Consider the following 57,671-nt stretch of genomic DNA (forward strand, 5'->3'; position numbering starts at 1 on the left):
CCTCCACGTGGTCGCTCACGACAGGACCTCCGCCCGTGCTTCGCTGAGCAGGATTCCTTCACAGGTGCGGACGAGGACGCGGGCGGCGTCACGGACGTCGCGGGGCGAGGCCGGGTGCTCGGCGCGCCGCTGCCACCTCAGCAGCTGCGTGCCGAGCACCTGCCGGATCGCCGCGCGGCCCGCGCCGGGCGGCAGGCCCAGCCGGCTCGCCACGTCCACCCCGGTCGCACCGAGCAGCCGTTCCGCGTCCCGGGCCTCGTCCGTGGTGAACAGCACGACCCCGAGCCGGATCGAGTCGATCAGCTGGATCTCGGCGAACTCGTGCGCGCCGGCGACGATGCGCTCCCATTCGTGCAGCAGCCCGCCGGTGCGGTCCGGGTAGGCCCGCAGCACCAGCTCGACCGCCTGCAGGGCCGAGCGCGCCTTGAGGACGTCGGCGCGCGCGGCGAACTGGGTGGTCAGCAGCGACCGGAGGCGGTGCAGGCCGCTGCGGGCCAGCAACTCCCCCGACAGCGCTCGTGCGCCCGTCACCAGGCCGCCGCCGGTCAGCTCGACGGCCAGCCGGACGCCGAACAGGCCGTACCGGTTCAGCAGGTCCGCGCGCTGCGCCGCCGGGACGTCCACTTCGGACTCCGCGCGGGCGAACCGGTCCGCCGACGTCAGCAGCCGCGCCAGCTCCGCCTCGGGGGCGGCGGCCAGTTGCCCGAACGCGCGGTACTCGGCCTCCTTCAGCGAGGCGGCGGAACTGGCCAGCAGGCCGGCCACCGGGACCACGGTCTGGCAGAGCCCGCGGACCCGCGGGTCGCGGGCGTAGCGCTCGGCGACCTTCGCCGCGGAGTCGAGCGCGTCCGTGCGGGCGTGCCCGACCTCGTCGGCCCGCGACAGCACGCCGATCGTGTTGACCGGGCGCCGTTCGGCGGGGTCGTCGTGGAAGGCCTCCAGGAACCGGACGTCGTCGCCGTGCACGTGCCGCATCAGGTAGACCACGGCGTCCGCGGTGCCGACCCCGTCGCGGTCCGGCACCAGCGCGACCTCGGTGCGTTCGGAGACCGACGCCCGCGCCGAACCCAGCCCGGGGGTGTCGATCAGCGTCATCACCCGCAGCGCGGGGGACGGCCAGTCGACGACCAGGCGGTCGACGTCGTCCGGCGCCATGCCGAGCTCGAGCCCGAGGGTGCCGCTGAGCCGGCCGAACGGCAGCTGGCGAGGCATCCCGCGGACGGGGTGCAGCATGATCCGGTAGGTCGGGCCGTTGCGGTACCAGGTGACGACCCGGGTGCACTCCCCCGCGTCCGTGGCGGCCAGCTCCTGGCCGACCAGCGCGTTGAGCAAAGTGGACTTCCCGGCCTTGACGCGGCCCGCGATGGCGACCCGCAGGGGTTCGGCCAGGCGGCCGGCGATCTGCCGGAGCATCGGCTCGGCGGGGGTGCCGGCGTACCCGGCGCAGGCGCGGGCGACCAGCCCGCGGACCTGGATGTACAAGGGAGTCATCGGGTCACCGCCGGGACCGGCTTGGGCGTGCTGCGCAAGGTGAGTTCGTCGGCTCGGCGGCCCAGCACCTCGAGGGCTTCGATGTCGGCCTCCAGCCGTTTCAGCTCGCCCGTCTCCGACTCGTCTTCGACCACGGCCTTCTTCGCCGCGGCCAGCGCCTCGGTCAGGGAGCGCTGCAGTTCTTCGACGCGCGCGCTGTAGGCGTCGCGGAGTTCTCTTTGGACGGTGCGCATCGCGTCGCGGGAGTCCTTGCCCACCTGGAGGTTGAACTCGTCGACGAACCGGCGGACCGCGGTCTTGGCCAGGCTGCGGCGTTTCTCCAGCTGCCGCTTGCGCTCGTCGAGGAATCCGGAGCGGCCCATGAGCAGGCCGGCCGCGATGCCGAACGGCGTCGGGATGGCCAGTGCGGCCATCTTCGTGAGCATGGAGAACATCAGGAACCCGCTGTAGGCCTTCTGGAACGCGGCCATCCCGGTGGTGCCGCGGGTCTTGACGCCGGTGAACGACGAGTCGATGTCGATCTCCTCGACGACGGTCACCGGCGCCTGGACCTCGCGTGGCAGCACGGCCTGCGACTCGGCGAGCTCGAAGTGCTCGGCGACCCGGCCGGCCAGGCCGCGGGCCTGCTTGACGAACGTCGCGTAGTTCTCCATCGTCTCGTTCGCCAGCCGCTGCCGCAGCCACTTCTCGAACTCGGGCCAGTTCTTGGCCGGGTCGCCCTCTTCGATGGCTTCTTCGGCCTCGTGCAGGACACCGCGTGAACGAGCGCGCAGGTCGTAGTCCACATCGGACGAGATGTCGGCGAAGCCGTCAAAAAGGATTTGCTGCCACCGGGAAGACTGGCTGCGCAGCGCGTCGACCCGGTCGTTCACCCGGGTCAGCTCCGCGATGAGCGCGGCGGACTGCTCGGGGTGCGCCAGCGACGTGCGGCGCGACCGCAGCGCGGCGTGCAGCTGGCCTACGGCCGACCCGACGTGCAGGCCGACGGCGTTGAGCGCGGAGCGTTCGGCGTCCCCGACAACCCCCTGCAGGTGCTTCACCAGCTGCGGGAAGCCGGACTCGACGTTCATCTCCTGGTCGGCCGAGCGGGCCGCGACGGTGCGCAGTTCGGAGGACACCGCGATGGTGTCGATGGTGATGCCGCCGGCGTCGAGGTGGCCGGTGTTGAGCTCGAGGATCCGGCGCCAGTGCGGGTAGAGGTCGGTTTTGGTGAGGACGAAGAACACCGACGGGCAGAGTTCCTTGACCGTGCGAAGGAACCGCAGCTCGGCGGCGGTCAGCTCCTGCGAGGCGTCCGAGAGGAACAGGACGGCGTGCGCCCGCGGCAGCGAGCTGACGGTGACGGCGTTGTGCAGCGAGCCGAGGCCGCCGACGCCGGGCGTGTCGACCAGCACCAGCCCGCCGGAGAGCAGCTGGCGGCTGATCGACGCGGTGACGGACTTGAGCTTGCGGACGTTGCCCGGGTTCCCGGCTTCACTCACGTGGGTCGGCAGGTCGTCGAGGGAGATCCGCTCGGTCCACGGCGGCGACGACGGATCGGCCGGCTCGTAGGTCGCCAGAGCCCCGGACTCCGGCGCGAACCGGACGACCGTCGGCACCGCGGTCGCGATGTCGTCGTCGACCGGGCAGATCTTGGCGGTGAGCAGGGCGTTGATGAGAGAACTCTTGCCCTGCTTGAACTCCCCGACGACGTAGACGGTGATGTCGGGCTCGGACAGCAGGCGCCGCGCGTCGGTGAGGCGCTGGACGAGGTCTTCCCGTCCGTAGGCCTTGGCACCCTTGACGGCAAGGTCGAGTGTGTCGAGGGCGATGCGCCCCCCGCCGCTCGGCTCCTGCATGACCGCTCCCTTTCCCTCAAGCCGGCTCAGATGTGGTGGTCGACGTCGTGGTGGTGCTCGACGTGGTGCCCGTGGTCGGCGTCGTGGTGGTGCTCGTGTTCGTGGCCGTGGTGCTCGGCCTGCTCGTTGAACTGGTTGCCACCGTGGCTCGCGCCTTGCTCGTTCTGGAAGATGTTGCCGTGGCCGCCCGTGGAGGCCTGCTCGTTGAACTGGTTGCCACCGCCGTGGCCGCCCGAGCCCTGCTCGTTCTGGAAGATGTTGCCGTGACCGCCGGTCGAGGCCTGCTCGTTGAACTGGTTGCCACCGCCGTGGCCGCCCGAGCCCTGCTCGTTCTGGAAGATGCTCCCGTGACCGCCGGTCGAAGCCTGCTCGTTGAACTGGTTGCCACCGCCGTGGCCTTGCTCGTTCTGGAAGATGCTCCCGTGACCGCCCGTGGACGCCTGCTCGTTGAACTGGTTGTCACCGTGGCCTGAACCCTGCTGGTTCTGGAAGATGCTGCCCGAGCCGCCGGTCGAAGCCTGCTCGTTGAACTGATTCCCACCGTGGCCACCCGAGCCCTGCTCGTTCTGGAACACGTCGCCGCCGCGACCACCGTTGGAAGCCTGCTCGTTGAACTGGTTGCCCCCGTGGCCACCCGAGCCCTGCTCGTTCTGGAAGATGTCGCCACGACCGCCGGTCGAGGCCTGCTCGTTGAACTGGTTCCCACCGTGGCCACCGGAACCCTGCTCGTTCTGGAAGATCGCGCCGCCGATGCCGCCGCCGGTGGAGGCCTGCTCGTTGAACTGGTCGCCGCCGTGGCCGCCCGCGCCCTGCTCGTTCTGGAACACGTCACCGTGGTGGCCGGCCGAAGCCTGCTCGTTGAACTGGTTGCCGCCGCGCCCGGAACCTTGCTCGTTCTGGAAGATGTCGCCGCGGCCACCGGTGGAAGCCTGCTCGTTGAACTGGTCGCCCCCGTGCCCACCCGAGCCCTGCTCGTTCTGGAAGATGTCCCCACGACCACCGGTCGAAGCCTGCTCGTTGAACTGGCCGCCCCCGTGCCCACCCGAGCCCTGCTCGTTCTGGAAGATGTCCCCACGACCACCCGCCGAAGCCTGCTCGTTGAACTGGTCCCCACCGTGCCCACCCGAGCCCTGCTCGTTCTGGAAGATGTCCCCACGACCACCAGTCGAAGCCTGCTCGTTGAACTGGTCCCCACCGGAACCACCGGAACCCTGCTCGTTCTGGAAAATGTTTCCCGAGCCACCCGCGGAAGCCTGTTCGTTGAACTGGTTGCCGCCGCCCGCGCCCTGCTCGTTCTGGAAAACGTCGCCCGACGAAGTTGTCATCTTGTGCACTCCTGACATTCGGATCGGTGAAGCCCTCGCCCCTCCGTTGTCATCCAGTCTTGGGGCGAACCGGCCGCGGGTCATGAGTAGCGGCCTACTCGGCTTCACCACCGCGATCCCTGCGGACTACCTACGGGGCGTCGGCGGGGCTACTCCCCACCTCCGGCCGGCCCACCACCGATGCCAGTTCACGGCGCCCGGAGATACCCAATTTCGCGTAGACGCCGTGCAGCACGTTGTCGACCGTCCGCACCGACACCACGAGCCGGTCCGCGACCGCGCGGCTCGTCAGGCCCGTCGCCACCAAGCGCGCGATCTCCAGCTCGCGGACCGTCAGGTCCAGCGGCGTCTCCAGCAACGCCAGTGCCGGCGTCGCTGCGTCCTCACAGGACTCCAGCCACGTCCGGGCCCGCTGGGCCGACGTCGCCGCGCTGCCGAGCTTCCCTTCGGCCCGGTAGGCGCGTCCCGCGGAAGCCGCGGCTTCCGCGGCCAGCAACCGGGCTCCGACGTCGGCGAAAGCCGTCGCGACGTCGTCCAAGGCCGCCGGGTCCGAGGCACGCGCATGCTCCGCGTACAACGACGGCAGCCGCCCCTCCAGATCCACCGAAGGTGCTTCGCCGCCGAAGCGGACGACGTCGTGGGCCATCTCCGCCGCGATCGCCAGCCTGCCTTCCGCGGCGGCCGAGGCGGCCGCCGAAGCCGCTAGTTCGGCCGCTCGCGTCAGCTCGCCCCGGGCAGCGGCGACCCACGCCTGGGTCCACGTGCCGAGCGGGCCGGGGACCGAAGGCGCGTCCGCAGCCTGGCCGGTCATCGCCGTCGCGCGGGCCAGTGCCGCGACGACGGCGGGGCGGAACGCGTGCGGCTGGTCGTGGGCCTCCGCGGCGAGGGCCTCGCGCAGCCAGCGGATCGCGCCGCGGAGGTTGCCGTAGGCGAGCGCGACCGTGCCCAGTGACGCCGCCGCGCCCGCGAGCGCCGGGCCCCAGCGGTCGCGGATCGCGTCGCGGTAGCCGTCCCCGGCCAGGTCCTCGGCCTCTTCGACGCGGCCCGCCCCGCAGAGCGCGACGATCCGTGCGTGGTCCAGCCGGGCCTGCGCCCCGGGCACGTCGGCGTCCGAGATCCGCGACGCGATCGCCAGGCCCTCTTCGACGACGCCGAGGCACGCCTCCACCCTCCCGCTCTCCGCCAACGCCCCGGCCGCGACCACCAGCGCCGCGAGCCGGAGCGGGTCACCGCGGCGGTTGCGGTCCAGCACCGGGCCGAGCAGGTCGAGCGCCGACCGGGTCGCGCCCGCGGCCGCGCGCATCGCCGCCCGGGCGGTCGCCAGCTCGTCCGTGCCGGAGGACACGGCCGTCTCCGCCGTGTCCAGCACGGCTTCCGCCCGCTCGAAGCGGCCCAAGCCGAGGGCCAGGTTCCGGGCCCGGGTGGCGGCGACGCGGGCGTGCTGCACGTCCGAGACCGTCTCGCCCGCCAGCTCCGCGAGCAGCGCGTCGGCGTCGGCGTGCCGCCCGCCGGCGATCCGGACCTGGGCGAGCAGGAACTTCGCGGCGAAGCCGCCACCGAGCCGGACGGCCTCCGCCGCCAGCTGCTCGGCCTGCGGGAAGTCCTTGCGCAGCAACGTCTCCGCCGCCGCGCGCACCAGCTGCGGGTCGGTCGGCAGCCCGGCCGCGAGCCGCCACCGGACCAGCCGCGGCTTGTCCTCGGCGCGGCGCGCGCCGGTCATGTCCAGGGTCTGCGCGAGGATCCGGTAGGTGTCGCGCTGGCGCAGCGGCGACGTCCGCCGCCGGATCACCTCGGCGTAGAGCGGGTGCGCGAGCCGGACGTCGAGACGCCGCCCGGTGCGTTCGGACACGACCAGCCCGGCCTGCTCCATCGACGCGAGCACCCGCCCGGCACCCAGCCGGAGCAGCGGTTCGCTGCCCAGGGACTCGCCGAAGGCCAGCAGCTCCAGCAGCCGCCGCTCGTCGGCGTCGACCCGGTCGGTGCGGATCTCGATCAGCTCGACCAGCCGCGGGGTGGCCCGCAGCGCGCCGCTCCAGCGCCACACGCCGTCCTCGGCCGAGAGCGACCCGCTGTCGAGGCCGCCCTGCACGAGCTCGCGCAGGAACAGCGGGTTGCCGAGGGTCAGGTGCCACAGCCGGTGTTCCGCGCCGTCGTCGAGCCGCCCGCCCAGTGCCGCGGTGATCAGTTCCCGGGTTTCGTCGCGGGTGAGCTCGCCGATGTCGAGCCGTTCGGCGACGCGGTCCTTCCACATCGCGAACACCGGATCGGGCACGCTCACCCCGTGCGGCGCGAGCACGATCACGAACGCGGCCGCCGTCGCCGCCAATTGGTGGACCAGGGTCGCCGACAAATCGTCGAGCAGGTGCGCGTCGTCGACGCAGAGCACCAGCCGCCTGCCCTCCGCGCCACTGGTGAGGTGCGCGGCGACCTGGTTGAGCCGGTGCGCCCGGTCGGCGGTGCCGTGCGCGCTGCCGGGCAGCAGGTGGGCGAACGCCCCGAACGGGATCGTCGAGGCGGACGACATCGCGCGCACCCAGTGCGTGCGGGCGCCCCCGGCTTCGAGCTCGGCCAGCAAAGCCTTGGCCAGGCGGGTCTTCCCGGCCCCGGCCCGCCCGGTCAGCAGCAGCCCGCACACCTCGGCGTCGGCCAGCGCCCGGCGGGCGACGCCCAGCTCCCGTTCTCGGCCGACCAGCGGCCAGTCGTACCCCACGCCTGCTGCCTCCCCAACCCCTCGCGCGGCATTCCGGCGTCCGCGCACACCTCTTCTCCGGATAATGACGACGCCGGAGACCGCCAAGTACCGGATTCGCACGACAATTTCGCAAAAATCGCCGAGCGGCCCGGCAAACCCGACACAACGGACACACGATTCACTATTCCGTGAGCATTTCCCAAGCATTCCGCCGACGCCGTGATCAATGGTTTCCCGGTGATTCTTTTTCCCGGCACACCATGATCCCGACGACCCGTGGCAGGACGACGGCGTTCCACCCCGCCATCCCCGCCACCAGCCCGGGCTCCCGCCCGCCCGTCCACACGCGCACCTGCCCCGCCCGCAGGTCGCTGCCGAGCACCCGCCCCCACGGCACCTTCGCGGCGAACCAGTGCCGGCCGCGCAGTCCCTCGGCGTCGGCGTCGATCCCCGGGTGCCCGCCGCCCCCGAAGCGGGCCGTGTCGCCGGCGGTGATCGCCTCGGCCATCCTCAGCGCGATCCGCGGGCAGGCCGCCGACTCCACCAGCTCGACCAGCCGACGCCAGGTCTCGCGGGCATCCTCCAGTTCACCCAGTTCACCGGACGACGCGTCGAACCCGAACCGGCACCGCACCGGGCCGCGGGCCAGGCCGAGCGAGTAGCTCGCCCGGTGCAGCCGGGCCGCCGCGTGGTAGGCGACCCGGTCCACCTCGCCCAGCCGGAAGACCCGGTCACCGATCGCGATCACGTCGCCCGCGGCGGCGAGCGTGCGCCCCCAGCTGCGGACCCGCAGCTCGCCGGAGCCGGTGAACGAGAACTTCCCGGCCGCCATCGGGCTACTTACCGGTCTTCGCCAGGCACAGCACGACCCCGGTCTCGCCCTCCTTGCCCTCCCAGAACACCTGGTCGGCGTCGGGGTAGGCGTTGCACGCGCTGACCTGCGCCTCGGTCTGCGTCTTGTCCTCGACGCGCGCGACGACCTTCAGCGTCGCGCCGCTGTCACCGCAGTCGACGATCTTCACGTAGTTCTCGCCGCTTTCGGTGACGCAGTCGCCGACCTGCGCGTTCTCGCCGTTGGAGCGGGTGGCCACCCAGACCAGGGCGAGGATCGCGGCGACCACGACCAGGAACACGGTCAGCACGATCTTCTGCCGCCGCTTCGGGTTCTTCGGGTTCTTCGGCTTCTTCGGTGTGGCCGCGGGCGGGACGGGCATCCCGGCCTGCGGCGGCACCGGCCCGGTCGGCTCCGGGTACTGGGGTCCACCTGCCTGCGTCATGACGTATTCCTCCCTCGAGAACCTGCTGTCACCTCCTGGGCGTTCCATTCCGTTCCACGACGTTCCACCCGGAGTTCGAGACAGCGCCCCCGGCGGCCCACCAGGATGGGACGGCGCCCCGTTCCCGACGTGAGGACCCGAGGATGACTCGTCTGCCCGCCCTGGCCGTCTCCGTTCTGACGGCTTCCGCGCTCCTGACCGCCGGGACGGCGGAGGCCGCGAGCCCGCCGTTCACCGGCTCGGTCTTCCGGGCCACGCACAACAGCTACTCGGGCAACGTCGACGGCGCCAAGAACTCGGTGGCCTACCAGCTCGACCACGGCGTCCGGTTCATCGAGCTCGACATCCACGACAACGGCTACGCCACCTCGCACGACTACGGCGTCGGGCACGACTCGCCCGGCAACCTCGTGGACCACAGCGGCGGCAACCCGGCGTCGAACAACTTGCGCGACTGGCTGGCGACGGTGAACACGTGGTCGGCGGCGCACCCGGCCGCCGCGCCGATCGTGGTCATGCTCGACCTGAAGGACGACCTGACCGACAACCCGAACTTCGCCGCGGGCAACCTGACCGCGCTGAACCAGGAGCTGGAGTCCGTCTTCGGCAGCCGGATGCTGCAGGCGAAGGACTACCCGGCGGGCCAGCCGACCGTGGACGCGCTGCGTGGCCGCGTGCTGCCGCTGCTGTCGGGCGACGCCGGGACGCGCGCCGAGTACAAGCGCGACGTCGGCTACCACCCGTCGGTCGCGCTCAACGGCCGCGGCCAGGTCGTCGAGGTGCACGACTCCGGCGCCGGCGCGCTCTGGTACTGGACCGGGACCTACGGCGCCGACGGGCGGATCACCTGGCTGCGCCACGGGAAGTACGACAACGGCCAGACCCCGGCCGTCGCGCTGAACGACAACGGCGACCTCGTCGAGGTCCACCAGTCGCAGAGCGCCACGACTCTCTGGTACCGCGTCGGCAAGCTCGGCGCGGACGGCGAGATCACCTGGCAGGCCAGCCACCAGTACGACAACGGCGTGCTGCCGAGCGTCACGTTCACCGGCGGGACGCAGCTGCGGGAGATCCACCGCAGCCAGGGCAGCAGCCAGAACTGGACCTGGAACGGCGCCCTGTCGGGCACGACGGTCGCGTGGACCGGCAACGCCAAGACGTCCGACGCGCGGTTCCCGACCGCCACGGCCACCAGCGGCGCCCGGACGGTGACGGTCCGGACCGCCGCGGACGGCCCGGCCCCGGCGCAGACGCTGCGGGCGGACACGCCCGGCGTGAGCGGCGACCGAATCCGCTACCGCCAGGTCGCCTTCGACGAGTTCCAGAAGGGTGACAGCGCGGAGCTGCAGGACGGCGCGCTGTTCTACGGCGCGCCCGCGACGGAGTCGGCGTTCATCACCTCGGCGCGGCAGGCGGGCAAGCTGGTGCGCGGCTGGGACTTCGACTCGGCGGGCGAAGCGACGACGCCCCTGGCGAGCTACCCGGCGTCCAATCACCCGTACGACGCCTGGTATCAGAACCTGCTCACCCAGAACGGCGCGGTCCAGTAACGGCGGACCCGCTCAGCCGGGGCGGTAGCAGCAGCGGTTGCCCGTCTGGACGCCGTCGCGCAGGACGTCGCCGATCACGGCGTCCGCGGCGGCGATCCGGGTCAGCGCGCGGCGGATCGCCTTGCCCACCGCGATCCGCGCCTTCTCCTCGGCGCCGGCGAACTCGCGGACACGCCCGGCCAGCCCGGCCGCGGCGGACAGTTCGCCGACCAGCCAGTCGCGCTCGGAGCGCACCCGCTCGGCACGGCCGTCGTCGTGGTTGGCCTCGTGCTCGTCGAGCTCGGCCTCCAGGGTGGCCAGCCACTTGCGGTAGTGGCTGGTCGCCGCCGGGTCGAGCACCGGCTGCCCGGACGTCGTGGCGGGCGTGACGCCGGGACCGGCGGCCAGCTCGGCCGCCGACAGCTCGAACCCCGGGTTGTCCAGCAGCGTGGCGAGGTAACCCATGCCGACGCTGTGCTCGACCAGCACCGAACGTCCGCCCAGCGTGAACAGCCAGTGCCGGCCCTGCCGCCGGCAGGTGACCCGCGCGGCCTGCCGCAGCGGTGCGGCGGGCAGTGACATCCCCAGCTCCGCCGCTTCCCGGGTCGCTGTCGCCTGCTCCTGAGCGGCGTCCGGGGCACCGAGCAGCGCCAGAGCCTGCGCGAGCCGGGCCCGCGAAAGCGCGACGGCCGGCCAGTGCGCCAGCGCCAGGTTGTCCCGCACGGCCGCCCGGAAGTGCGTGACGGCCCGCTCGGGCTCGCCCGCGGTCAGCATCGCCACACCCAGCGCGTGCTGCACCGAACCGAAGCAGGCGACCCCGAGACTGGCCGTCATCGGCAGCCGCGCGAACGGCGTGAGCAGCGCGTACGCGGCCAGCGCGGATTCGACGTCCGAGACCAGGCAGGCGGACTCGACGATGCCGTACATCGACACCAGCCAGCTGCTCGACCGCGGCAGCAGCGCCAGGTCGCGCCCGCGCAGCCGGGCCAGCGCCCCGGCGGCCTCGCGTTCGTCCCCGGCCGAGGCGGCGGCGACGGCCAGCCCGGCGACGAGCGCGTTGTCGACCGCGCTGAGCGTCGGCGAATGCACCGTCTCCCGCAGCACCGGCAGCAGCTCGGCGACCCGGCCCTGGTACCAGCGGATCGCGCCGAGCTGCGCGGTGTACCAGCCGGTCGCGTCAGCGTCCCCGGCCAGCTCACCGCGCTGGGCGCAGGCCGCCGCCCGCGTCTCGGCCTCGTCGAACCGCCCGGCGCGGATGCTGAGCATGACGTCGATGGCGTCGAGCACGAACCCGACGGCGAGGTGGTCCTGCGCGGCCAGCAGGCCGCGCAGGTCGGCGAGCCCGCGCTGGGCGTGCGTGTCGCCGTCGAGGAAGAGGTCGACGGTCCGCCAGAGCAAGCCCATCAGCAGGTCGCTGCGCCGCGACGTCCGGAAGCCTTCGGTGATCAGTTCCTGGGCCAGGGCCCGGCGCTGGCCGCCGTTGTCGGGCCCGAGCAGGCAGTGGTGGGCCAGGCTGGCGGCTTCGGCCCAGGCGACCGGGTCGCCCGCGCGCTTGGCCTCCTCCAGCACGGCGAGGATCTGGTTGCTCTCCCCCGCCACGTAGTCCGCTTCGCCCGCGAGCCGCGCCTTCAGCCGCAGCGCCAGCGAAGAACCGGGGTCGACGGCGGTCCGCGCGCTGCGCAACCGCGCCTGCAGCAACGCCGCCGCGGGCGCGCTGCGGTGCTCGTGCACCCACAACCCGGCCAGGCCCAGCGCGGCGCGGGCCATCCCGGCACCGTCGCACTCCCGTTCCGCCGCACGGTAGGCCCGGTCGAACCACTCGCGTCCCGCGCGCAGGTCACCGTCGGCCTCGAGCGCGTGTTCGCCCTTGCCCAGCAGCTCGCCGACGCCGGTCACGACCGGCTGCGTTTCCGTCCCCAGCACTGTCGGCCCCTCTCCCCCGCGAAGAATGGTCCCCCCGGATCCACCCCTGGTCAACAAGCGAAAACCGCCGGGCAAACCGCCTCCCCCGCCGGGAATTTTCCGCCCGGACCGTCCATTCTCGACGGTGACGCTCCGGGTGCTGACGGTGGCCGTCAGCGCTTCGCCAGCGACCGGTAAGCCCTGGTCGCGAAGCTTGCGCCATGACCGACACCGCGATGAAGAACCTCAAGGTCCTGATCTCCGGCGCGAGCATCGCCGGCCCCGCCCTCGCCTACTGGCTGCACCGCTACGGCTGCAGCGTCACCGTCGTCGAGCGCGCCGCGTCCGTGCGGCCCGGCGGCCAGGCCGTCGACTTCAAGGGCCCCACCCACCGGACCGTGCTGGAGCGGATGGGGATCCTCGAGGAGGTCCGGAAGCGAGCGACCGGCGGGCAGGACCAGACGGTGATCGACGCCGGCGGGCGGCCCCAGGCCGTGATCCCGGGCGAGTTCACCGGCGGCGAGATCGAGATTCGCCGCGGAGACCTGGCCGAGCTGCTGTACGAGCGCACGGCCGCCGACTGCGAGTACGTCTTCGGCGACACCATCACGTCGCTCACCGAGACCGCCGAGGGTGTCGCCGTCACCTTCGCGAACGCCGCCCCGCGCACCTTCGACCTCGTGGTCGGCGCCGACGGCATCCACTCGAACGTCCGGCGGCTGGCCTTCGGCCCGGAGCAGGACTACGTCAAGTTCCTCGGCCACTACTACGCCCTGGCCGAGCTGGGCGAGCAGGTCGACGGCGGCGAGGCCGTGATGTACAACGAGCCCGGCCGGATGGCGGCGGTCGGCGGGCCGAAGGCGTCGGCGTTCTTCGTCTTCGCCTCACCGGAGCTCGACTACGACCGCACGGACATCGAGCGGCAGCGGAAACTGCTGATCGACGCCTACCGCGGGGTCGGCTGGCAGGTGCCCGACCTGCTGACGAAGGTGCCGCAGGCGCGCGAGTTCTACCTGGACTCCCTCGCCCGCGTCACGATCGACCACTACTCCCGCGGCCGCGTCGTGCTGCTCGGCGACGCCGCCTACGGCAACACCCTCGGTGGCTTCGGCACCGGCCTCGCGATCGTCGGCGCGTACGTGCTCGCCGGCGAACTGCTCGCGGCCGGCGGCGACCACCTCGCCGCCTTCGCCCGCTACGAGGAGCAGTTCCGGAGCTACGCCAAGATCTCGCAGCGCGCCAGCGCGGGCCCGTTCCTCGCGCCGCCGTCCCGGCTGCGGATCAAGATGCGGGACTGGACGTTCAAGTCCCGCATCCTGCTCCGCATGATGCTCAAGGCGACCGACAACTTCGCCACCGACATCGAGTTGAAGGATTACACGAGCTGAAGGACTACGCCTCGGGCTCGTAGGCCAGGTTCGGCCGCAGCCACTGCTCGACCTCGCCGATCTCGACGCCCTTGCGGCGCGCGTAGTCCTCGACCTGGTCGCGGTTGAGCCGCCCGACGGTGAAGTACTTCGACTCCGGGTGGGCGAAGATCAGCCCGGACACGCTCGCCGCCGGTGTCATGGCGTACGACTCGGTCAGCGCCATGCCCAGCTCGTCGGCCTCCAGCAGCTCGAACAGCTCCCGCTTCTGGCTGTGGTCGGGGCTGGCCGGGTAACCGAGCGCCGGGCGGATGCCGCGGAAGCGCTCGGCGTGCAGGTCCTCCAGCTTCGGGTCGGCGTCCGGCTCGAACCAGCCGCGGCGCGCCTTCAGGTGGATGTACTCGGCGAAGGCCTCGGCGAGGCGGTCGGCCAGCGCCTTGACCATGATCGCGCGGTAGTCGTCCTGCTCGGCCTCGTACTTGGCCGAGAGCTTCTCGGCACCGTGGATGGCGACCGCGAACCCGCCGAGGTGGTCGCCGGCCGGCGCGATGTAGTCGGCCAGGCTGCGGTTCGCGCGGTCCTGCGGCTTCGACGTCTGCTGCCGCAGCATCGGGAACCCGACGTGCGAGAACTCGCCGTCGAGCAGAATGTCGTCGCCCTCGGTGTGTGCCGGCCAGTACGCGTACGCGCCCTTCGCGGTGAAGCTGCCCTCGGCGATGATCTGGTCGAGCAGCGTGTTCGCGTCGTCGAACAGCTCGCGGGCGACCGGCTGGTCCAGGATCGCCGGGTACTTGCCCTTGAGCTCCCAGGCCAGGAACAGGAACTGCCAGTCGACCATCTCGCGCAGCTCGGTGATGCTCGGCTCCACGACGCGGACGCCGGTGAACTCCGGGGTCGGCAGCTCGTCGAACGAGACCTTCTCCGGGTTCGCGCGGGCCTGCTCGAGGCTGAGCATCGGGCGGCGCTGCTTGTTGGCGTGCTGCTCGCGCAGCACCTCCTGGTCGGCCCGGTTCTTCTCGGCCAGCACGATCGAGCGGTCGGGGTCGAGCAGGTCGGACACGACACCGACGACGCGCGACGCGTCGAGCACGTGCACCGTCGCGTTGTCGTAGGCCGGTGCGATCTTGACCGCCGTGTGCTGCCGGGACGTCGTCGCGCCGCCGATCAGCAGCGGCATCTTCAGGCCCCGGCGCTGCATCTCGGTGGCGACGTTGACCATCTCGTCGAGCGACGGCGTGATCAGCCCGGACAGCCCGACCGCGTCGGCGCCCTCGGTGACCGCGGTGTCGAGGATCTTCGCCGCCGGCACCATCACGCCGAGGTCGATGACCTCGTAGTTGTTGCAGCCGAGCACCACGCCGACGATGTTCTTGCCGATGTCGTGGACGTCGCCCTTGACCGTGGCGAGCACGACCTTGCCCTGGCCGTTGGAGACCGCGGCGCGGCCCGCCAGCCGGGCCTCCTCCTTCTCGGCCTCCATGAACGGCTCGAGGTAGGCCACCGAGCGCTTCATGACGCGGGCGCTCTTCACCACCTGCGGCAGGAACATCTTGCCGGCGCCGAACAGGTCGCCGACGATCTTCATGCCGTCCATCAGCGGGCCTTCGATCACCTCGAGGGGCCGGGCCTTGGTCAGCCGCGCCTCTTCGGTGTCGTCTTCGATGTAGTCGACGATGCCGTGCACGAGCGCGTGCGAGAGCCGCTCCTCGACCGTGCCTTCGCGCCACGTCAGGTCGACGACGCGCTTGGTGCCGCTGCCCTTGACGTTCTCGGCGAAGGTCACCAGCCGGTCGGTGGCGTCCTCGCGGCGGTCGAAGAGCACGTCCTCGACCAGTTCCAGCAGGTCCTTCGGGATGTCCTGGTAGACCGCGAGCTGGCCGGCGTTGACGATGCCCATGTCGAGGCCGACCTGCACGGCGTGGAACAGGAACGCCGAGTGCATCGCTTCGCGGACGATGTCGTTGCCGCGGAAGGAGAACGACAGGTTCGAGATGCCGCCGCTGATGTGGACGCCGGGGCAGCGCTCCTTGATCCGCGGCAGCGCCTCGATGAACGCCTTGGCGTAACCGTTGTGCTCGCTGATCCCGGTGGCGACGGCCAGCACGTTCGGGTCGAAGATGATGTCCTCGCCCGCGAAGCCGGCCTTCTGCGTGAGCAGGTCGTACGCACGGCCGCAGATGCTCACCTTGCGGTCGGCGGTGTCGGCCTGGCCCTGCTCGTCGAAGGCCATCACGACGACGCCGGCGCCGTAGTTGCGGATGGTGCGGGCCTGGGCGAGGAACGGCTCCTCGCCCTCCTTCAGGCTGATCGAGTTGACGACACCCTTGCCCTGGATGCAGCGCAGGCCGGCTTCGAGCACGGTCCACTTCGAGCTGTCGACCATCACCGGGATCCGGGCCACCTCGGGCTCGGTGGCGATGAGGTTGAGGAACGTCGTCATCGCCTCCTCGCTCTCGAGGAGGTCGGCGTCCATGTTGACGTCCAGCAGGTTCGCCCCGCCGCGGACCTGCTCCAGCGCGACGTCGACGGCGGCCTGGTGGTCACCGGACTCGATGAGCCGGCGGAACCGCTTGGAGCCGGTGACGTTGGTGCGCTCGCCGATCATCACGAACCCGGTGTCGGCGCCGATGCCGAACGGCTCGAGGCCGCTGAACCGGGTGCGCGAGGCCGGTTCGGGGACCTCGCGCGGGGTGAGGCCCTTCGCGGCGGCGGCGATCTGCTTGATGTGGGCCGGGCTGGTGCCGCAGCAGCCGCCGACCAGGTTGACCAGGCCGTCACGGGCGAAGCCGCCGATCAGCCCGGCGGTCTCCTCCGGCGTCTGGTCGTACCCGCCGAACGCGTTCGGGAGCCCGGCGTTCGGGTGACAGGCGACGTAGGTGCCGGCGATCCGCGACAGCTCCTCGACGTGCGGGCGCATCTCTTCGGCACCCAGCGAGCAGTTGACGCCCACGACCAGCGGCTTCGCGTGCTCGACCGAGCTCCAGAACGCCTCGACGGTCTGGCCCGAGAGCGTCCGCCCGCTCAGGTCGACGATGGTGACCGAGATCCACAGCGGCAGCTCCGGCGCGACGTCGCGCGCGGCGGCGATCGCGGCCTTGCAGTTGAGCGTGTCGAAGATCGTCTCGATCATCAGCAGGTCGACGCCGCCCTCGACGAGCCCGGCGATCTGCTCGGCGTAGGCGGCCTTGACCTGCTCGAACGTGACGGCGCGGTACGCCGGGTCGTCGACCTTCGGCGACAGGCTGAGGGTGACGTTGAGCGGGCCGATCGACCCGGCGACGAACCGGCCGCCGAACTCGTCGGCGGCCTGGCGGGCCAGCTGCGCGCCGCGGACGTTCATCTCGTGGACGAGGCCCTGCAGGCCGTAGTCGGCCTGGCCGATGCTGGTGGCGGTGAAGGTGTTCGTCGTGGTGATGTCGGCGCCGGCCGCGAGGTACTGGCGGTGCACGTCGAGGATGACGTCGGGGCGGGTGAGGTTGAGCAGGTCGGGGTCGCCGGTGACGTCGTGGGTGTGGTCGCCGAACCGGTCGCCGACGTAGTCGGCCGGGGTCAGCCCGGCACCCTGCAGCATGGTGCCCCAGGCGCCGTCGAGGACCGCGACCCGCTGGCCGAGCAGCTCGCGCAGGCGCGCGGTGGCCTCGGATTCTTGCGGGGTGATCGGGTTCACCGGCAGCCTCCCTCAGTCGGGAGGCGCCCTTGGGTGGTCACAACCGGCCGAGCGTGGCGGACCCCGCGGCCCGTTGCAGCGCCTCTCGGCCTGCGATCCAGGGTACTGGAACCCCGGCCCGGCACACCATCCCGCCCCGAGAGGCCGTCCACTGGCTGGGACGCCACACCTGATCGTCCACAATGGATCGTCGGCTCCACCTTGCCACCACCCCGTTCCGACCGGCATTCCCGGGCTCACCCACTGTGGCCCGGCGAACGGCGGCGCGCTGCTCCCAGCCTGCTTACCGCGGCGGCGTCCATCGGCTCTCGATCGGCGCTCGACCCGCGTGGTCACGCACTGTGCGCACAGGTATACCGAAAGCGATCCCGGCCGCCGCCACCGGCCCGCGGCGGCCGCTTGAAAACTGAAACACGTTCTAATACAGTCCGTCGCGTGGACTACGGAATCGTGCTGTTCACCAGCGACCGAGGCATCACTCCGGCGGCCGCGGCGCAGGCCGCGGAAGCCGCGGGGTTCGCCACCTTCTACGTGCCCGAGCACACGCACATCCCGGTGAAACGCGAGTCGCCGCACCCGCGCACCGGGGACGCGTCCCTGCCCGACGACCGGTACAGCCGCACACTCGACCCGTGGGTGGCGCTGGCGACGGCCGCCGCGGTCACCGAGCGGATCCGCCTCTCGACGGCGGTGGCCCTGCCGGTCGAGAGCGACCCGATCACGCTCGCCAAGACGATCGCCAGCCTCGACCACCTCTCGGGCGGGCGCGTCACGCTCGGCACCGGGTTCGGCTGGAACGTCGACGAGCTGACCGACCACGGCGTGCCCGGCAACCGCCGCCGCACGGCGCTGCGCGAGTACCTCGAGGCGATGAGTGCACTGTGGACGGAGGAAGAAGCCGCCTACGACGGGGAGTTCGTCTCGTTCGGCCCCAGCTGGGCCTGGCCGAAACCGGTCCAGGCGCACATCCCGGTCCTGCTCGGCGCGGGCCCCACGGAGAAGACGTTCCGCTGGATCGCCCGCCACGCGGACGGCTGGATCACCACACCCGCGGACACCGACCTGGACGGCCATGTCGCACTGCTGAAGGAGATCTGGCGCGGCGAGGGCCGATCCGGGGCACCGGCGATCTGCGCGCTGGGCGAGCGCCCGGACCCGGAGAGGCTGGCGCACTTGGACGCGCTCGGCGTCACCGAGGTGATCTTCGGGCTGCCGGACCGCTCCCCCGACGAGGTTTCGGCGTGGATCGGGCGGCTGGCGGGAAAGCTCGGCCTGGCCACGGCTCCCGCTCTGTAGCCACCGCTCTTCGCACAGCAAATCCCATGCACGCGCCCGGACAGGCCGGGCCGCCCGAGCGAGCCCGACCGCGAGCCACGACCGGACGGCTTCCCGCGGCGCACACCCGAAGGCGCAGCTCGGCAGGCTCCGCGGCGGAACGGAAAACGGCGGGGGTGCGGACTCCCGCACCCCCGCCGTTCACACCGCCGGGATCAGCTCTTGGCCGCGACCCCCTGCCGGGCCCGCAGGTCCAGCTCGATCTGCTCCAGCGAACGGCCCTTCGTCTCCGGGACCAGCCACTTGGTGAGCCCGAACAGCACCACGTTGATGCCGGCGAACAGGAACATCGAACCGCCGATGCCGAGCGAACCCACCGCGGAGATGAGCGGGAACACCGCGCTCACGATGCCCGTCGCCGCCCAGAGGATGACGCTGCTGACGCCCATGCCCGCCGCGCGGTACTTGAGCGGGAACACCTCGGCCATCATCACCCAGACGACCGCGCCCCAGCCGAGCTCGTAACCGACCAGGTACAGCACCATCATCACCAGCATCAGGATGCCGCGGGTGCCGGTGTCGTGGACGTTCAGCACCACGAGCCCGGCCGCCACCAGCGTGATCACCATGATCACGTTGCCGATGAGCAGCAGCGGCTTGCGGCCCCAGCGGTCCACCACGAACACGACCCACGCGGTGAACAGGAACTTCGTGACGCCCAGCAGCACGCCGGACAGCAGCGCGGCCTGCGTGGCGAAGCCGAGGCCGATCAGCATCGTCGGGAAGTACGCGTTGATCGCGTTGACCCCGCTGAACTGCTGGCCGACCGCGAGCAGGGCCGCGACGATCATCATCGGCCGCACGAAGCCGGAGAACAGGTCACGGAACCGCGGCTTGTCCTCGGTGTCCATCTGGATGACGCCGCGGATGGTCTCGATCTCCTCGTCGAGGTTCACGGTGTTGCCGTGCGCGCTCGCCAGGACCCGCCGCGCCTCTTCCTCCTGGCCGTTCTTGACCAGCCAGCGCGGGGTCTCGGGCAGGAACGCGAGCCCGACGAGCAGGATCGCCGCGGGCACGATCGCGCCGGCGAACATCCAGCGCCACGCCGAGATCGGGCCGAGCCAGTAGCTGACCAGGAACGCGATCAGGATGCCGAGCACGATGAAGATCTGGTTCAGCGCGCCCATCGCGCCCCGCAGCCGCGCCGGGGCCAGTTCGGACAGGTAGGTCGGCACGGTCGAGGAGGAAAGGCCGATGCCGAGCCCGATGACCAGCCGCGAAACCACCAGGAGGGCGAACGTCGGCGAAAAGGTCGCCGCCAGCGTGCCCACGATGACGATCGCCGCGGCGACCATGATGGTGCGCCGCCTGCCGAGGGCTTCGTTGATGCGGCTGGAGAACAGCGCGCCCACGATGGCACCGACCGACAGGCTGGCGGTGATCACACCCTTGTCCCAGGCGGTCAGCGACCACGCTTTCCCGATGAACGGGAGCACCCCGGAGATCACCCCGAGGTCGTATCCGAACAGGATTCCGCCGAGCGCGCCGAAGAAGTACAGGGTTGTTCGGCTTATTTGCCGTGGCGGGGCCGTCTGCGTCATTGCCGGGTCGCCTCTTTCATAGGTCCAGTCCAGCCAGCGGCACCACACTCACACGCTTAAAAAGGACGGGCAAGACAGTCCTTGATAACGATTCAGAAACGTGATCGCCGTTCACATATGTGACAGCAATCGGCGCGCGTCATTACTCCGTCTGCCATTCCGCCATTCACATGCTCGAATCGGTACACAGTGGACACGGTTCGGATTCGCCGCCGGTTCAGGCGTCCATTCCGGACGCCGGACCGGGCCCGGCTCGAAAGCGCTCCCAGGGGGAGGAGAAGAACGCAGCAGGAGAGGGGTTCAACCCACCCCCAGGTGGTTGAACCCCTCTCCGCGCCCCCAGACCGGACAGTCGGGGCCGGGCATCCGCAGCCTTGCCCGGGTTCCTGTCCGATGTCTGTCTGGTACCACTCTCCCCGGTGACGGGACCCGACGCCATTCCTGCCCGGATGCGAGTTTTTCGCCCGTTCGCACCCCACCTGAGCTGCGGAAATCGTAGATCTCGGTACAGAACTACCCAGCCGGGCCGGCAAAAATTACCCGGTCACGGGGCTTCCAGCACAACCTTGCCGACGTGGGCGCCGGACTCGAGGTGCTTGTACGCCGCCGCGACGTCGTCGAAGCCGAACCGGCGGTCGATCACCGGACGCAGCCCGGTCCGCTCGATGGCGCGGTTCATCGTCTGGAACGTCTCCCGGGAGGCGTTGGTGAGCCCGCGCAGGGTCAGCTGCTTGACCAGCACGAGGACGGGATCCGCGGCGCCTTCGTGGGTGAGGACGCCGGCGACGCTGACGTGCCCGCCGACGCGGGCGGCGAGCATCGACTGGCCGATCGTGCCGCCCCCGCCGACGTCGACGACGTGGTCGACGCCGCCGCCGGTCAGCTCCGCCACGGCGAGGCCCCACTCCGGGGTGGTCGCGTGGTTGAGGGTCTCGGCCGCGCCGAGCGCGCGCAGCCGCTCCAGCTTCTCGTCGGAGCCGGACGTCGCGATGACGCGGGCCCCGGCGAGCGCGGCGAACTGCAGGGCGAACGTGGACAGGCCGCCACTGCCGAGGGTCAGCACGGTCTGGCCGGGGAACACCCCGCCCTCCTCGACGATCGCGCGCCACGCCGTCACCCCGGCGCTGGGCAGCGTCGCGGCTTCGGCGTAGTCCAGGTGTGCCGGAACGGCCACCAGGGCGTCCTCGGGGAAGACGGCGTACTCGGCCAGCGTCCCGTCGAGCGAGCCGAACAGGTCGTCCGCGGTCTTCTCCGGCGTCCCGGGACCGGCGAGCCAGTTCGGGAAGTAGGTCGCGGCCACCCGGTCGCCCACCGACCACGAGCCCACGCCGTCGCCGAGGCCGACGACCTCGCCCGCGCCGTCGGACAGCGCGACGACGTCCGGCTTGACCGGTTTCGGGTAGAAACCCTTGAGGATCATCAGGTCGCGGGCGTTGACCGCCCACCCGCGCAACCGCACGAGGACCTGACCGGGGCCGGGTTCGGGGACGTCACGCTCGCCCAGAACGAGCCCGGCTCCGGGACGCGGCAGGGAAAAGTACTTCACAGCGGCTCCAAGGGTGCGGGGAAGTCGTCAACGGGGCCAGTGTGTCGAAGTCGCGAGCTCTTCGTCGACGGTCCCGAGAAGTTCCGGCGTCAGTTCGGCGAGTGACACCGGGAGGTGCCGGACGCCGTAGCCGGCCATGAACTCCCGCTGCCGCGCGTGCGCCGGGCTCGCGGGGAACCCGATGAACCCCGCGCCGTGCTCGCGCGCGTCGGCGGCCACCCGGCTCACGTCGTCGACGAACACGATCTCGTCGAACCCGACGTCGAACACCGTGCGCGCGATGTGCTCGACACCGGGCCGGTGCTCGTTGATGCTCACGTACGGCACCTCCGCGTCGAGCAGCGCGGTGAAGTCGCCGAGGTACCGGTCGAACGTGTGCTCCCGGGTCCGCCCGCCGTAACAGACGAGCCGGACCGGCAGCCCGCCCAGCGCCGAGAGGCAGTCCTGGACGCCCTCGGCGACCCGGATCGGGTGCTCCCGCAGGTACTCCTGCCGCGCGGCCCACAGCTGCTTCAGCGTCTCCTCGGCCGGCTGGTCCAGGTCGCAGAGCCGGGTGACCTTCTCGGCGACGACGAGGTCGCGCAGCCCGATCACGTCCCGCTCGGCTTCGGCGTCGTAAACGCCGCCGTGGCCGGTGACGAACCGGGCGATCATGTCCAGGTACGTGTCGTCGATGAGCACGCCGTCGCAGTCGAGCGCGACCACGCGCAGCTTCTCGAGCGCGGTCACCGCTGCGCGAACACTTCCCGCGCGGCCGCGATGGCGTTGAGCGCGGCCGGGAAGCCGCAGTAGAACGCCAGGTGCAGGATCGTCTCGACGATCTCCTTCTCCGTGCCGCCGACGTTGAGCATGGCGTGCAGGTGCACCTTCAGCTGCGGGGTCGCGGTGCCGAGCGCCACGCACGCGGCGATCGTGACGATCTCGCGCAGCCGCAGGGTCAGGTGCGGCCGGGTGTAGATCTCGCCGAAGGTGAACTCGACGATGTACCGGGCCAGGTCCGGCGCGATGTCTTCCAGCGCCTGGGCGACCTTCTCCCCCGCGTCGCCGTCGACGGCCTTCATCGCGGCCAGGCCGCGCTCGTAGCGGTCCTCGATGCCGGCCCACGGCACGTCCGCGGCCTCCCCCGTCGGCGGTTCCTCGGCCGGCAGGGCGGCGAACACGGTCTTCAGCTCCCCCAGCGCGTTCAGGGTCGCGGGGAACCCGGCGAACGAGCTGATCTGGATGACCGCCTCGACCAGCTGACGGCGCGTGCAGCCGACGTTCAGCGCCGCCTTGGCGTGGAACTGCAGCTGAGAACCCGCGTAACCCAGCGCGACGAGCGCACCGACCGTGGCCAGCTGCCGGTCCGCAAGCGGGAGGCCGGGACGGTGGTAGACGTCGCCGTAGATGAACCCCACACACTGCTCGCCGAACTCGGCCTCGCCGATGCTCGCGAACAGGTCCAGCACGGCTGGGCGGTCCACCCCGCCGAGCCGCTGGATGAGGGCCAGTCCCTGGGCGAAGGACGCGTCGGACATCGTCGTGGGGTTTCCTTCCGCAGTGGTTTCGCCGGGTGTTCCCCGCGTCAGCCGAGATAGGCGCGGGTCGCCTGGTCGGCCTTGCGGCGTTCCAGGGTGTCGATGCGGTCCAGCCGGATCATCGCGTAGTCGATGCCGGCGGTGGCCACGGTGCGCCCGTCCTGGCGCACGGCGGCGGTGGCCCGGAACTTCAGGTGGTGGGCCCGCGCGAGGTCGGACTCCTCGATGCGCGACTCGACCGTGGCCGGCAGCGGGAACAGGAAGTCCTCGAAGGACAGGTCGATCCGCTTCCACACCCCCGCGTAGCCGGACGAGGTCAGGGACGGGCGGACCGCGGTCTCGAACTGCGCGATGCAGATCTGCCGCATCGCCTCGATGATCACGATGCCCTGCACGTGCTCACCGGTGTGGTGGTCGAGGACCAGCTCGTTGTCCCGGTGGATGCGCAGGCCGGCCTGGCAGAGTGTCGCTTCCGGACTGTGCACGCCGGCCAGCAGGACGTTCTCCGGGCGGTGCTTGTGGACGACCTCCGGGGCCACCGGCACCGGCCCGAACGCCGCCGGGTCCACCAGCGCCACCACACCGCCGGTCTTGTCGGCGGCGGCTTCCAGCAGGTCGCGGTCGGTCCCGTCGACGCCCTGTCCGGGGTGGACGACCCAGTGGCAGCCGTCGACGTCCGGGCCGCCGGTGCCCATGAAGGCCAGCAGCCCCGACACCGTGAACACCTGGTCCCCGCGGGCGAACCGGGCGAACCGGTCGGCCACCACCACGACGTGCCGGCGCGTGCGGCCGTCGAGTGCCCAGTCCGGGGCGGTGCCGGCCGGTCGAGGGGAGCCGGTTCGAGGGGCATCGTGAAGTGCGCGGCGTGCAGAACCATCCGGCTCTGCCATCGGCACCTCCATCCGGATCGGGTCGATCGTCACGGCCGCGCCGACGCCTGCGCGTCCAGCAGCGCCTCCGCGAGGTTGCGGGCCGCCGTGACGTTCCGCCAGCGCGGACCGGACAGTTCGTCGGCGAGGACCTTGAGCATGGCACGCACCATGTCCGGCTGTCTGCCCACATCGGCGATCAGTAAAGGCTCGACTTGGGCGGCGGCCCCCTCGAGATCGTCGAGCCGCAGGTGCGCGCGGCCCGTGTCGATCCGGATCATCGGGTCCATGGCGCCCCACCGGTTCTCCAGCGACAGCTTCTCGTGGGCCTCTCGCGCCGTCTTGAACTCGCGCAACGCCGCCGAGGCCTGCCCGACCGACAGCAGCGACGTGCCGGCCATGTAGTGCCGGCGGTCCTTCGTGATGTTGAAAAACCGGTCTTCGCCACCCGCGCCGAGCTCCGGGTCCTCGATGCTGGTCCAGCGCGCGATCGCGTCCAGCACCTGTGGCTCGGCCTGCACCGACGACCACCCGCGCGCCTCGGCGAGGATCAGCGGCGCGTCCGTGAGCCGCCCGCCCACCTGGTAGTTGAGCCCGTCGGCGGCCAGTTTCGCGGACTCCACGCCGCTGCCGGCCCAGAACGCCACGCGGGCCTGCGAGGTGCGCACCCAGCGCCGGGCGAGGAAGTCGTCGGCGTACTGGGTGTAGAGCCAGGCGGCGGAGTTCAGCTCCCGCGACAGCCGGAACCGCCCGAGGTCACCGGCGATCCACGCCATCATCGACGCGCACTTGGCCCCGACGAGCAGCAGGTCCTGGGTCTGCTTCGGACGCTGACGGCCCCGTAGCAGCGCGGCCGTCCGTTCCCCGACGACGGCGAGCTGCGAGAGCGCCGAGTCGGGCGCGGTCCGCGTGTAGGCGCCGCCCACGAAGTCGAGGTCCGACCACAGGTCGTCGAGCTGGACGTCGTCCACGTTGGTCTTGGTGAGCAGGATGGCGTCGTCGAGCGAACCCGCGCCGACGTCGGCCTCCGGGCCGGGCTCGACGCGGGCGACGGCACGCGACGGGTACGGCAGCTCCTCCGCGACGGCCTGCGGGGTCGCGGCGGGCTCGACGTCGGCGTGGTACTCGGCGAGGTCCTTGGCCGGGAGCTGCTCGAGGTCACGCAGCCCGAGCAGGGACTTCCAGCTCGTGCCGTACACCTGGGCCAGCACCCGCAGGGCCGCGACGGTGGGCCGGACGCCGCGTTCGGGCCACTGCTCGTACTCCCAGATGCGGGTGCCGCGCATACCCGCGCGGGGGTCACCCGTAAGGGTGTTGAACTGGTGTGCCGCCACGTCCAGCGACAGCTCGGACGCCAGCCGCCAGGCGGTGCGCGGCGGGACCCCGCAGTCGACGATCAGGTTCTCCGCCACGCGCGCCGGGATGGCCTCAGCGGGAAACCCCAAGGCTGCCAACCGGTCGCGCAGCTGTGCACGGTACGGCTTACTCCCTGGTTTGACCTGTCGACTCATCGTTCATCCAACGATTTCCGGAGTACTGGTGCACGGACCGACAGTACCGCAGCGTGACGGTGACGGCCTCCGATGCGGCAAAGCCGCGATACCCGGGAAAGCGCGGATGCGGGCATAAGAGGTGCCGGCCGACCTGGGGGTCGTCGGCCGGCACCGTCGCTCATTATGCACGTGCGGCCGCCGGCGCGCAGCGCGAACGCGCCCGGCGGGAAAAGCGTCAGCCCGCGGCGAGGAAGTGCTGCCGGATCCCCGCGCCGAACGCCGTCGGCGTGCCGTCGTAGGCCGAGATCATCGCGGGCCCGGTGGAGCAGTTCCAGGTGTTCCAGGTCCAGCCGAGGTAGGACGCCTGGTGGCGGTCGAGCCAGTCCATCAGGCCGGTGACGTAGCCGCTCGCGCAGTCGTTCTCGCCGATCTCGCCGGCCACCAGCGGCACGGCCGCCGCGACCGGGGCGAGCTGGCTGTCCCAGCAGGACGACGAGCTGCAGGTGTTGAAGTTGTACGAGTGCCAGGAGGCCACCAGGTTGCCCGCCGGGTCGCTCGGCTTGTACTGCAGCCACTGGGTCAGGTCGTTGGAGTAGGCCAGCCCGCCCAGCATGAGCACGTTGGTCGCGCCGGTCGCGCGCACGGCGTTCACCAGCGTCTGCATGCCCGCCACCGTGTAGCCGATGCCGGAGCACGCCGCACCGCCGTCGCGCCAGCACGTCCAGGCCGCGGCCGAGCCGGAGACCGCGCGGTCGAGGTAGGGCTCGTTGAACAGGTCCAGGATCGTCGCGTCGTCACCCTTGAACGTGTTCGCGACCGACGTCCACAGGTCCACCGCGTGCGCGGCGTCGGTCATCGGCTTCTGGCACGTCGAGTTCACGTCGGCGCACGCCGAGGAGTTTCCCGTGTAGGCACCCTGGGTCCAGTGCAGGTCGAGGATCGCGACCAGGCCGTTCTGGTGCAACAGGTCCACATAGGACTTGAGCGCGGCGCGGTAGGTCGCGCCGGCGTAGGCGGGTTCGACGTTCGGCAGGCCCAGCCAGCAGTCCTCGTTGAACGGCACGCGCACGACGTTCGCGTGCCAGCTCTTGATGGCGGCCACCGAGGCGGCGTCCATCGGGCCGTCGAAGATGCCGTTGCCCTGCACGCAGGCGAACTCGCCACCGGAGCGGTTCACCCCGCGCAGGGTGACGGGCGTGCCCGCGGTGTCGGCCAGGCGGTTGCCGGCGACGTGCAGGGCGGGTGCGCCCCCGGCCGGCGGCGGGGTCGTGGTGACGGTCGTCGGTGGCGGCGTGGTCGTGGTCGTCGGCGGCGGGGTGCCGCCGCAGGGCGCGCCGTTGACGCTGATCGACGCGGGTGCGGTGTTGGTGCCGCTGTAGCCGAAGTTGGCCCCGGCGGTGACCGAGGCGTTCGGGGCGACGGTGCCGTTCCAGCCCGCCGGGGTGACGGTGACCGTCTTGCCCGTCTGGGACCAGGTGGCGCTCCAGCCCTGCTGCAGCTGCTGGTTGCCGGCGTAGGTCCAGCTGATCTGCCAGCCGGACAGCGGCGTCGTCCCGACGTTCTTCAGGGTGAGGTTGGCGGTGAAGCCACTCCCCCAGTCGTTCACGGTGTAGCCGACTTCGCAGGCCGTCGCCGCCGCGGCGGGCGTCGGCGTGCCGAGGGTGAAGGCCGTCGTCGCGCCGACGACGGCGAGCGCACTGACGGCGCCGAGCAGTGCTGGTCCGGAACGCATCGATCACTCCTTTGTGCACGACAGGACACCTGAGAGCGCTCCCAGCACCGGTGGACGCTACCGCGCGGCCCGGCGGCTGTAAACCTCGTGGCGATCTCCCGCGAACAACCCGGAATCCACTCCAACGGCGGCATCCACCCGTTTCCGCCGGTGGCGCAGCGCGACCGAGACATTCCTTTCACGCCAACAGGTTCGGCCGTTCAGGAGCGTTCAGTGGCCGATCCCGGGGAACCGGCCCCGGAAAGCCGTCCACCGGATCGGGTCACGTCCGGGTCGCGCTTTACAACGACGATACGGCGGGGTTACCTTCTCGTCGGCTGGAAGCGCTCCCATGCCAGGCCGAGGTCGCCAGACCGAAGCCACGAAACACCAGGGGCGCCGTGGCTTCCGCCGCGGCGCCCCTGTTCGTGTCCGGTGTCCCGGTTATCGGGAAGGAAACTTCGATGAAGAGGTTCGCCGCCGCCCTGGGCGGGCTCTGCCTCGCCGCGGCGGGCACCACCGCGGTCCTCGCCGCGGGCCCGGCCGCCGCCGCTCCCGCCTGCGGCGTCGACTACCACGCCGACCAGTGGACGACCGGGTTCACCGCCCAGGTCACCGTCACGAACGGCGCCGCCGCGCTCTCGTCGTGGACCCTCTCCTGGCACTACACCGGCACCCAGGTCGTGACGTCCGGCTGGAACGCGACCGTCCGCCAGTCCGGCACGGCCGTGACCGCGGAGAGCCTGTCGTACAACGCGTCCCTGCCCGCCGGCGGCACCGTGACGTTCGGGCTGCAGGGCACGTACTCCGGCACCAACCCCGCGCCGAGCGACTTCGCTCTCAACGGCGTTTCGTGCGGCGGCGAAGCCCCGCCCACCACCACGACCACTTCTTCGCCGCCGCCCGCCGGGTGCGCCGACGTCTGCGACGACTTCGAGCAGCAGACCGGCACCACCCCGGGTGGCCGGTGGACGGTCGGCGCGGCGAACTGCACCGGCACCGGCACGGTCACCGTCGACGCCACGGTGGCGCACTCGGGCACCCGCTCGGTCAAGGTCACCGGCCAGGGCGGGTACTGCAACCACGCCTTCCTCGGCACGGCCCTGGCCGCCGGGAGCGTGCGGTACGGCCGGTTCTGGGTCCGCCACACGACGCAGCTGCCCGCCGGGCACGTCGCGTTCATGGCGCTGAAGGACAGTGCCGACGGCGGCCGCGACCTGCGGGCCGGCGGCCAGAACCGGGCCCTGCAGTGGAACCGCGAGTCCGACGACGCGACCCTGCCCGCGCAGAGCCCGGCCGGCGTCGCGCAGAGCGTGCCGCTGCCGACCGGGACCTGGTCGTGCTTCGAGTTCGGCATCGACGGCCCCGCCGGGCAGCTGCGGACCTGGCTGGACGGCACCGAGGTGCCCGGCCTGGTCGTCGACGGCGTCCCGACCCCCGACGTCGACCAGCAGTGGCTCGCGAGGGCCTGGCACCCGTCACTCACCGACCTGAGGCTGGGCTGGGAGAGCTACGGCACCGACGCGGACACGTTCTGGTTCGACGACGTCGCCACCGGACCGGCGCGGATCGGCTGCTAGTCCGCCACGATGCGGTCGATCTCCGCCAGCTCCTCGTCCGTGAACTCGAGGTTCGCCACCGCCGCCACCGTGTTCTCCAGCTGGGCGACGCTGCTCGCGCCGATCAGCGCCGACGTCACGCGGCCACGGCGCAGGATCCACGCGATCGCCATCTGCGCCAGCGACTGGCCGCGCCGCTTCGCGACGTCGTTCAGCGCCCGGATCGTGGCCAGGGTCTCCGCGGTGAGCCGGTCCTCGGTCAGGAACGGGCTGGCCCCGGCGGCGCGGGAGCCGGCCGGGACACCGTCGAGGTAGCGGTCGGTGAGCAGGCCCTGGCTCAGCGGCGAGTACGCGATCGAGCCGACGCCGTGCTCGCCCAGGGTGTCGAGCAGGCCTTCCTCGACCCAGCGGTTCAGGATCGAGTACGACGGCTGGTGGATCAGCAGCGGCGTGCCGAGCTCGCGCAGCGCCCGCAGCGCGGCTTCCGTCTGCTCCGGCGAGTAGTTGGAGATGCCCGCGTAGAGCGCCTTCCCCGACCGCACCGCCGTGTCGAGGGCACCCATGGTCTCCTCGATCGGGGTGTCCGGGTCCGGGCGGTGCGAGTAGAAGATGTCGAAGTGGTCCAGACCCGTGCGGGCCAGGCTCTGGTCGAGGCTCGCGAGGACGCTCTTGCGCGAGCCCCACTCGCCGTACGGGCCGTCCCACATCAGGTAGCCCGCCTTGGACGACACCAGGATCTCGTCGCGGTACGGGCGGAAGTCGGCGGCGTAGTGCCGGCCGAAGTTCGCCTCCGCCGCGCCCGGCGGCGGGCCGTAGTTGTTGGCCAGGTCGAAGTGCGTCACCCCGAGGTCGAACGCCCGGCGCAGCACCGCGCGCTGGACGTCGAGGGGCTTGTCGTCCCCGAAGTTGTGCCACAGGCCGAGCGACACGGCGGGCAGCTTGAGCCCGCTGCGCCCGGCGCGCCGGTACGGCATGCCCGCGTAGCGGTCCGCGGCGGCGGCGAAAGGCGACATGGTTCTCCTTGTCGGGAGGGAAGCGACCTCCCGAGCCTACCGGCGTGATCAGCTTCCTTCGGCCACCGCGCCCCGGTCGAGGGACAGCACCCCGGCGAAGGACACGGCCGGCGGCAGCACGGGCAGCAGCGTCGCCTGGTAGGCGTGGTAGACGTCCGGCTTGCCCGCCCAGACGGTCGCGGCCGGGCGGTTCTCCGGGTCCAGCTCGTGGTGCCACGAACCGCGTTCCCGGTCGACGAAGCAGCCTTCGGCGTGCTCGCACCACTCCTCGAACCGGGCGAGGTAGGCCGGGTCGCCGGTCTCCTGGTGCAGCGTCCACGCGGCGGCGATCGCCTCGGCCACCACCCAGTGCAGCCGGTTGCGCACGACCGGGACGCCGTCGAAATCGGTCGTGTAGACGAAGCCCGGGTGCCCGTCGACGGCCCAGCCGTCGCGCACCGCCGTGGCGAACAGCGCCTCGGCGTCCGGCACCAGCCATTCTGGTGCGCCGGCACCGAGCGCGCGCTTCAGGTGTACCGCTAGGCGGGACCACTCGAGCAGGTGCCCGATGGTCACGCCGAACGGGCGGAACGGGTGCGCGGGCTCGTCCCGGTTGAACTCCAGGCGCACGTGCCACTCCGCGTCATAGTGCTCCGGCAGGCGCCAGCCGTGCGCGCGGGCTTCGCCGTGCACCAGCTGCTCCACAATGGACAACGCACGGGCGGCCCAGACCGGGTCGCCGGTGACATCGTTGACAGCGAGCAGCGCTTCGACCGTGTGCATGTTGGCGTTGGCGCCGCGGTAGTCCTCGAGCCGCGTCCAGCCGCGGTCCCAGACGTCTGCGACCCGGCCGTGGCCCGGCTCCCAGAACCGTCGTTCGAAGACTTCGAGGGCGTCGGCCAGCAGCGCGTCCGCGCCCTCGGCCCCGGCGGCCACCGCGCTCGCGGCGGCCAGCACGACGAAGGCGTGCTCGTACGCGCGCTTCTCGTCGTCCGCGGGCCCGTCCGGGTTCGCCGCGGCGAACCAGCCGCCGTGCTCCGGGTCCCGGAGCAGCCCGGTCAACCCGGTGACGCCGTGCGCGACCTGCTTCGGCGCTCCCGGCACGCCCTGCAGCGACGCGAGCGCGAAGACGTGCGTCATCCGGCAGGTGATCCACGTCTCGACGGGCCGGTCGAGGACCGGGTGCCCGGCGTCGTCGAGCCAGGCGAAGCCGCCGGCGGGATGCGGCGCCGACGCGGCGAAACCGAGCAGCCGGGCGGGTTCGGCCCGCACCCAGGAGGGGACCGAAGACGGAATGTCCACTTTCCGACAACCTTGCCTTTCTCCACTGACCAGCCCGGTGATCGGGTGCCTTTCCCAAGGTATGCCAAAGCTCCCGCGCGAGTCACCCGCCCCCTGCCGGGATGTTCCCGAAGCCGCCACCACCGCGTATCCTGACCTTGGGAGCGCTCCCAGTCTTCGACGCACGCAACCCGACGAAGGGACTGACGTGACCAGGAGACGAAGTACGATCCTCGCCGCCGTGACGGTACTGCTGGCGAGCCTGACCGCCGTGCTGCTGAACACGGGCACCGCCGAAGCGCACGGCGCCATGATGAAACCGGGCAGCCGGACCTTCCTGTGCTGGCAGGACGGGCTGAGCTCGACCGGCCAGATCATCCCGCAGAACCCGGCCTGCTCGGCCGCGGTGGCCACCAGCGGCGCCAACTCGCTGTACAACTGGTTCGCCGTGCTGCGCTCCGACGGCGCCGGGCGCACCCGCGGCTTCATCCCGGACGGGAAGCTGTGCTCCGGCGGGAACCCGAACTACGCCGGGTTCGACCAGGTCGGCGACTGGCCGCTGACCCACCTCACCGCCGGGTCCACGTTCGACTTCTCCTACAACGCGTGGGCCGCCCACCCGGGCTGGTTCTACACCTACGTGACGAAGGACGGCTGGGACCCGTCGCAGCCGCTGACCTGGGACTCGCTGGAGGACCAGCCGTTCCTGACCGTCGACCACCCGCCCGTGACCGGCCAGGTCGGCACCGTCGACGGCCAGTACAAGTGGACCGGCGCGCTCCCGGCCAACAAGACGGGACGGCACGTCATCTACTCGGTCTGGAAGCGCTCCGACAGCGCCGAGACGTTCTACGGCTGCTCGGACGTCACCTTCGACGGCGGGCACGGCGAGGTCACCGGCGTGCACGACCCCGGCACCCCGCCGACCACGCCGTCGACCCCCACGTCTCCCCCGCCGACCGGCGGCTCGTGCATGGCGATGTACGAGATCACCAACACGTGGAGCGGCGGCTACCAGGCCACGGTGACGATCATGAACCACAGCACCACGGCCTACGGCGGCTGGCAGGCGGGCTGGACGCTGCCCGCGGGCCAGACGGTCGGCAGCGTCTGGAACGGGACACTGAGCCAGTCCGGCTCGGTGGTGACGGTGCGCAACGCGGACTGGAACGGCCGGATCCCGCCCGACGGCGAAACCACCTTCGGCCTGGTCGTCAACGCGTCCGGATCCAACCCGGCCCAGCCGTCCCCCACCTGCCAAGGCACCTGACACGGCACCTGACGAAGGCCGTGAATGGCCCATTGAGGGACTTCAAGTCCCTCAATGGGCCATTCACGGACCTGGACGCGCGGGGCCGGTGCTGCCGCGGGTGACCAGGGACGGCGGTGACGTGCAGACGTCGCCGGGGTCGCCGCCCGTCATGAGGTCCCGCAGCACGGACACCGCGAGCGCGCCGAACTCCGCGACCGGGCGGCGCACCGCGGTCAGCGCCGGGCGGACCAGGCGGCAGAGGGCCGAGTCGTCCCACGCCACCACCGAGACGTCGGCCGGCACCGCGAGACCCAGCTCCCGCAGCGCCGTGAGCCCGGCGACGGCGAGGACGTCGGTGTCGTACAGCAGCGCGGTCGGCGGCCGGCTTCCCGCCAGCAGCCGCCGGGTCGCGGCCACCCCGCCCTCGCCCGAGTGGTCCGTGTGGACGGTCCGGGCGCCGGCCAGGCCCAGCCGGCCGGCCACCGCGGCGAACGCCTCGGCCCGCACCCGCGTCTGCACCAGCACCCCCGGCCCGGTGACCCACGCGACCCGGCGGTGCCCGAGCGCGGCCAGGTAGCCGAGCACCTCGCCGACCGCGGCGGCGTCGTCCACCCGCACCGACGGGACGCCCGGGCAGCCGAGCGGGCCGCCCAGCGCCACGGCGGGCAGGCCGATCCGGGGCAGTTCGGCGATCCGGTCGTCGTCACGCCGGGGGCCGGTCAGCAGCACGCCGCCGGCCCGGCGCTCGCCGTGCCAGCGCCGGTAGACCTCCAGCTCGGCGGCGTGGTCCGGCGCGACCTGCAGGATCAGCGACGCCGGTCCGAGCTCACGCTGGATCCCGGTGAGCAGGGCCAGGAACACCGGCTCGACGCCGAGGACGTCCGCGGGCCGGTCCAGCACCATCCCGACCGCCCCGGCGCGGCCGCCGGACAGCGCCCGCGCGGTCTCGCTCGGCGCCCAGCCCAGTTCCCGGGCGATCGCGGTGATCCGGTGCCGCGTCGCCTCCGAGACGCCGGGGCGGCCGTTGAGGGCGTAGGAAACGGCCCCTTTGGACACTCCGGCCTCGCGGGCGATGTCGGTGATCGTCGGACGCTTCATCGCGCTCCTCCACTGGACCCGTTGCACCACAAGAACTTGACCCCAGTGCTTAACCGATTCATCGCGTGCCCGTGTCCGTCCGGACACCCGCAGTCGCCCACCTTGACACCCGTGGCCTGCGGAAACAAGACTCCAATCGGGAGCGCTCCCACCCTCGTGTGCGAGCGCGAGTCGCGAATCGGGAGTGCGCACACGTGAGGAAGTTCCGAAGAACACTGGCGGCCGTCACGGCCGCCGTCCTGCTGGTCCTGACCGGGGGCTGCGGCCCCGCCACGCCGGAGAGCTTCACGCTCACCCTGGCGACGTTCGGGCAGTTCGGCTACGACGACCTGATCCCCGGGTACGAGTTCACCCACCCCGGGATCACCATCCGCCAGGTCCGGACCGAGCAGGGCGGCCCGTACCACCAGGACCTGCTGGCCAAGCTGCAGAGCGGGCAGGACCTCGCCGACGTCCAGGCCGTCGAGGAAGGCCACCTCGCCGACGTGCTCGCGCAGTCGGCGAAGTTCGCCGACCTCGCCGAGATCGGCCCGCCCGACGTGAAGCCCGGGCGCTGGCTGGAGTGGAAGTACGAGGCCGGGCGCAGCAAGGACGGCAAGCTCGTCGGCTACGGGACCGACATCGGCCCGCTCGCCATGTGCTACCGCAAGGACCTCCTCGACGCCGCCGGCCTCCCGACCGACCCCGGCTCGGTGAAGACGATGTTCGCGAGCTGGGACAGCTACTTCCAGGCCGGCGAGCGGTACGTCAAGCGCTCCAAGGGGAAGGCCTGGTTCGACTCCGCCGCGCAGAACTTCAACGCGATGGTCAACCAGCTCCCGACCGGGTACCTCGACCGGCAGGACCGCCCGACGTTCGACACGAACACCGCGCTCAAGTCCGCCTGGGACCAGGTCACCAAGGCCGTCGAACAGGGCCAGTCGGCCGGGCTGACCGCCTTCGCCGACGACGGCAACGCCGGCCTGCGCAACGGGACGTTCGCGACGAAGGTCTGTCCATCGTGGATGCTCGGTGCCATCGAGCAGCAGGCCGGGCCGGCCAGCGCGGGCAAGTGGGCGATCACCGACGCCTTCCCGGACGGCGGCGGCAACTGGGGCGGTTCCTACCTCACGGTGCCGGCGGCGAGCCCGCACCAGAAGGAGGCCGCCGCGCTGGCCGCCTGGCTCACCGCGCCGGAGCAGCAGCTGCACGCGTTCCGGGTCAGCGGGAACTTCCCCAGCCAGGTCGACGCCTTCACCTCGCCCGACCTGCTCAGCGAGATGAACGGCTACTTCGGCGGCGCGCTGAGCGGGCAGGTCTTCGTCGCGCAGGCGCGCAAGGTCGGGAAGCCGCAGTACAAGGGACCCGGTGACGGGAAGATCCAGGAGACGGTCGTCGCGCCGGCGCTCAAGGCCGTCGAGCAGCAGGGTGCCGATCCCGCCGCCGTCTGGCAGCAGGTGAAGCTGGGCGCGAGCCAGCTGGTGCCGTGACCGGAAATCCGGTGGAACGGACGCGCCGGGGCGGGCAGGGTGCGGGGTATGACCACTCCCCTGCCCGCCCCCTGGCAGCACCTCGGAATCCGGCGTCCCGGCCCTGACGACCACCTGCCCGTCCTGGCCCTCCTCGACGCCTGGTGGGGCGGCCTCGGTGGCGAGGAAGGCATGCGGCAACGGGCCCTCCTCCTGCCGAAGCTGATGTTCCAGCACTTCGGCGACAGCGGTTTCCTGGTGACGTCCGGTGATCGGATCGTCGCGTTCCTGATCGGGTTCCTGTCGCAGTCGAGGCCGGACGAGAGCTACATCCACTTCGTCGGCGTCGACCCCGCCGAGCGCGGGTCCGGCCTGGGCGCGGAGCTGTACGAGCGCTTCTTCGCCCACAGCAGGGCGCACGGGCGCTCGGTGGTCCGGGCGATCACGTCGCCGCAGAACAGTGGTTCGCACGCGTTCCACACCAGGATGGGGTTCGTCACCGAACCCGGGCCGGAGGAGTTCGAAGGACGGCCGGTCCAGCCCGACTACGACGGGCCCGGGCTGGACCGGCTGAGCTTCAGAAAGGATCTCAGCCCGACAGGCTGAACGTCCGCACGCCGAGGCCGGTCTGGCCCTGCCACGGCTCGAAGCCGAATTGGACACTCGTCAGGTACCAGGCGTCGCTGATCTTGCCGCGGCCTGCGGCGTCCCGGGTGAAGTCCGTGAGGTTGACGTCGAGGCTGTCGGTCCCGGAGGTCCGGACGTAGGAGATGACGTTCCAGCCGATGTTGCCGGACCAGACGTTCCAGGTCGCCCCGGCGAGCTGGGCGGTGCCGATGACGCTGCCGACCGGCTGCGGGGCACCGCGGTGGTTGCCCCAGATCATCACCTCGGCGCCGGTGTTCTGCCCGGCCGGGTTCGGCGTCGGGTCGTACCAGACGTCGTAGGAGGCGTCCCACTGTCCGGCTTGGACGGTCGTGTAGTCCACTCGGGACGTCAGCGAGCCGAGCGAACGGACCTGGCGAGGCAGGCCGCTGCCGATGCTGCAGTTGCCGTAGTGGCAGCCGGCGTAGACCGACGGGTAGCTGCCGGGGGCGCCGTTCGTCGGCCGGTTGTGCGACGCCGTCGTCACGCTGAAGCCGGTGCCGGACACCGAGAGGCACTGGGTCGTGTCGTCACCCCAGTTGTTGTTCTGGACGATGTAGCGGCCACCTTGGATGCGCAGCGAGCCGTACTTGTCGCACAGCTGCGTGTCGGCGGCCGCCGGTGGCGCGGTGAGCACGACACCGCCGGACAGCAGCACGGCCGTGGCTCCGAACGACGCCAGTGTGGCCCGTAGCCGGTTCTTCATGGGGGTTCCTTCCGGTCGGGGACGGGTGGAAACCCGGGCCGGACGGCGGCTGCGCAGGCACCGCCCGGCCCGGGAGACTTGTGTTACTGCACCGCCGGGTAGGCGTTCTGGACCAGCTGCTCGAACTGGGCCTGGAACCACTTGCCCGACAGCGGCGAGTTCGGCAGGGCCCCGGTCAGGTTCCCGCCGTTCGCCTGGTCACTGCCGTGGTAGGTCGGGTCGCACATCCGGTCGAAGCCCTTGCCCTCGTCGTTCGGGATCTGCGAGCTCGCGCCGTCGGACTCACCCGGCGGCTTGACCCAGACGTAGGCGTCGAAGTGCGCCGCGGGCGACGCCGTCGGCCGCGCACCCAGCCCGGCCCCGCTCTGGTTGCACCAGTTTCCGCGGTGCAGCCGCAGGTCGACCCGGCCCGAGTTCACGTAACTGTCCACTGTGGACCCCGAGGCCCCGGTCGGGCGAGCGGAGCCGCCCCAGCCGTTGCGGGAGGTGTCGATCAGCATGCCGATGCTGCTCGGCAGGCCCGCCGCGACGAACGCGTTGTACATCGCGGTGGCGAAGGGCGCCTCGGCGAAGTACGGGTTCCACTGGTAGAACGTCGCCGACTTGATCTGCTGGCCACCGACGGTCAGGTTCGGGTCCGGCAAGTTCGGCTCGGTGGTCGGGGTGTAGTTCGCCGTGTCGCTGATGAAGCCGTCCAGGCTGTTCACCCCGGCCGTCGTCCCCTGCAGCGTCTGCTTGACCAGGTTGACGAACGGGCCGAAGTTGCTGTCCCAGCCCAGCCACGCCGAGTGCGCGATGTCGAGGTAGTTGTAGACGTTCGAAATCGCGTGCAGCTTGTTCAGCGCGTACTGGATGCCCTGCGTGTACGCCCCGCTGGACTGCGCCTCGGCGCACTTGGCGGTCGCGGTGTTGGTGATCAGGTTGGGCAGCGAGTCCGGTTCGACGATCGCGACGACCCGCAGCGGCGCGTACTTCGCGTCGGACAGGATCGAGGCGATCGGGTCGATGTACTCGGACTTGTACCGGGCCAGGCCGTTCGACGCGACCTGCAGCTCACCGTTGGACGCCAGCGCCGCGCAGTCGCGGTTCGGCAGGTCGTAGACGACGATCTGGATCGTCACCGGCGTCCCGCCGCTCTGCTGGGCCAGCGCCGCGTCGAGGTGCCCGCGCAGGCCGCGGGCCTCGGTGGTGCCGTTGATCGCGGCGATCCGGTCCAGCCACACGGCCGTGGACGTGTTGGCCACCTTGGCCATCTGGGTGCCGAGCGCGCCGCCCTTGGCCGCGGCCGCGGCGGTCACCTCGGCGGACCAGTCCGGGTTCACGTACCCCTTGGCCCCGGCGTACGGGTTGTCCACGTGCGTCCCCGCCGGCGGCGGGGTGGTCGTCGTCGGCGTGGTGGTGGGCGTCGTCGGTGTGGTCGGGGTCGTCGGCGTGGTGGTCGGGGTGCCCGTGCCGCCGTCGCAGTGGACGCCGTTGAGCGAAAACGAGCCCGGGATGTCGTTGGTGCCGGTGTACGAGCCGTTGAAGCCGAAGCTCGCGGTGGCGTTCGACGCGAGCGCGCCGCCCCACGACGGGTTCTTCGCGCTGACGTGCTTCGCGCTCTGGCTGAACGTCGCGCTCCAGCCCTGCTGCACCTGCTGGTTGCCGGCGAAGTCCCACTGGACGTCCCAGCTCGAGACGGCGTCGCCCAGGTTGGTCACCGCGACGTTCGCGGTGAAGCCGGTGTCCCACTGGTTGACGGTGTAGGTGACCTTGCAGCCGCTGGCGGCGGCCGCCGGGCTGCCGCCGGCCACCACCAGGCCGGCCACGACGGCCGCGGCCGTCACCGAGGACGCCACGGCGAGCCGTGCCTTCCTCTTCGGGGACCAGAATTCACTCTTCATCGAGTGCGCTCCTTAGTGTTGGGGAATCAGGAGGTGCAGGGGGTGGCGCCGACGGCGAACCCGGTCGGCGTCCCGCTCGAGGCGCCGGTCGCCTGGAAGCCGATGGACGTCGAAGCGCCGCCGGCCAGGTCGGGCGCCCAGGTCGGCGCCTTCGCGGTCGCCTGGGTGCCGGACTGGGTGACGGTGGCGCCCCAGCCGCCGGTGATCTGCGTCCCGGACGGCACGGCCCAGCCGAGCGACCAGGCCTTCAGCGGGCTGGTACCGGAGTTCTTCAGCGTCACGGAGGCGACGAAGCCGCCTTGCCACGTGTTGTCGACGTGGTAGGTGACCGCGCAGCTCACCGCGGGCGGCGGGTCGGTCGGGCCGCCGCCGCCCGAGCCCGTCGGCGGGATCAGGTACGGCTGCAGGATCGCCTGCTTGGCCTGGTTGACGGTGGTCCAGTCGTCGTTGAGGATGCCGCCGGTGTCCCCGGAGTTGGGGTTCCACGACCAGTACGTGAAGCTCATCCCGGTCGCCCCGGTCCCGGCGTACTTCATCAGCTCCTGCAGCCAGACCTTGTCGCGCGGGTCGGCCAGCGTGGTGCCGAACTCGCCGAGCAGCACCGGCGCGATGTTCTGCTTCTGCAGGTAGCCGAAGAAGTGGTCCCACAGCGCGGGCAGGTTCGCCGGGAACGCCGGGTCGGAGAACCACGGCTGGGCGAACACCGACGTCGCGTACTCGTGCGCCGAGTAGACCAGCTTGTCCGCTTTGGACAGTCGCACCGGGAACTGCCGGGCGCCGGAGAGGTTGCCACCCCACCAGCCGCACTGCGGGTCACCGGTGCCGCTGACGCAGTCGACGCCCTCGACGATGACCAGCCAGTCCGGGTTCGCGGCCAGCACGGCGTTCCCGCCGCGTTCGGCCGCGAGCCGCCAGTCGGTCGCGGTGTCCCCGCAGCCCCAGCACGCGCCGCCGCCACCCTGGATCGAGTGCGGCTCGTTGTGCAGGTCGGCGCCGATCACCGTGGTGTTGCCCTTGTAGTGCTGGGCGAGCATCGTCCAGTCGGACAGCCAGCGGCTCTCGGGGTAGGCGCTGGTGTACCAGAGCGCGGACTGCGCGCCGGAGTCCGGCCGGTGCTGGTCGAGGATGACACGCATGCCCTTGGTGCCGGCGTACGCGATGATCTTGTCGAGCACCTGGAGCCCGGACAGCCCCTGCAGGTCCGGGTTCTGGACGGCGTCGATGCTGTTCGGCTTGACGCCCGGGTCGAAGAGCTGGTTCGAGTACGGCAGCCGCAGCGTGTTGTAGCCGAGGCTCGCCATCTGGTCGAGCATGTCGCGGTAGTTGCGGCTCCACAGGCCGTGCGGCGAGTAGTTGCCGGTCTCGGCGCCGAACCAGTTGACGCCGGTCATCCGGACCGGCGCGCCGGTGGCGTCGACGAGCTGGGAACCGACGGCGTGCCAGTACCCGGTGCCGGTCCCCTGCGCGGCGGCTTGTGTCGTGGCTTGCGGGGCCGCGGTGGCCGGGGACGCCGTGAGAACGGCGCCCCCGACCAGTGCGGCGACCGCGAATGCGAGCAGTCGCTTCATCGAGTGCCTTTCAGCCGAACAGGGCGACGTGCGCGGCGAACGCCGTGGCGATCTCCGACTGCGCCCAGAACCGGTGGTAGGTGAACGTCGGCGCGGCGCCACCGTCCAGATAGGACTGGACCTTCGGCCACTGCGGGTCGCTCTTGTAGAAGGACCGGATCGAGGTGAACGTCGAGGAGGCGTTGATCGGGTCGCCGTTCGGCATGGTCCCGGTCCAGCCCGCCGGGACGTAGAGCCCCTGGTCCGTGGTGGCGTTGTAGGCGTCGTCGAACCGGTTGTAGTCCGTCCGGGTCTCCGGCACCGCGATGCCCTGGGTGTCCGCGTTCGCCGACAGCGCCGTCAGCAGCTGCTCCCCCATCGTCTTGGCCTGGGCGTTGCCCGAGCCGGACGCGTAGTAGAGCAACGTCTTCGACAGCGAAGCCGCGACACCGACGTCGTTGCTGTAGTTCTTCACCGTGACGTGCAGGCCGGTGTTGCTGCCCGGGCTGGTGGCGTTCCAGGTGTCCGGCGCGCCGGTCCAGGTCAGGTCGGACGGGACCTGGAAGCTCCCGCCGGCGCCGACCGTGGTGCCCGCGATGGCCCACGGGACCCACTTGTCGAGGATCTTCTTGGCCCGGGCGTCCTTCGTGGCCTGGTAGTACTCGGCGATGCGCTCCATGCCCCAGGTCTGGAACCCGAACCACTGGTTGCTCGGCGGGTCGTGCCAGACCGGCTGCTGGTCGTAGAACATGCCGTAGAACGTCGGCGTGCCGGACGGCGGCGTGCCGTACTGACCTTCCCAGCTGTTGGTCGCGCCGCCGGCGAGGCCGCCTTCGGACGACTGCAGCCACTGCAGGAACTCCATCTGCCGCCCGAGGCTGGTCGCCCAGTCGCTCGCGCCGGTCGCCGACGTCACCTTCAGGCCGGGATCGGTCGACAGCGCGTACGCGGCGAGCGGGTTCTGGTAGCCCTGGTGGGCCGCGCCGTCACCGATGCGCCACGCCCACGCGTTCTGGTCGAGCGAGCCGCCCCAGGCGTAGTACCAGGAGACGAGGTAGTGCTCGCTGTCCTTGCCGGTGCCGGCGGGGCAGCTACTGGGGTTGACGCAGTTGCCGATCTTCTTGAAGTACTTGTCGAACAGCGAGTACCTCAGGTAGTCGCCCATCTTCGAGGCCTTCTTGACCACGGCCGCGACGTCGGCGCTCTTGCCCTGTTCCTGCGCCCACTTCTCGGCCTGGAAGGCGACCTGCACGGCGCGGGCGTCCGCGTCCGGCGCGTCGGTGTACTTCCACTGCTTGGCGTAGGCCGTGTCGCCGGTGAACAGGTCGAGGTACCCGTTCTTGCCGCCGTACTTCAGGGTGTCGCAGCTCGGCTGGGTGACGGTCTCCCAGACCGACTCCTGCGAGCCGCGCTGGAAGGTGTTGATGAACGCGGGCGCGGTGTTCGTGCCGTCCTCGCAGTGACCGAACTTGTAGATGTTGTCGACGTCGAGCAGCCAGTGCATGCCGTAGACGTCCGGGGAACCGTAGGCCGCCTTGAGCTCGGCCGCGATCGGGTCCTTGCCGACCGGGACGCTCGACTGCAGCTGCGACGGGTACGACTTCGGGCTCGGGTACTCCGCCGCGTACGTCGCCGGCTTGCTCGCGTCGTAGCCGGAGTTGCCGCTCTGGTCGGCCGCGGACGGGATCGCGTAGGTCTCGATCGACGTCCACGCCGCGTTGAACGGCGCCCAGTCCCCGGTGACCCGGCCGTAACCCGCTTCCAGCCAGAGGTAGTAGCTGAACGCCTCCGACGTCGTCTCGTGGCCGTGGTCGGGCGCCTCGACGATGAGCGTCTCGATGGAGTGGTACGGCACCAGGATGTTCCCGAACTTGCGGAAGTAGCCGTTGTTCGGGTCCTTGATCTTGTTGTACTGCTTGAGGAACTCGACCTGGTAGTCCGATGTGGACGGCGAGATCTCGGTGACCGTGACGGTCGCCGCGGTGTAGCCGTTGCTGCTCGCGGTGAAGGTCGCGTTGCCGAGCGCGCCACCGTTGTCGGCGCTGGCGACGGTGACGTTCTGCGGCGTGCTCCAGTTCGCCGTCGTGAAGGTGAGGCTCGCGGGGGTGGCCGTCAGGTCGGCGCTCCCGGTCGTCTTGGCTATCGCGACGGTGACCGGGCTGGTCGGCGCGCCGGCGAGGGTGACGCCGAAGGTCGTCGTGCCGCCCTGCTTGACCTGTGCGGTCGCCGGGGTGGCGACGATCGTGGGGCCGGACAGGACCTTGACGCTGACCGGGTTCGAGCTGGTGGAGGCGTTCTTGTTGTCGTAGGCCTTCGCCGTGATCGCGTAGGTCCCGGCGGGGACGTTGCCCCAGCTGCCTTCGAACGGCGCGGACGTGTCGGTCGCGAGCAGCGTGTCACCGGCGTAGAACTCGACCTTGCTCACGGTGCCGTCGGTGTCGGCCGCGGTCGCGGCGAGCGGGATCGTGGCCGGGGCGTAGTAGGTGCCGGTTTGCGTTGGTGACGTCAGGCTGACGGTCGGGGCCTTGTTGGCGCCGGTGCAGGCGGAGCCGTTGACGGAGAAGTCCGTCGGCGGCCGGTTGGCGGATCCCTTGGTGCCGTTGAAGCCGAAGCTGGTGCTGGCCCCCGTCCCGAGGTGGCCGTTGTAGGAGAGGCTCGTCGCCGTGACCGCGGCGCCGGTCTGGGCGAAGGTGGCGCTCCAGCCCTGCTGGACCTTCTGGCCGTCGAGGAACGTCCAGCCGACCTGCCAGCTGTCGAGCGCGGGTCCGTCGTTCCGCAGTGAAACGTTGGCCGTGAACCCGGTGTCCCAGTCGTTGGTGGTGTAGGTGACGGAGCAGGCCACGTCGGCGGCGAGCGCCGGTGGCACGGGGACGAGCAGGGCGGCCAAGACCACCGAACTCGCGACCAGCGGCAGTACGCCGGCCTGGATGGGATGAGGGGAACGCATGGCTGCGGAACTCCTTTGTCCGTAGGGAGCCAGCGATCTGGGAGCGCTTCCAGGCGCAGACGGTAGCCAGCGGGAAACCTGCCTGTAAAGAATCGAGTCAGAAGCACACAGCGAACCCGGTCACCACCGTCAGCGACCCGCGAGTAGCCAGCCCGCTGAACACTCCTGAACGGCGGCGCCCGTTAGTAGCCCCACCACCCGTTCAGCCCAGCTACCCAGTCACACACCGTGCACTTCGGGTCCCGGCTTGCGCCAAAGGCGTACACCTCAACCAGGAGCGCTCCCAGACCCCGTCGAAGCATTCGACACACACCCACTTCGTGTCGTCCCCCGGCGTACGCGTGTCGTCCATCCAGGCACACGTGTCGTCCGTCCGGGTACGCGAGTCGTCCATCCAGGCACGCGTGTCGTCCCCCGCGATACGGGTGTCGACTCCTCAAGCACGCGTGTCGACCCCCGGATCACACGTGTCGACCCCTCGATCACGCGTGTCGTCCCTCAAATCACACGTGTCGACCCTCCAGACACATGAGCCGACCCTTCAAGCACCCGAACCGACCCTCTAGGTACGCGGACCGACCCTCGATGTAGGCGGGTCCACCCCTTCCCGCCGAGCGGGGAGGGGCATCACCCGTGATCAGCGGGGCATCACCCGTGATTGGGGAGGCATCACCCGTGATCAGCGGGGCATCACCCGTGATTGGGGAGGCATCACCCGTGATCAGGAGGTCGACACGCGTGATTGGCGGGACGACACGCGTGATCGAGGGGTCGACACAGGTACCCGGGCGGACGACACGCGTACCGGGCTGGACGACTCGCGTACCCAGGCGGACGACACGCGTACCCCGGCGGACGACTCGCGTACCCCGAGGGTCGGCTCGCGCACTCGGAGAGTCGGCTCGCGGACCTGGGCGGACGACTCGCGTACCTGGGCGGTCGGCTTGCGTACCCCGAGGGTCGGGTCGCGTACCTGGAGGCGAGCGGGGCGGGCGAAACCGAGGGGTCAGCTGGAGGCGCGGATGGCCAGGGAGACCGGGAGGACCTGCTGGCGGGGCTTGAGACCCTGGTCGTCGAGGAGCTGGAGCATGGTCTCGACCATGGCGTGGACCTGCTCGCGCGGGTCCTGGTGCACCGAGGTCAGGGGCGGGTCCATGGCCGGGGCGAGGGTGGCGTTGTCGTCGAAGCTGACCACCGCGATGTCCTCCGGGATGCGGCGCCCGGCCGCGTCCAGCGTGCGCAACGCGCCCACCGCCATCATGTCGCTGGCGACGAAGACCGCGTCGAGGTCCGCGTGCCGGGTGAGCAGGGCGGACATCGCGTTCGCGCCGCCCGAGAGGGTGAAGTCGGCCTCCGCGGCCAGGTCGGCGGGGTCGAGACCGGCGTCGAGCAGGGTCTTGCGCCAGCCGGCGAGCCGGTCGATCGCGGCGCTCTGGTCCTGCGGGCCGGCGATCGTGCCGATCTTCCGCCGCCCGGCCGCGACCAGGTGTTCCACGGCCAGCCGGGCGCCGCCCTCGTTGTCGAAGTCGACGACGTGGACGCCGCGGCGGAGGCCGGCCGCCTGGCCGCCGAACACCACCGGGATCCGCAGCAGGCGCAGCGCCTTGGGCAGCGGGTCGGACCGGTGCGGCGCGAACACGAGCGCGCCGTCGACGTGCCCGCCTTCGAGGAACCGGACCGTCCGGCTGAGGTCCTCGCGGGTGTCGCTGAAGATCAGGACCATCTGACGGCCGATGTCCGCGAGCTCGCGGTAACCGGCGCGCATGACGGCCGTGCGGTACGGGTCGTCGAGCAGCCGGGCCTCCGGCTCCGAGAGCACCACCGCGATCGCCCCGGTCCGCCGGGTGACCAGCGACCTGGCCGCCTGGTTCGGGGAATAGCCCAGGTCACGGGCCGCGGCCTGGACCTTCTCCCGCGCCGCCGCGCTGACGTAGGCGTCGTCGTTCAGCGCCCGTGACGCCGTCGACCGCGACACGCCGGCGAACGCCGCGACGTCCTCCAGCGTCGGCCGTTCTTCATCCCCTGCTCGAGGCCCCACGGCACCGCCCTCGCTCCTGCCACCACCCGGACGTCCCCAGCTTAACGTTCAACGATCCTCCGGGACCGGGAGCGCTCCTCGCAGGAAACGCTCCGGTTACGCCCCCTTGACACCGCCAGAACCCGCAAGCAGACTCTGCGACACCTGGGAGCGCTCCCAGAACGGCTCCCAGCAGTGAGAGCGCTCATTCCCGTCAACAAGGTGGTTGGACACGTGAGAACGATCCGGAACGGCCTGGTCCTCGCACTGGGCATCACGATGACGGCGCTCGGCGCCACGGCCTGCGGTGGCGGCGGTGACGAAACCCCGGCGGCAGCGGGTCCGAACGAGCACGTGGACCTGACGCTGGCGACGTTCACCGAGTTCGGCTACGAGGCCCTCATCCCGGAATACGAGCGGCTGCACCCCAACATCAAGATCACCCACCGCAAGACCGGCCAGGGCGGGCCCTACCACCAGGACCTGATCACCAAGCTGGCCGCGGGCTCGGGCCTCGCCGACGTCACGGCGGTCGAGGAGGGTCACCTCTCCGACGTGCTCGACAAGGGCTCGAAGTTCAACGACCTCAGCAAGATCGGCCCCGCCGACGCCTCCCCCGACCGCTGGCTCGGCTGGAAGTACGACGCCGCGAAGACGAAGGACGGCAAGGTCATCGGCTACGGCACCGACATCGGGCCGCTCGCGATGTGCTACCGCAAGGACATGTTCCAAGCGGCCGGCCTGCCGACCGACCCCGAGCAGGTCAAGCCCCTGTTCGCCACCTGGGACAGCTACTTCGCCGCGGGCGCGGACTACGTGTCCAAGTCCAAGGGCAAGGCCTGGTTCGACTCGGCCGCGCAGAACTTCAACGCGATGGTCAACCAGCTCCCCCAGGGCTACATCGGCAGTGACGACAAGCTCGCCGTCGAGGGCAACCAGGGCATCAAGGACGCCTGGACGAAGGTCACCGACGCCGTCGCCAAGGGCGAGTCGGCCAAGCTCACCGCGTTCAGCAACGAGTGGAACTCCGGCTTCAAGCAGGGCGCGTTCGCCACGAAGGTGTGCCCGGCGTGGATGCTCGGCGTGATCAAGGAGCAGGCCGGCCCGGAGAACGCCGGCAAGTGGGCGGTCACCGCGGCCTTCCCCGGTGGCGGCGGCAACTGGGGCGGTTCGTACCTGACCGTGCCGACGCAGTCGAAGCACCCGAAGGAGGCCGCCGAGCTCGCGTCCTGGCTGACCGCGCCGGAGCAGCAGATCAAGGCGTTCCAGGCCAAGGGCACGTTCCCGAGCCAGGTCAAGGCGCTGTCGGACCCCGCGCTGCTGAGCCAGACCGACGCCTACTTCGGCGACGCGAAGGTCGGCGAGCTGTTCGCCGAGCAGGCCAAGAAGGTCCAGAAGCCGCAGTACAAGGGCCCCGGTGACGGCCAGATCCAGGAGAACGCCTCCAGCCCGGCGCTGCAGGCGGTCGAACAGGGCAAGTCGGCGGCGGACGGCTGGCAGCAACTGGTCGACTCGGCGAAGAAGATCACCCGCTGACCTCATGACCGTCATCGACAAGGTCGCGCCGGAAGGGAGCAAGGCCGGGGAGCGCACGTCTCCCCGGCCCACCTTCCGGCACAAGCTGAGCCGGTGGGACGTCAAGGTATCGCCGTACCTCTACGTCGCGCCGTTCTTCATCGTGTTCGGGGTCGTCGGGCTGTTCCCGTTGCTGTACACCGCGTACGTCTCGCTGTTCAAGTGGAAGGCCGGGGACGACGACCCGGACTTCATCGGCGTCGACAACTACAAGGAGCTGTTCGGCGACGGGCAGTTCTGGAACGCGCTGGCCAACACGTTCAGCATCTTCCTGCTCTCCAGCATCCCGCAGCTCATCATCGCGATGGCGCTCGCGGCGCTGCTCGGGAGCCGGCTGCGCGGCGCGACCGGCTGGCGCGTCGGCATCCTGCTGCCGTACGCCGCGAGCCTCGTCGCGATCGGGATCATCTTCGCGAACCTGTTCGGGCCGAAGTACGGCCTGATCAACGGTGTGCTGCAGACGATCGGGCTCGACCCGGTCGACTGGCAGGCCAGCCGGTTCGGCAGCCACGTCGCGATCGCGATCATGGTGAACTGGCGCTGGACCGGCTACAACGCGCTGATCGTGCTGGCCGCGATGCAGGCCATCCCGAAGGAACTGCACGAAGCCGCGCTGATCGACGGCGCCGGGACGTGGCGGCGGTTCTTCAACGTGACACTCCCCCTGCTGAAACCGACGCTGATCTTCGTCACCATCACCTCCACGATCGGCGGGCTGCAGATCTTCACCGAGCCCAAGCTGTTCGACGCCATGCCCGGGTCGAACAACGGCGGTTCCACCAACCAGTTCCAGACCGTGACGCTGTACCTGTACCAATCCGCGTTCGAGAACTACAACCTCGGCTACGCCTCGGCGATCGCCTGGGTGCTGTTCGTGATCATCGTGGTCATCGCGCTGGTGAACTTCTTCCTCACCGGACGGCTGGCCCGCACTCCGGCGGTGAAGAAGAAATGACCACCCTCCAGAGTGGACTCCGCAAGAGCGTCGCGACGCTCGGCAAGCCGCGCAAGGCGACCTACTGGGTGCTCGCCATCTTCGTGCTCGGCTCGCTGTTCCCGTTCTACTGGTCGTTCCTGGTCGCCAGCCGGGACAACGGGATGCTCACCGAGCGCATCCCGCCGTTCATCCCCGGCGGCAACTTCTTCGCCAACGCCTCGCGCGTGTTCGACACCGTGCCGTTCTGGAAGGCGCTGGCCAACAGCGTCATCGTGTCCGGCACGGTCACGCTCACCACGGTGCTGTTCTCCTCGCTGGCCGGTTTCGCCTTCGCGAAACTCCGGTTCAAGGGGCGCAACGGGTTGTTCGTGTTCATCGTCATCACCCTCGCGGTGCCCACGCAGCTCGGCATCATCCCGTTGTTCATCGCGATGTCGAAGCTGGGCTGGGCCGGTGGGCTGCAGTCGGTGATCGTGCCCAACCTGGTCACCGCGTTCGGCGTGTTCTGGATGCGGCAGTACACCGTGGACGCACTGCCGTACGAGCTGATCGAGGCCGCGCGCGTCGACGGCTGCAGCATGTTCCGGATCTTCTGGAACGTCTGCCTGCCCGCGGTGCGCCCGGCGGCGGCGATCCTGGCGATGTTCACGTTCATGACGTCCTGGAACGACTTCCTGTGGCCGCTGGTGGTGCTGGACGCGGGCAACCCGACCGTCCAGGTGGCCCTGGAGAAGCTGCAGAGCGGTTACTACGTCGACTATTCGCTGGTGCTGGCCGGCACGACCCTGGCCACCATCCCGATCCTCATCGTCTTCCTCCTGCTCGGCCGCCAGATCGTGGCCGGGATCATGCAAGGTGCCGTGAAAGGGTGACCATGTCCGTACATCCCGACAGCGTTCGGGCCGAGACCGCTTTGATGTTCCCGCCCGCCTTCGTCTGGGGCGCCGCGACCGCGGCGTTCCAGGTGGAAGGGGCCACCACGGCCGACGGGCGCACCGACTCGGTCTGGGACGTCTTCGCGCGCCGTCCGGGTGCGGTCAAACGCGGCGACACCGGCGACCCGGCGGCCGACCACTACCGCCGCTACGGCGAGGACGTCGACCTGATGCGGCGCCTCGGCCTGGGCGCCTACCGGTTCTCGCTGGCCTGGCCCCGGGTGCGCCCGGACGGCGGCGCCCCCAACGCCGCCGGGATCGCGTTCTACGACCGGCTCGTCGACCGCCTGCTGGAAGCCGGGATCGAGCCGTGGGCGACGCTCTACCACTGGGACCTGCCGCAGACGTTGGAGGAGCAGGGCGGCTGGACGTCGCGGGACACCGCCTACCGCTTCGCCGACTACACCGAGACCGTGCTGGCCCGGCTCGGCGACCGCGTCGCCAGCTGGTCGACGCTCAACGAGCCGTGGTGCGCGGCGATGCTCGGGTACGCGGGCGGCATCCACGCGCCCGGCCGCACCGACCACACCGCCGCCGTCGCCGCGACGCACCACCTGCTGCTGGGGCACGGGCTCGCGATGGACATCATCCGCCGGCACGCCCCGGACGTCCCGGCCGGGATCACGCTCAACCTGTACCCGGTCGCGCCGCACGACCCGGCGAACGCCGCCGACGTCGCCGCGTGCCGCCGGATCGACGGCCTGCAGAACCGGCTGTTCCTCGACCCGGTGCTGCGCGGGGGCTACCCGGACGACCTGCTCGAGGACCTGGCGCCGTTCGGGATCGGCGACGTCGTCCGGCCCGATGACAGCGCTGTCATCGCCGCGCACGTCGACTGGCTCGGCGTGAACTACTACCGCGACTACCGCGTCGCGGGCGGACCGGTGCCGGGCAGCGAGCCGGCGGGCCCGGAGTGGGTCGGCGCGGGTGACGTCCACTTCGTGCCGGACCCCGCCGCGCCCCGCACCGACTCGGGCTGGGAGGTGCAGCCGGCCGGGCTCACCGAGTCGCTGCTGCAGGTCCACCGCGGCTACCGGCCGGTGCCGCTGTACATCACGGAAAACGGCGCGGCCTACCCCGACGTCGTCTCCGACGGCGGTGAGATCGTCGACACCGACCGCGTCGCGTTCCTCGACTCCCACCTGCGGGCGGCCCACGAGGCCCTCGCCGCCGGGGTCGACCTGCGGGGCTACTTCTACTGGTCGCTGCTGGACAACTTCGAGTGGGCGGAGGGCTACGCCAAGCGGTTCGGCCTGGTCCACGTCGACTACGCGACGCAGGTGCGGACGCCGAAGCGCAGCGCGCACTGGTATTCCCGGGTCATCGGCCTCAACGGCCTCGGCTGACTCCCGCGGTGGCTGAGGGGCGGCCCTCAGCCACCGTAGAAGTCGCCGAGCGAGTTCCGCGCCGAGGAGATCAGCAGGTCGGCGTGGGCGAAATCGGCGGGCAGGCAGGCGTGGACGCCGTCGAGCAGCTCGCCGAACCCGACCGGCGGGGTCACGACGTGCGCGAGCGGGTGGTGCTCCCGCAGCTGTTTCATCAGCTCGGCGATGTGGATCACGGCCGCCTGCGGGTCGGTCCGCCACAGCCAGGCCAGCACCTCACCGAAGTCGCCCGGCGGCCGCGCCACCTCGTCCCGGCCGGTGGTGCGGAACCGATCGATCAGCTGGGTGGCGGTCCCGGCGACGCTGGCCTGCCTCAGCGCGCTGACGACGGTCCGCGGAACGGCGACGGTCTCCATGCCGCCGATGCTGGCACCTCGGCCCCGCACCACAAGGAGGCTCGCCGAAAGGTCGTGAAGGGCACCTTCAGGGACGGATAAGCCCTGAAGGTGCCCCTCACGGCGTTCAGGGGGCCGCGCCGGAGCGCATCGGTGACAGACTGGCTGGTATGGGACTGCGCAGCGAAGCTTGGTTCAACAACCCCGCCGACCCCGGGATGACCGCGCTCTACCTCGAGCGGTACATGAACTGGGGCCTGACCAGGGAAGAGCTGCAGTCCGGGAAGCCGATCATCGGGATCGCGCAGACCGGGTCGGACCTCAGCCCGTGCAACCGGCACCACCTGCAGCTGGCCGACCGGACCCGGGAGGGGATCCGCGAGGCGGGCGGGATCGCCGTCGAGTTCCCCGTGCACCCCATCCAGGAGACCGGCAAGCGCCCGACCGCCGCGCTGGACCGCAACCTCGCCTACCTCGGGCTCGTCGAGACGCTCTACGGCTACCCGATCGACGGCGTCGTGCTGACCACCGGCTGCGACAAGACGACGCCGGCGTGCCTGATGGCCGCCGCGACCGTCGACATCCCGGCGATCGTGCTCTCCGGCGGCCCGATGCTCAACGGCTGGCACAACGGCGAGCGCACCGGGTCCGGCACGATCATCTGGAAGGCCCGCGAGCTGCTGGCCGCCGGGGAGATCGACGACGCCGGGTTCATGGAGCTGGTCGCGTCGTCGGCGCCGTCGCCCGGGCACTGCAACACGATGGGCACGGCCTCGACGATGAACGCGCTCGCCGAGGCGCTCGGGATGAGCCTGCCCGGCTGCGCGGCCATCCCGGCGCCGCACCGCGACCGGGCGCGGATGGCATACCGCACCGGGCTGCGGATCGTCGAGATGGTGCGGGAAGACCTGAAGCCGTCGGACATCCTGACGCGCGAGGCGTTCGAGAACGCCATCGTCGTCAGCTCGGCGATCGGCGGGTCCACCAACGCGCCCATCCACATCGGCGCGATCGCCCGGCACATCGGCGTCGACCTGCCGCTGACCGACTGGCAGCGGCTCGGGTACGCCGTGCCGCTGCTGGTCGACCTGCAGCCGGCGGGCAAGTACCTCGGCGAGGAGTTCCACCGCGCCGGCGGGGTGTCGGCCGTCGTGCACGAGCTGATGGCCCACGGGCTGATCCACGAGGACGCGCCCACCGTCAACGGCCGCAGCGTCGGCGACAACTGCCGCGACGCCGAGGCGGGCGACCGCGACGTCATCCGGACGTTCGACACCGCGCTCGTGGCCGACGCCGGTTTCCTCGTGCTGCACGGCAACCTGTTCGACGCCGCGATCATGAAGTCCAGCGTGATCTCACCGGAGTTCCGGCGCCGCTACCTGGCGGGCGGGGTGTACGAGGGCACCGCGGTCGTGTTCGACGGCCCCGAGGACTACCACGCCCGCATCGACGACCCGGACCTCGGCGTCGACGAGGATTCGCTGCTCGTGATGCGCGGCACCGGCCCGCTCGGTTACCCGGGCTCGGCCGAGGTCGTCAACATGCGCCCGCCCGCCGAGCTGATCAAGCGCGGGGTACGCGAGCTGCCGTGCCTGGGTGACGGCCGCCAGTCGGGGACGTCCGGCTCACCGTCGATCCTCAACGCCTCCCCCGAAGCCGCGGCCGGCGGCGGCCTCGCCGTGCTGCGGACGGGCGACCGGGTGCGCATCGACCTCGGCGAGGGCACCGCGAACGTGCTGATCCCCGACGAAGAGCTCGCGCTGCGCCACAAGGAGCTCGAGGAGGCGGGCGGGTACCGGGTGCCCGCGTCGCAGACGCCGTGGCAGGAGATCCAGCGCTCGATGGTCGACCAGCTCTGCGACGGCATGGTCCTGCGCCCCGCCGTGACGTTCCAGCGGGTGGCCGCGAAGGGCGTTCCGCGCGACAACCACTGAAGACCGGAAAACCACTGCTTGGAACCGGCACCGAACGGGTAACTCCCCGGTAGCCGAGCGAGGAGGATCCCCATGCTGCCGGACCGTGACCGCCAGACCCTGAGCGCGATCGAGGCGGAACTGCTGGCGAGCGATCCCACGCTCGCCGACGTGTTCAGTGGTCGCGACATGCGGCAAGCCCGGCGCTGGAGCCTCCTGCTCGTCCTCTCCGACATCACGGCCGTGGTGATGCTGGTCGTCGGCCTGTTCGCGCGCGACGCCGCCCTCGTGCTCTGGGGCACGGTCGCCGCGGGCGGGCTCGTCGCCTGGCACATCGCCCGTTCGGAGTCCACCCGCAAGGCGACCGCGGACGACTCCGAACCGCCGCTGACGTCGCTGCGCTGAGGGCCGTCGTCAGCCGGTCCGGGGCGTCCACTGTGGACAGCCAGACGTGAACCTTGTCCGGCCGGGAAACGGTTACGGCCGCTCCCGCACGACGTCCGCCGCCTTCTTGTCCTCGCGCAACCCGGCGAACCGCGGGTGCCGCAGCCGCCCGTCGCGCGTCCACTCCGAGAAGCCGACCTGCGCGACCAGGTCCGGGCGGACCCAGTGCGCCCCGGGCTCCTTGACCGGGCCGCCGAACGGCGACCGCCCGACTTCCCGCTCCTTCAGCTGCGCGTGCAGCGAGGCCAGCAGCTCCTCGTTGAACCCGGTGCCGACCTTGCCGGCGTAGTTCAGGACGCCGTCCTCGTGGTAGCCGAGCAGCAGGGCACCGAAGCCGTGCCGCGCGCCCTGCGGGTCGGTGAACCCGCCGATGACCAGCTCCTGGCCCCGCGCGCACTTGAACTTCAGCCACTCGGGGGTCCGCCCGTGCCGGTACGGCGAGTCCGCCCGCTTCGCGACGACGCCCTCCCAGCCCCGGCGGCACGCCTCGTCGAAGAACTTCTCACCTTCGGCGTTCCGGTGCGTGGACAGCCGGAGCGGGTCCTCGAAGTCGAAGGCGTCGCGCAGCAGGGCCTTGCGCTGCCGCAGCGGCAGGGCGGTCGTGTCCTGGTCGTCGAAGTACAACAGGTCGAACAGGTAGTAGTAGACACGCACCCCGGTGGCCAGGGCGCGGTCCGGATCGGCCACGTGGATCCGGGGCTGCAGCGCGGCGAAGCTGGTGTTGCCGCTTTCGTCGAACGCGACGATCTCGCCGTCCGCGACGAACCGCGGCCCGCCCTGGGCGGCCAGTGCCTCGACGAGTTCGGGGTAGGCCTTGTCCATCACCTTGTGGTTGCGCGAGTAGAGCGTCGGCGGGCCGTCGTCGCGCACGCAGAGTGCGCGGACGCCGTCCAGCTTGCGCTCGAAGATCCAGCCGTCGTCGGAGAAGCGGCGATCGGTGAGCGTGGCCAGGGTCGGCTCGCGCCAGCCGGGACCGGTCACGACGCCTTCAGCGCCTTCTCCAGCTCCGCGCGCGTCATCTTCGAGCGACCCTTCACACCCTGCTCGCGGGCCAGTTTGTCCAGGTCGGTCTTCGACAGGCCGGACAGGTCCGCTTTCTTCTTCTTGGCCGGCTTCTTGCGGTTCTTCACGCTGCGCGACAGGGCCTCGAACAGGTCGACGACGTCGGCCGAGGGCTCCGGCTCCTCCTCGTGCGCGATCTCCTTGCCGGACTTCTTGGCCTTGATCAGGTCCTCGACCCGCTCGGAGTACTCGTCGCGGAAGTCGTCAGGCTTCCACGGCGCGGTCATCTGATCGACCAGGGACAGGGCCATGTCGAGTTCCTTGGGCCGCGGTTTCGGCAGCTTGGGCAGCCCGCCCATGACGTCCTTGGGTTTCCGCAGGTCCGCGACGAAGTGCAGGGTGTTGAGGACCATCACGTCCTCACCCGCGCGGACCGCGCAGAGGTACTCCTTGCCGCGCAGGACGAACTTCGCGACCCCGGCCTTCTCGCTGCGGTCCATCGCCTGCAGCAGCAAGCCGTACGCCTTGGCGAAGTCCTCCTTCGCCGGCTTCAGCCAGTACGTCCGGTCGTAGAACCACGGATCGATCTCGTCGAGCTCCACGAACTGCTCGATGTCGATCCGCCGCGAGCGCTCGGGCGCGATCTCGTCCAGCTCGTCGGGCTCGACGAGCACGTGGTCGCCGCCGCCGACGTCGTACCCCTTGACGATCTCGTCCCGGGTGACCTCGTCGCCGGTCCGCTCGTTGACCTTGCGGTTGCGGATCCGGTCGGACGTGCCGCGCTCGAACTGGTGGAAGTGGATCGTGTGGTCCGCCACCGCGGGGTACAGCTCCACCGGGACGGTGACCAGCCCCAGGCTCAACGCACCGCTCCACACCGGTCTGACCATGACGACCTCCTCACCGCACACCGATACCCGGGCGCGGGTACGCCGAAACGGCTCAGGCCACTTCGGTGCTCTTGCCGGCGCTCTTGCCGCCGGCGTCGCGGTGCAGGCCCAGCATCTCCAGCAGCAGGGCGCAGTCGTCGGCGTCCTTCGCCCCCGCCGCGACGGCCAGCGCCGCCTTCCGGCGCGTCCGCTCCTGGTCCGCCGGGTCCCCGGCGTCCAGCAGCAGGTCCGCCACCGGCCGCAGGTCGTTCCGCTTGTCCCTCATGTCGTGCTCCCCTCCGGTCGATCCCCGGCTTGCTCCTCTCGCGATCCGGCTACCCCGGATCCCCCTGCACAACACAGGAGTCACCGACGGCGCACGGGAGACGCCGATCGTTGGGCCGAACGAGTGAATTCGGTGGGCCTGCGGCCGGGAACCGGCAAGGTTGGTGAGACCCACGTCACACCAGGAGGCCGGATGGGCACCCAGATCCGCATCAGCCGCGAGGACGACTCGCTGCCCTGCGAAGTCTGCGGGTTCCCCACGCTGCACGTGGCCCAGGTCATCGCCGACGACGGCCGGGTACTGGGCCGCACCCTGGTCTGCACGACGTGCTCCCGCAACCGGCCGAGGCCGGAGGCTGTTCCGCAGGCCGACGCGCCACCGGACGAGGTGCCGACCAGCTGAGCCCACGGTCCCCGCCCCGCGGACCACCCGCTCCCGTCGGCGTTCGTCGGCCGAGCCGCCGGTTCCGGGGGCATTGCGATCCGCCGATTGGCCAACGCAGCCGCCGGGATGGCCGCACAGCGCCGGGACGGGCCAACACGTCTTGCGGCGGTGACGGTGTGTCGGTAGTCGGCGAGTTGGCTGCTCCGCTTTAGCGAGTTGGCCAATCCCGGTCGGCGAATCGGCTAATCCAGGCAGTGTTTTGGCCGCTCGGGCGGCGAGTCGGCCACTTCAGTCGGCGTGTTAGCCACTTCAGGCGGTGTGTCGGTTGCTCCGAGCGGCGTGTTGGCCATCCCGGGCGGCGAGTCGGCCGCTCCGGGCGACGTGTCGGCCACTCCGGGTGGCGTTTGGCCATCCCGGGCGGCGTGTTGGCTGCTCCGGTTAGCGAGTTGGCGATCCCGGGCGGCGAGTCGGCCGCTCCGGGCGACGTGTCGGCCACTCCGGGTGGCGTTTGGCCATCCCGGGCGGCGTGTTGGCTGCTCCGGTTAGCGAGTTGGCCATCCCGGGCGGCGAGTCGACCGCTCCGGGCAACGTGTCGGCCACCCCAGTCGGTGTGTCAGCCACTTCGGGCGGCGACGGCCACTCCGGGCAACGTGTCCGCCACTCCAGTCGGCCACTCCGGGTGGCGTTTGGCCATCCCGGGCGGCGTGTTGGCCGCTCCGGTTAGCGAGTTGGCCATCCTGGGCGGCGTGGTGACCGCTCCGGCCGAACTGCCAGCCACACCAGTCGGTGCAGCGGCCGCTCCAGGCCACCAGGTGCGAGCTGCGCTGCCGGAGCCAATGCGCGAAGCCGGGCGCATACCCCCGCGAGCCGCAAAACCAGAGCCAGCCACCCTCAGCTCGTCGTGGCCACCGCCGCGACGAACTCCGCCGCCACCTCGTGCAGCTTCCGGTTGCCGTCCTGGGAACGCTTGACCAGGCGCTGGAACGCGTCCTCCGCGGTGATGCGGTGGGCCGCCATCAGGATCCCCTTCGCCTGCTCGATCACCGCGCGCGTCTCGAGTGCCCGGTTGAGCTGCTCGATCAGCTCCCGCGCCGCGAAGTAGCGGCGTGCGCTGCGCAGGCCGAACACCACCGTCGCGGTGTAGAGCTCGAGGATCTTCGTGCCCAGCTCGCTGAAGCCGTGCTCGCCGAAGCCGAAGAGGTTCACCGCGCCGGACATGTCGTCGCCGACCGTCAGCGGGGCGGCGAGGAAACTCGCCACGCCCAGCTGCTCGGCCGAGGACACGAACTGCGGCCATAGGTCCCCGACCGCGCCGACGCCGACGCGGACCGGCTGGCCGGTCTCGGCGGCGCGCAGGCACGGGCCGTCGCCGATCCGGTACTGCTCGCGGTCGAAGTTGACCGCGCGCTGGTCGGTGCTGGCCACCGTCTCCGGTTCGCCGTCCCGGACCAGGGTGATGCTCGCCATGTCGGCCCCCGGCACCACCTGCACGACGTGGTCGCAGACCGCCTGCAGCATCTGGCCGATGTCCAGCTGGCTGTCGAGCATCGCGGTCAACGACTCCATCGCGACCGTGACCTCGTCCAGCCGTGCGGTGAGCTGCTCCTGGCCGCCCGTCATCCTGGCAACGCCCCTCTACTCGTTCTCAGGGCGCTCTAGACCAGGGAGGACCCGGGCGCGCGCCACAGTGGGCCGCTAGCGCTTTAACGGGTCCAGCGCGAGATTACTGCATCCCGGTGGCGGCGGGCGCGAGCGGTCACCACCTCCGGCGCGCCGCGCCGCCATTCGGAGCAATGGCCCGGTCCGTCCGAAGTGGACCTCAGGCCAGGGCCGGCAGCAGCTCCTTCTCGGCGAAGTCCAGGAAGCCGTCCTGCTGGTCGCCGCCGATCTGGATCAGCGCGACGTCGGTGAAGCCCGCCTTCTCGAACTCGCGCACGCCCTCGACGATCGGCTCGACGTCCGGGCCGCACGGGATCGAGCCCGCGACGTCGTCCTCGCGGACGAACTGGGTCGCCCCGGCGAAGCCGGCCGGGCCGGGCAGCTCGGCGTTGACCTTCCAGCCGCCGGCGAACCAGCGGAACTGCTCGTGGGCGCGCTTCACCGCGGCGTCGCGGTCCGTGCCCCACGAAACCGGCAGCTGCGCGATCTTGCGGGACGCCGGTCCGGGACGGGCGGCGTCCCACTCCCGTGCCAGGTCCGCGTCCGGCTCGACGGCGATCATCGCGTCGGCGACCGGGGCGAACCGCCGGATCGACTGCGCGCCGGACACCGCCACCCCGATCGGCGTGCGGATCTCCGGCAGGTCCCACAGCTTCGCCGAGTCGACGCGGAAGTGCTTGCCCTCGTAGCTGAAGTAACCGCCGTCGAAGAGGCCGCCGATGATCTGGACGGCCTCGGCGAGCATGTCGTGGCGGACGTTCGCCGGGGGCCAGCCGCGGCCGACGACGTGCTCGTTGAGGTTCTCCCCCGCCCCGAGACCGAGGGTGAACCGCCCGCCGGACAGCGCCTGCACGGTCGCCGCCTTCTGGGCCACCACCGCGGGGTGGTAGCGCATGGTCGGGCACGTCACGAACGTCATCAGCTCGGCGCGCTCGGTGACCTGCGTGACGGCGCCCAGCACGCTCCACGCGTAGGGCGAGTGGCCCTGTTCGGCCAGCCACGGCGAATAGTGGTCGCTCATCACCTCGAAGGCGAAGCCGGCCTGTTCCGCGCCGGCGGCGTACCGCACCAGGTCGTTCGGGCCCGCCTGCTCGGTCATCAGGGTGTAGCCGATCCGCATCGGAGCCTCCTCTCGTCCAGCGGCGCGTACCCGGCCCCGGTGATGATCAACCGCGACGTTTACCCGGTCACGGCGCGGGTATCCGGGGACCATCGAAGGGAGTGGGCATGCCTCAGTCGTGGAGCGGCAAGCGCGAGCGCCAGTACGAGCACATCAAGGACTCGCAGGAAGACCGCGGCGCGAGCCCCAAGCGCGCCAAGGAGATCGCGGCCCGGACGGTGAACAAGAACCGTGCCCAGTCGGGTGAATCGCGTGAAGCGAGCCGGACCTCCCTCGAGGACAAGTCCCCGCAGCAGCGCGGCGGCGAGCGCTCCGGCAACCGCAAGGGACCCGGCGGCCCGACGAAGGACCA

At 71.0% G+C, this 57,671-nt stretch carries 45 protein-coding genes and 1 riboswitch (2 of these 46 cut by a window edge); of the genes, 15 read left to right on the plus strand and 30 right to left on the minus strand.

Features of this window, described 5'->3' with window-relative positions:
* From ACIOD2_RS06145 to ACIOD2_RS06175, 7 genes are all read right to left on the minus strand, one after another.
* Nucleotides 1-19: the 5' end (the start) of a hypothetical protein gene (locus ACIOD2_RS06145; RefSeq protein ID WP_400534930.1), read on the minus strand. It extends 1,211 nt beyond the left edge of the window; 19 of the gene's 1,230 nt are visible here — the first part of the coding sequence; the start codon lies at nucleotides 17-19; the stop codon falls past the left edge of the window.
* Nucleotides 16-1,491 carry a dynamin family protein gene (locus tag ACIOD2_RS06150; RefSeq protein ID WP_400534932.1) on the minus strand — a complete coding sequence of 492 codons (1,476 nt, stop codon included), beginning with the start codon at nucleotides 1,489-1,491 and terminating at the stop codon, nucleotides 16-18. Before ACIOD2_RS06150 ends, ACIOD2_RS06145 begins: the two co-directional genes overlap by 4 nt.
* Nucleotides 1,488-3,329: a dynamin family protein gene (locus ACIOD2_RS06155; RefSeq protein ID WP_400534934.1), complete on the minus strand. Its 1,842-nt coding sequence runs from the start codon at nucleotides 3,327-3,329 to the stop codon at nucleotides 1,488-1,490. Before ACIOD2_RS06155 ends, ACIOD2_RS06150 begins: the two co-directional genes overlap by 4 nt.
* Nucleotides 3,330-3,355: 26 nt before the next feature.
* Nucleotides 3,356-4,654: a glycoprotein gene (locus ACIOD2_RS06160; RefSeq protein WP_400534935.1), complete on the minus strand. Its 1,299-nt coding sequence runs from the start codon at nucleotides 4,652-4,654 to the stop codon at nucleotides 3,356-3,358.
* Nucleotides 4,655-4,784: 130 nt separating this feature from the next.
* Nucleotides 4,785-7,364, minus strand: coding sequence for an AAA family ATPase (locus tag ACIOD2_RS06165; protein WP_400534936.1), 2,580 nt, complete (start codon nucleotides 7,362-7,364; stop codon nucleotides 4,785-4,787).
* Nucleotides 7,365-7,569: 205 nt separating this feature from the next.
* Entirely contained in the window at nucleotides 7,570-8,178 is a 609-nt protein-coding gene (locus tag ACIOD2_RS06170) for a hypothetical protein (protein WP_400534938.1), read from the minus strand.
* 4 nt (nucleotides 8,179-8,182) lie between these two features.
* A complete protein-coding gene (locus tag ACIOD2_RS06175) occupies nucleotides 8,183-8,623 on the minus strand; it encodes a hypothetical protein (protein WP_400534940.1) in 441 nt (146 codons plus the stop codon).
* Between the two features lie 143 nt (nucleotides 8,624-8,766).
* Here ACIOD2_RS06175 and ACIOD2_RS06180 point away from each other — a divergent pair, with 143 nt between their 5' ends.
* Entirely contained in the window at nucleotides 8,767-10,173 is a 1,407-nt protein-coding gene (locus ACIOD2_RS06180) for a hypothetical protein (protein WP_400534942.1), read from the plus strand.
* Nucleotides 10,174-10,185: 12 nt separating this feature from the next.
* Here ACIOD2_RS06180 and ACIOD2_RS06185 read toward each other — a convergent pair whose 3' ends face one another.
* On the minus strand, nucleotides 10,186-12,075 hold the full coding sequence (locus ACIOD2_RS06185) for a hypothetical protein (protein WP_400534943.1): 1,890 nt from the start codon (nucleotides 12,073-12,075) through the stop codon (nucleotides 10,186-10,188).
* Nucleotides 12,076-12,290: 215 nt separating this feature from the next.
* On the opposite strand from ACIOD2_RS06185, the gene ACIOD2_RS06190 reads away from it, so the two are divergent.
* Nucleotides 12,291-13,442, plus strand: a complete 1,152-nt coding sequence (locus tag ACIOD2_RS06190) for an FAD-dependent monooxygenase (protein WP_400535417.1) — start codon at nucleotides 12,291-12,293, stop codon at nucleotides 13,440-13,442.
* Nucleotides 13,443-13,446: 4 nt separating this feature from the next.
* Here the strand turns inward: ACIOD2_RS06190 and metH are convergent, their stop codons facing one another.
* A complete protein-coding gene (metH, locus tag ACIOD2_RS06195) occupies nucleotides 13,447-17,088 on the minus strand; it encodes a methionine synthase (protein ID WP_400534945.1) in 3,642 nt (1,213 codons plus the stop codon).
* Nucleotides 17,089-17,102: 14 nt separating this feature from the next.
* Nucleotides 17,103-17,181: riboswitch (S-adenosyl-L-homocysteine riboswitch) on the minus strand.
* A gap of 342 nt (nucleotides 17,182-17,523) precedes the next feature.
* Here metH and ACIOD2_RS06200 point away from each other — a divergent pair.
* A complete protein-coding gene (locus ACIOD2_RS06200) occupies nucleotides 17,524-18,384 on the plus strand; it encodes a TIGR03619 family F420-dependent LLM class oxidoreductase (protein ID WP_400534947.1) in 861 nt (286 codons plus the stop codon).
* Between the two features lie 194 nt (nucleotides 18,385-18,578).
* Here the strand turns inward: ACIOD2_RS06200 and ACIOD2_RS06205 are convergent, their stop codons facing one another.
* From ACIOD2_RS06205 to ACIOD2_RS06235, 7 genes are all read right to left on the minus strand, one after another.
* Nucleotides 18,579-19,964, minus strand: a complete 1,386-nt coding sequence (locus ACIOD2_RS06205; RefSeq protein WP_400534949.1) for a sugar porter family MFS transporter — start codon at nucleotides 19,962-19,964, stop codon at nucleotides 18,579-18,581.
* A 544-nt stretch (nucleotides 19,965-20,508) separates the two neighbouring features.
* Complete coding sequence (locus ACIOD2_RS06210; protein WP_400534951.1) at nucleotides 20,509-21,510, minus strand: NAD(P)-dependent alcohol dehydrogenase; 1,002 nt, start codon at nucleotides 21,508-21,510, stop codon at nucleotides 20,509-20,511.
* A 27-nt stretch (nucleotides 21,511-21,537) separates the two neighbouring features.
* Complete coding sequence (locus ACIOD2_RS06215) at nucleotides 21,538-22,239, minus strand: HAD family hydrolase (protein ID WP_400534952.1); 702 nt, start codon at nucleotides 22,237-22,239, stop codon at nucleotides 21,538-21,540.
* Entirely contained in the window at nucleotides 22,236-23,027 is a 792-nt protein-coding gene (locus tag ACIOD2_RS06220) for a carboxymuconolactone decarboxylase family protein (RefSeq protein ID WP_400534954.1), read from the minus strand. Before ACIOD2_RS06220 ends, ACIOD2_RS06215 begins: the two co-directional genes overlap by 4 nt.
* A gap of 47 nt (nucleotides 23,028-23,074) precedes the next feature.
* Nucleotides 23,075-23,917 (minus strand): AfsA-related hotdog domain-containing protein, encoded by an 843-nt coding sequence (locus ACIOD2_RS06225; RefSeq protein ID WP_400534956.1) that lies wholly within the window; start codon nucleotides 23,915-23,917, stop codon nucleotides 23,075-23,077.
* Nucleotides 23,918-23,946: 29 nt separating this feature from the next.
* Nucleotides 23,947-25,308, minus strand: coding sequence for a hypothetical protein (locus tag ACIOD2_RS06230; RefSeq protein ID WP_400534958.1), 1,362 nt, complete (start codon nucleotides 25,306-25,308; stop codon nucleotides 23,947-23,949).
* A gap of 316 nt (nucleotides 25,309-25,624) precedes the next feature.
* Nucleotides 25,625-27,121, minus strand: coding sequence for a cellulase family glycosylhydrolase (locus tag ACIOD2_RS06235; RefSeq protein ID WP_400534960.1), 1,497 nt, complete (start codon nucleotides 27,119-27,121; stop codon nucleotides 25,625-25,627).
* A gap of 443 nt (nucleotides 27,122-27,564) precedes the next feature.
* Between ACIOD2_RS06235 and ACIOD2_RS06240 the strand changes: the two genes are divergently transcribed.
* Nucleotides 27,565-28,680, plus strand: a complete 1,116-nt coding sequence (locus ACIOD2_RS06240; protein WP_400534962.1) for a cellulose-binding domain-containing protein — start codon at nucleotides 27,565-27,567, stop codon at nucleotides 28,678-28,680.
* Here ACIOD2_RS06240 and mgrA read toward each other — a convergent pair.
* Nucleotides 28,677-29,672: an L-glyceraldehyde 3-phosphate reductase gene (gene mgrA / locus ACIOD2_RS06245; protein WP_400534964.1), complete on the minus strand. Its 996-nt coding sequence runs from the start codon at nucleotides 29,670-29,672 to the stop codon at nucleotides 28,677-28,679. The two genes, ACIOD2_RS06240 and mgrA, sit on opposite strands and share 4 nt — an antisense overlap.
* Before the next feature lie 48 nt (nucleotides 29,673-29,720).
* Complete coding sequence (locus ACIOD2_RS06250; protein WP_400534966.1) at nucleotides 29,721-30,953, minus strand: AGE family epimerase/isomerase; 1,233 nt, start codon at nucleotides 30,951-30,953, stop codon at nucleotides 29,721-29,723.
* Nucleotides 30,954-31,173: 220 nt separating this feature from the next.
* Between ACIOD2_RS06250 and ACIOD2_RS06255 the strand changes: the two genes are divergently transcribed.
* A complete protein-coding gene (locus ACIOD2_RS06255) occupies nucleotides 31,174-32,202 on the plus strand; it encodes a lytic polysaccharide monooxygenase (protein WP_400534968.1) in 1,029 nt (342 codons plus the stop codon).
* A gap of 63 nt (nucleotides 32,203-32,265) precedes the next feature.
* Here the strand turns inward: ACIOD2_RS06255 and ACIOD2_RS06260 are convergent, their stop codons facing one another.
* Nucleotides 32,266-33,282: a LacI family DNA-binding transcriptional regulator gene (locus ACIOD2_RS06260; protein ID WP_400534970.1), complete on the minus strand. Its 1,017-nt coding sequence runs from the start codon at nucleotides 33,280-33,282 to the stop codon at nucleotides 32,266-32,268.
* Nucleotides 33,283-33,476: 194 nt separating this feature from the next.
* Between ACIOD2_RS06260 and ACIOD2_RS06265 the strand changes: the two genes are divergently transcribed.
* Together ACIOD2_RS06265 and ACIOD2_RS06270 are read left to right on the plus strand one after the other, a co-directional pair.
* Nucleotides 33,477-34,751, plus strand: coding sequence for an ABC transporter substrate-binding protein (locus ACIOD2_RS06265; protein ID WP_400534972.1), 1,275 nt, complete (start codon nucleotides 33,477-33,479; stop codon nucleotides 34,749-34,751).
* A gap of 48 nt (nucleotides 34,752-34,799) precedes the next feature.
* Nucleotides 34,800-35,336 carry a GNAT family N-acetyltransferase gene (locus tag ACIOD2_RS06270; RefSeq protein WP_400534974.1) on the plus strand — a complete coding sequence of 179 codons (537 nt, stop codon included), beginning with the start codon at nucleotides 34,800-34,802 and terminating at the stop codon, nucleotides 35,334-35,336.
* Here ACIOD2_RS06270 and ACIOD2_RS06275 read toward each other — a convergent pair.
* The 5 genes from ACIOD2_RS06275 to ACIOD2_RS06295 form a co-directional block, all read right to left on the minus strand.
* Complete coding sequence (locus ACIOD2_RS06275; RefSeq protein WP_400534976.1) at nucleotides 35,320-36,081, minus strand: glycoside hydrolase; 762 nt, start codon at nucleotides 36,079-36,081, stop codon at nucleotides 35,320-35,322. The two genes, ACIOD2_RS06270 and ACIOD2_RS06275, sit on opposite strands and share 17 nt — an antisense overlap.
* An 83-nt stretch (nucleotides 36,082-36,164) precedes the next feature.
* Nucleotides 36,165-37,964, minus strand: a complete 1,800-nt coding sequence (locus tag ACIOD2_RS06280; protein WP_400534978.1) for a glycoside hydrolase family 6 protein — start codon at nucleotides 37,962-37,964, stop codon at nucleotides 36,165-36,167.
* A gap of 26 nt (nucleotides 37,965-37,990) precedes the next feature.
* On the minus strand, nucleotides 37,991-39,532 hold the full coding sequence (locus tag ACIOD2_RS06285) for a cellulase family glycosylhydrolase (protein ID WP_400534980.1): 1,542 nt from the start codon (nucleotides 39,530-39,532) through the stop codon (nucleotides 37,991-37,993).
* A gap of 10 nt (nucleotides 39,533-39,542) precedes the next feature.
* Nucleotides 39,543-42,458 carry a glycoside hydrolase family 48 protein gene (locus tag ACIOD2_RS06290; RefSeq protein ID WP_400534982.1) on the minus strand — a complete coding sequence of 972 codons (2,916 nt, stop codon included), beginning with the start codon at nucleotides 42,456-42,458 and terminating at the stop codon, nucleotides 39,543-39,545.
* A gap of 1,006 nt (nucleotides 42,459-43,464) precedes the next feature.
* Complete coding sequence (locus tag ACIOD2_RS06295) at nucleotides 43,465-44,460, minus strand: LacI family DNA-binding transcriptional regulator (protein ID WP_400535419.1); 996 nt, start codon at nucleotides 44,458-44,460, stop codon at nucleotides 43,465-43,467.
* 249 nt (nucleotides 44,461-44,709) lie between these two features.
* Here ACIOD2_RS06295 and ACIOD2_RS06300 point away from each other — a divergent pair, with 249 nt between their 5' ends.
* The 4 genes from ACIOD2_RS06300 to ACIOD2_RS06315 are packed head-to-tail and all read left to right on the plus strand — an operon-like array spanning nucleotide 44,710 to nucleotide 49,268.
* A complete protein-coding gene (locus ACIOD2_RS06300) occupies nucleotides 44,710-46,011 on the plus strand; it encodes an ABC transporter substrate-binding protein (RefSeq protein ID WP_400534984.1) in 1,302 nt (433 codons plus the stop codon).
* 4 nt (nucleotides 46,012-46,015) lie between these two features.
* Nucleotides 46,016-47,005 (plus strand): carbohydrate ABC transporter permease, encoded by a 990-nt coding sequence (locus ACIOD2_RS06305; RefSeq protein WP_400534986.1) that lies wholly within the window; start codon nucleotides 46,016-46,018, stop codon nucleotides 47,003-47,005.
* The gene (locus ACIOD2_RS06310; RefSeq protein ID WP_400534988.1) at nucleotides 47,002-47,859 is read left to right on the plus strand and encodes a carbohydrate ABC transporter permease; all 858 of its coding nucleotides are present in this window, start codon (nucleotides 47,002-47,004) and stop codon (nucleotides 47,857-47,859) included. Before ACIOD2_RS06305 ends, ACIOD2_RS06310 begins: the two co-directional genes overlap by 4 nt.
* Nucleotides 47,856-49,268, plus strand: a complete 1,413-nt coding sequence (locus tag ACIOD2_RS06315) for a GH1 family beta-glucosidase (protein ID WP_400534990.1) — start codon at nucleotides 47,856-47,858, stop codon at nucleotides 49,266-49,268. The genes ACIOD2_RS06310 and ACIOD2_RS06315 overlap by 4 nt, the downstream gene beginning before the upstream one ends.
* Nucleotides 49,269-49,294: 26 nt before the next feature.
* On the opposite strand, the gene ACIOD2_RS06320 is transcribed toward ACIOD2_RS06315, so the two are convergent.
* On the minus strand, nucleotides 49,295-49,663 hold the full coding sequence (locus ACIOD2_RS06320; protein WP_400534992.1) for a hypothetical protein: 369 nt from the start codon (nucleotides 49,661-49,663) through the stop codon (nucleotides 49,295-49,297).
* 149 nt (nucleotides 49,664-49,812) lie between these two features.
* On the opposite strand from ACIOD2_RS06320, the gene ACIOD2_RS06325 reads away from it, so the two are divergent.
* On the plus strand, nucleotides 49,813-51,576 hold the full coding sequence (locus ACIOD2_RS06325) for an IlvD/Edd family dehydratase (protein WP_400534994.1): 1,764 nt from the start codon (nucleotides 49,813-49,815) through the stop codon (nucleotides 51,574-51,576).
* A gap of 72 nt (nucleotides 51,577-51,648) precedes the next feature.
* Nucleotides 51,649-51,960: a DUF3040 domain-containing protein gene (locus ACIOD2_RS06330; protein ID WP_400534996.1), complete on the plus strand. Its 312-nt coding sequence runs from the start codon at nucleotides 51,649-51,651 to the stop codon at nucleotides 51,958-51,960.
* 72 nt (nucleotides 51,961-52,032) lie between these two features.
* Here the strand turns inward: ACIOD2_RS06330 and ligD are convergent, their stop codons facing one another.
* From ligD to ACIOD2_RS06345, 3 genes are read right to left on the minus strand one after another with little or no spacing between them, the layout of a single operon-like run.
* The gene (gene ligD, locus ACIOD2_RS06335; RefSeq protein WP_400534997.1) at nucleotides 52,033-52,980 is read right to left on the minus strand and encodes a non-homologous end-joining DNA ligase; all 948 of its coding nucleotides are present in this window, start codon (nucleotides 52,978-52,980) and stop codon (nucleotides 52,033-52,035) included.
* Nucleotides 52,977-53,891: a Ku protein gene (locus ACIOD2_RS06340; RefSeq protein ID WP_400534999.1), complete on the minus strand. Its 915-nt coding sequence runs from the start codon at nucleotides 53,889-53,891 to the stop codon at nucleotides 52,977-52,979. Before ACIOD2_RS06340 ends, ligD begins: the two co-directional genes overlap by 4 nt.
* Before the next feature lie 52 nt (nucleotides 53,892-53,943).
* Nucleotides 53,944-54,156 carry a hypothetical protein gene (locus tag ACIOD2_RS06345; protein ID WP_400535001.1) on the minus strand — a complete coding sequence of 71 codons (213 nt, stop codon included), beginning with the start codon at nucleotides 54,154-54,156 and terminating at the stop codon, nucleotides 53,944-53,946.
* 192 nt (nucleotides 54,157-54,348) lie between these two features.
* On the opposite strand from ACIOD2_RS06345, the gene ACIOD2_RS06350 reads away from it, so the two are divergent.
* Nucleotides 54,349-54,558 carry a hypothetical protein gene (locus tag ACIOD2_RS06350; RefSeq protein ID WP_400535003.1) on the plus strand — a complete coding sequence of 70 codons (210 nt, stop codon included), beginning with the start codon at nucleotides 54,349-54,351 and terminating at the stop codon, nucleotides 54,556-54,558.
* Between the two features lie 873 nt (nucleotides 54,559-55,431).
* On the opposite strand, the gene ACIOD2_RS06355 is transcribed toward ACIOD2_RS06350, so the two are convergent.
* Nucleotides 55,432-56,160 (minus strand): ANTAR domain-containing response regulator, encoded by a 729-nt coding sequence (locus tag ACIOD2_RS06355; protein ID WP_400535004.1) that lies wholly within the window; start codon nucleotides 56,158-56,160, stop codon nucleotides 55,432-55,434.
* Nucleotides 56,161-56,359: 199 nt separating this feature from the next.
* On the minus strand, nucleotides 56,360-57,319 hold the full coding sequence (locus tag ACIOD2_RS06360; RefSeq protein ID WP_400535006.1) for a TIGR03557 family F420-dependent LLM class oxidoreductase: 960 nt from the start codon (nucleotides 57,317-57,319) through the stop codon (nucleotides 56,360-56,362).
* Nucleotides 57,320-57,426: 107 nt separating this feature from the next.
* Between ACIOD2_RS06360 and ACIOD2_RS06365 the strand changes: the two genes are divergently transcribed.
* Nucleotides 57,427-57,671: the 5' portion of a plasmid stabilization protein gene (locus tag ACIOD2_RS06365; RefSeq protein WP_400535007.1), read on the plus strand. It continues 85 nt past the right edge of the window; the window shows 245 of its 330 coding nt (coding positions 1-245); the start codon lies at nucleotides 57,427-57,429; its stop codon lies beyond the right edge, outside the window.

This window comes from Amycolatopsis sp. NPDC088138 (assembly GCF_044741685.1).
In the GTDB taxonomy this organism is placed as follows: domain Bacteria; phylum Actinomycetota; class Actinomycetes; order Mycobacteriales; family Pseudonocardiaceae; genus Amycolatopsis.

What these genes read in the sequence shown, in the direction of transcription:
- ACIOD2_RS06225 (WP_400534956.1), bottom strand. Translation starts at nt 23,917, where the DNA reads ATGGCAGAGCCGGATGGTTCTGCACGCCGCGCACTTCACGATGCCCCT.
- ACIOD2_RS06305 (WP_400534986.1), top strand. Translation starts at nt 46,016, where the DNA reads ATGACCGTCATCGACAAGGTCGCGCCGGAAGGGAGCAAGGCCGGGGAG.
- ACIOD2_RS06160 (WP_400534935.1), bottom strand. Translation starts at nt 4,654, where the DNA reads ATGACAACTTCGTCGGGCGACGTTTTCCAGAACGAGCAGGGCGCGGGC.
- ACIOD2_RS06220 (WP_400534954.1), bottom strand. Translation starts at nt 23,027, where the DNA reads ATGTCCGACGCGTCCTTCGCCCAGGGACTGGCCCTCATCCAGCGGCTC.
- ACIOD2_RS06350 (WP_400535003.1), top strand. Translation starts at nt 54,349, where the DNA reads ATGGGCACCCAGATCCGCATCAGCCGCGAGGACGACTCGCTGCCCTGC.
- ACIOD2_RS06150 (WP_400534932.1), bottom strand. Translation starts at nt 1,491, where the DNA reads ATGACTCCCTTGTACATCCAGGTCCGCGGGCTGGTCGCCCGCGCCTGC.
- ACIOD2_RS06330 (WP_400534996.1), top strand. Translation starts at nt 51,649, where the DNA reads ATGCTGCCGGACCGTGACCGCCAGACCCTGAGCGCGATCGAGGCGGAA.
- ACIOD2_RS06360 (WP_400535006.1), bottom strand. Translation starts at nt 57,319, where the DNA reads ATGCGGATCGGCTACACCCTGATGACCGAGCAGGCGGGCCCGAACGAC.
- ACIOD2_RS06260 (WP_400534970.1), bottom strand. Translation starts at nt 33,282, where the DNA reads ATGAAGCGTCCGACGATCACCGACATCGCCCGCGAGGCCGGAGTGTCC.
- ACIOD2_RS06175 (WP_400534940.1), bottom strand. Translation starts at nt 8,623, where the DNA reads ATGACGCAGGCAGGTGGACCCCAGTACCCGGAGCCGACCGGGCCGGTG.
- ACIOD2_RS06240 (WP_400534962.1), top strand. Translation starts at nt 27,565, where the DNA reads ATGAAGAGGTTCGCCGCCGCCCTGGGCGGGCTCTGCCTCGCCGCGGCG.
- ACIOD2_RS06340 (WP_400534999.1), bottom strand. Translation starts at nt 53,891, where the DNA reads ATGGTCAGACCGGTGTGGAGCGGTGCGTTGAGCCTGGGGCTGGTCACC.
- ACIOD2_RS06205 (WP_400534949.1), bottom strand. Translation starts at nt 19,964, where the DNA reads ATGACGCAGACGGCCCCGCCACGGCAAATAAGCCGAACAACCCTGTAC.
- ACIOD2_RS06320 (WP_400534992.1), bottom strand. Translation starts at nt 49,663, where the DNA reads ATGGAGACCGTCGCCGTTCCGCGGACCGTCGTCAGCGCGCTGAGGCAG.
- ACIOD2_RS06270 (WP_400534974.1), top strand. Translation starts at nt 34,800, where the DNA reads ATGACCACTCCCCTGCCCGCCCCCTGGCAGCACCTCGGAATCCGGCGT.
- ACIOD2_RS06280 (WP_400534978.1), bottom strand. Translation starts at nt 37,964, where the DNA reads ATGAAGAGTGAATTCTGGTCCCCGAAGAGGAAGGCACGGCTCGCCGTG.
- ACIOD2_RS06235 (WP_400534960.1), bottom strand. Translation starts at nt 27,121, where the DNA reads ATGCGTTCCGGACCAGCACTGCTCGGCGCCGTCAGTGCGCTCGCCGTC.
- ACIOD2_RS06325 (WP_400534994.1), top strand. Translation starts at nt 49,813, where the DNA reads ATGGGACTGCGCAGCGAAGCTTGGTTCAACAACCCCGCCGACCCCGGG.
- ACIOD2_RS06355 (WP_400535004.1), bottom strand. Translation starts at nt 56,160, where the DNA reads ATGACGGGCGGCCAGGAGCAGCTCACCGCACGGCTGGACGAGGTCACG.
- ACIOD2_RS06155 (WP_400534934.1), bottom strand. Translation starts at nt 3,329, where the DNA reads ATGCAGGAGCCGAGCGGCGGGGGGCGCATCGCCCTCGACACACTCGAC.
- ACIOD2_RS06180 (WP_400534942.1), top strand. Translation starts at nt 8,767, where the DNA reads ATGACTCGTCTGCCCGCCCTGGCCGTCTCCGTTCTGACGGCTTCCGCG.
- ACIOD2_RS06170 (WP_400534938.1), bottom strand. Translation starts at nt 8,178, where the DNA reads ATGGCGGCCGGGAAGTTCTCGTTCACCGGCTCCGGCGAGCTGCGGGTC.
- mgrA (WP_400534964.1), bottom strand. Translation starts at nt 29,672, where the DNA reads ATGTCGCCTTTCGCCGCCGCCGCGGACCGCTACGCGGGCATGCCGTAC.
- ACIOD2_RS06285 (WP_400534980.1), bottom strand. Translation starts at nt 39,532, where the DNA reads ATGAAGCGACTGCTCGCATTCGCGGTCGCCGCACTGGTCGGGGGCGCC.
- ACIOD2_RS06290 (WP_400534982.1), bottom strand. Translation starts at nt 42,458, where the DNA reads ATGCGTTCCCCTCATCCCATCCAGGCCGGCGTACTGCCGCTGGTCGCG.
- ACIOD2_RS06190 (WP_400535417.1), top strand. Translation starts at nt 12,291, where the DNA reads ATGAAGAACCTCAAGGTCCTGATCTCCGGCGCGAGCATCGCCGGCCCC.
- ACIOD2_RS06310 (WP_400534988.1), top strand. Translation starts at nt 47,002, where the DNA reads ATGACCACCCTCCAGAGTGGACTCCGCAAGAGCGTCGCGACGCTCGGC.
- ACIOD2_RS06345 (WP_400535001.1), bottom strand. Translation starts at nt 54,156, where the DNA reads ATGAGGGACAAGCGGAACGACCTGCGGCCGGTGGCGGACCTGCTGCTG.
- ACIOD2_RS06275 (WP_400534976.1), bottom strand. Translation starts at nt 36,081, where the DNA reads ATGAAGAACCGGCTACGGGCCACACTGGCGTCGTTCGGAGCCACGGCC.